Annotated in this window: 54 protein-coding genes (1 of these 54 cut by a window edge); 27 read left to right on the forward strand and 27 right to left on the reverse strand. The window is 53.4% G+C overall.

Going from position 1 to position 57067, the window contains the following annotated elements; genetic code table 11:
* Window positions 1-10: 10 nt before the first annotated feature.
* The 5 genes from AC2FNV_RS12550 to AC2FNV_RS12570 all read left to right on the forward strand — a co-directional run bounded on the left by AC2FNV_RS12550 (window position 11) and on the right by AC2FNV_RS12570 (window position 5299).
* A complete protein-coding gene (locus AC2FNV_RS12550; protein ID WP_496773484.1) occupies window positions 11-2845 on the forward strand; it encodes a helicase-related protein in 2835 nt (944 codons plus the stop codon).
* Window positions 2846-2851: 6 nt separating this feature from the next.
* Window positions 2852-3217, forward strand: coding sequence for an RNA-binding S4 domain-containing protein (locus AC2FNV_RS12555; protein WP_170608295.1), 366 nt, complete (start codon window positions 2852-2854; stop codon window positions 3215-3217).
* 73 nt (window positions 3218-3290) lie between these two features.
* Entirely contained in the window at window positions 3291-3629 is a 339-nt protein-coding gene (gene fdxA / locus AC2FNV_RS12560; RefSeq protein ID WP_170608293.1) for a ferredoxin FdxA, read from the forward strand.
* A 280-nt stretch (window positions 3630-3909) separates the two neighbouring features.
* Window positions 3910-4419 (forward strand): CarD family transcriptional regulator, encoded by a 510-nt coding sequence (locus tag AC2FNV_RS12565; RefSeq protein ID WP_170475602.1) that lies wholly within the window; start codon window positions 3910-3912, stop codon window positions 4417-4419.
* A 118-nt stretch (window positions 4420-4537) separates the two neighbouring features.
* Window positions 4538-5299, forward strand: a complete 762-nt coding sequence (locus AC2FNV_RS12570) for a potassium channel family protein (RefSeq protein ID WP_170608291.1) — start codon at window positions 4538-4540, stop codon at window positions 5297-5299.
* On the opposite strand, the gene cobS is transcribed toward AC2FNV_RS12570, so the two are convergent.
* Window positions 5296-6060, reverse strand: a complete 765-nt coding sequence (cobS, locus tag AC2FNV_RS12575) for an adenosylcobinamide-GDP ribazoletransferase (RefSeq protein WP_170608289.1) — start codon at window positions 6058-6060, stop codon at window positions 5296-5298. The two genes, AC2FNV_RS12570 and cobS, sit on opposite strands and share 4 nt — an antisense overlap.
* 79 nt (window positions 6061-6139) lie before the next feature.
* Here cobS and cobT point away from each other — a divergent pair, with 79 nt between their 5' ends.
* Window positions 6140-7153 (forward strand): nicotinate-nucleotide--dimethylbenzimidazole phosphoribosyltransferase, encoded by a 1014-nt coding sequence (gene cobT, locus AC2FNV_RS12580; protein WP_170608287.1) that lies wholly within the window; start codon window positions 6140-6142, stop codon window positions 7151-7153.
* A 33-nt stretch (window positions 7154-7186) separates the two neighbouring features.
* Here the strand turns inward: cobT and AC2FNV_RS12585 are convergent, their stop codons facing one another.
* Window positions 7187-9070, reverse strand: coding sequence for a cation:proton antiporter domain-containing protein (locus AC2FNV_RS12585; RefSeq protein ID WP_496773458.1), 1884 nt, complete (start codon window positions 9068-9070; stop codon window positions 7187-7189).
* A gap of 19 nt (window positions 9071-9089) precedes the next feature.
* Window positions 9090-9545: an Lrp/AsnC family transcriptional regulator gene (locus tag AC2FNV_RS12590; RefSeq protein WP_170608285.1), complete on the reverse strand. Its 456-nt coding sequence runs from the start codon at window positions 9543-9545 to the stop codon at window positions 9090-9092.
* Between the two features lie 146 nt (window positions 9546-9691).
* Between AC2FNV_RS12590 and hppD the strand changes: the two genes are divergently transcribed.
* Window positions 9692-10789 carry a 4-hydroxyphenylpyruvate dioxygenase gene (hppD, locus tag AC2FNV_RS12595; protein WP_170475590.1) on the forward strand — a complete coding sequence of 366 codons (1098 nt, stop codon included), beginning with the start codon at window positions 9692-9694 and terminating at the stop codon, window positions 10787-10789.
* Between the two features lie 399 nt (window positions 10790-11188).
* Here the strand turns inward: hppD and AC2FNV_RS12600 are convergent, their stop codons facing one another.
* On the reverse strand, window positions 11189-13756 hold the full coding sequence (locus AC2FNV_RS12600) for a hypothetical protein (protein ID WP_170608283.1): 2568 nt from the start codon (window positions 13754-13756) through the stop codon (window positions 11189-11191).
* A 164-nt stretch (window positions 13757-13920) separates the two neighbouring features.
* Here AC2FNV_RS12600 and AC2FNV_RS12605 point away from each other — a divergent pair, with 164 nt between their 5' ends.
* A complete protein-coding gene (locus tag AC2FNV_RS12605; protein WP_170475586.1) occupies window positions 13921-14616 on the forward strand; it encodes an SIMPL domain-containing protein in 696 nt (231 codons plus the stop codon).
* Between the two features lie 7 nt (window positions 14617-14623).
* Here AC2FNV_RS12605 and AC2FNV_RS12610 read toward each other — a convergent pair whose 3' ends face one another.
* From AC2FNV_RS12610 to AC2FNV_RS12620, 3 genes are all read right to left on the reverse strand, one after another.
* On the reverse strand, window positions 14624-15328 hold the full coding sequence (locus tag AC2FNV_RS12610; RefSeq protein ID WP_170475584.1) for a GNAT family N-acetyltransferase: 705 nt from the start codon (window positions 15326-15328) through the stop codon (window positions 14624-14626).
* A gap of 4 nt (window positions 15329-15332) precedes the next feature.
* Window positions 15333-16625, reverse strand: a complete 1293-nt coding sequence (locus AC2FNV_RS12615) for an O-acetylhomoserine aminocarboxypropyltransferase/cysteine synthase family protein (RefSeq protein WP_170475582.1) — start codon at window positions 16623-16625, stop codon at window positions 15333-15335.
* A 72-nt stretch (window positions 16626-16697) separates the two neighbouring features.
* Window positions 16698-17693 carry a GT-B fold glycosyltransferase domain-containing protein gene (locus AC2FNV_RS12620; RefSeq protein WP_170608278.1) on the reverse strand — a complete coding sequence of 332 codons (996 nt, stop codon included), beginning with the start codon at window positions 17691-17693 and terminating at the stop codon, window positions 16698-16700.
* A 153-nt stretch (window positions 17694-17846) separates the two neighbouring features.
* Here AC2FNV_RS12620 and AC2FNV_RS12625 point away from each other — a divergent pair, with 153 nt between their 5' ends.
* The 4 genes from AC2FNV_RS12625 (at window position 17847) to preA (ending at window position 22176) form a co-directional block, all read left to right on the forward strand.
* On the forward strand, window positions 17847-18479 hold the full coding sequence (locus AC2FNV_RS12625; protein WP_170608276.1) for a cupin domain-containing protein: 633 nt from the start codon (window positions 17847-17849) through the stop codon (window positions 18477-18479).
* 158 nt (window positions 18480-18637) lie between these two features.
* On the forward strand, window positions 18638-19972 hold the full coding sequence (locus AC2FNV_RS12630; protein WP_170475577.1) for an NAD(P)-dependent oxidoreductase: 1335 nt from the start codon (window positions 18638-18640) through the stop codon (window positions 19970-19972).
* 45 nt (window positions 19973-20017) lie between these two features.
* Entirely contained in the window at window positions 20018-20854 is an 837-nt protein-coding gene (locus AC2FNV_RS12635; RefSeq protein ID WP_170608274.1) for a class I SAM-dependent methyltransferase, read from the forward strand.
* Window positions 20855-20871: 17 nt separating this feature from the next.
* Window positions 20872-22176: an NAD-dependent dihydropyrimidine dehydrogenase subunit PreA gene (gene preA, locus AC2FNV_RS12640; protein WP_170608272.1), complete on the forward strand. Its 1305-nt coding sequence runs from the start codon at window positions 20872-20874 to the stop codon at window positions 22174-22176.
* 105 nt (window positions 22177-22281) lie between these two features.
* Here preA and AC2FNV_RS12645 read toward each other — a convergent pair whose 3' ends face one another.
* Window positions 22282-22890, reverse strand: coding sequence for a TetR family transcriptional regulator C-terminal domain-containing protein (locus tag AC2FNV_RS12645; protein ID WP_170608270.1), 609 nt, complete (start codon window positions 22888-22890; stop codon window positions 22282-22284).
* A gap of 170 nt (window positions 22891-23060) precedes the next feature.
* Here AC2FNV_RS12645 and AC2FNV_RS12650 point away from each other — a divergent pair, with 170 nt between their 5' ends.
* From AC2FNV_RS12650 to AC2FNV_RS12695, 10 genes are all read left to right on the forward strand, one after another.
* A complete protein-coding gene (locus tag AC2FNV_RS12650; RefSeq protein WP_170608268.1) occupies window positions 23061-24311 on the forward strand; it encodes a Zn-dependent hydrolase in 1251 nt (416 codons plus the stop codon).
* Window positions 24312-24398: 87 nt separating this feature from the next.
* Window positions 24399-25853 carry a dihydropyrimidinase gene (gene hydA / locus AC2FNV_RS12655; protein WP_170608266.1) on the forward strand — a complete coding sequence of 485 codons (1455 nt, stop codon included), beginning with the start codon at window positions 24399-24401 and terminating at the stop codon, window positions 25851-25853.
* Between the two features lie 55 nt (window positions 25854-25908).
* Window positions 25909-26706, forward strand: coding sequence for an ABC transporter ATP-binding protein (locus AC2FNV_RS12660; protein WP_170608264.1), 798 nt, complete (start codon window positions 25909-25911; stop codon window positions 26704-26706).
* Window positions 26706-27137 carry a GNAT family N-acetyltransferase gene (locus AC2FNV_RS12665; protein WP_170608262.1) on the forward strand — a complete coding sequence of 144 codons (432 nt, stop codon included), beginning with the start codon at window positions 26706-26708 and terminating at the stop codon, window positions 27135-27137. The genes AC2FNV_RS12660 and AC2FNV_RS12665 overlap by 1 nt, the downstream gene beginning before the upstream one ends.
* Window positions 27134-28051, forward strand: coding sequence for an ABC transporter permease (locus AC2FNV_RS12670; RefSeq protein WP_170608260.1), 918 nt, complete (start codon window positions 27134-27136; stop codon window positions 28049-28051). The genes AC2FNV_RS12665 and AC2FNV_RS12670 overlap by 4 nt, the downstream gene beginning before the upstream one ends.
* Complete coding sequence (locus AC2FNV_RS12675) at window positions 28048-28899, forward strand: ABC transporter permease (protein WP_170608258.1); 852 nt, start codon at window positions 28048-28050, stop codon at window positions 28897-28899. The genes AC2FNV_RS12670 and AC2FNV_RS12675 overlap by 4 nt, the downstream gene beginning before the upstream one ends.
* A 58-nt stretch (window positions 28900-28957) precedes the next feature.
* On the forward strand, window positions 28958-29947 hold the full coding sequence (locus AC2FNV_RS12680; protein WP_170475558.1) for an ABC transporter substrate-binding protein: 990 nt from the start codon (window positions 28958-28960) through the stop codon (window positions 29945-29947).
* A 152-nt stretch (window positions 29948-30099) separates the two neighbouring features.
* Complete coding sequence (locus AC2FNV_RS12685; RefSeq protein WP_170608256.1) at window positions 30100-30813, forward strand: ABC transporter permease; 714 nt, start codon at window positions 30100-30102, stop codon at window positions 30811-30813.
* The gene (locus AC2FNV_RS12690; RefSeq protein ID WP_170608255.1) at window positions 30806-31540 is read left to right on the forward strand and encodes an ATP-binding cassette domain-containing protein; all 735 of its coding nucleotides are present in this window, start codon (window positions 30806-30808) and stop codon (window positions 31538-31540) included. Before AC2FNV_RS12685 ends, AC2FNV_RS12690 begins: the two co-directional genes overlap by 8 nt.
* Before the next feature lie 23 nt (window positions 31541-31563).
* Window positions 31564-32379 (forward strand): ABC transporter substrate-binding protein, encoded by an 816-nt coding sequence (locus tag AC2FNV_RS12695; protein WP_170608253.1) that lies wholly within the window; start codon window positions 31564-31566, stop codon window positions 32377-32379.
* Between the two features lie 9 nt (window positions 32380-32388).
* Here the strand turns inward: AC2FNV_RS12695 and AC2FNV_RS12700 are convergent, their stop codons facing one another.
* The 10 genes from AC2FNV_RS12700 to AC2FNV_RS12745 all read right to left on the reverse strand — a co-directional run bounded on the left by AC2FNV_RS12700 (window position 32389) and on the right by AC2FNV_RS12745 (window position 41535).
* Window positions 32389-33261, reverse strand: coding sequence for a substrate-binding domain-containing protein (locus AC2FNV_RS12700; protein ID WP_170475551.1), 873 nt, complete (start codon window positions 33259-33261; stop codon window positions 32389-32391).
* Entirely contained in the window at window positions 33262-33387 is a 126-nt protein-coding gene (locus tag AC2FNV_RS12705) for a hypothetical protein (RefSeq protein WP_302477855.1), read from the reverse strand.
* 13 nt (window positions 33388-33400) lie between these two features.
* Window positions 33401-34663: a c-type cytochrome gene (locus AC2FNV_RS12710; RefSeq protein ID WP_170475549.1), complete on the reverse strand. Its 1263-nt coding sequence runs from the start codon at window positions 34661-34663 to the stop codon at window positions 33401-33403.
* Window positions 34664-35869, reverse strand: coding sequence for a formate dehydrogenase subunit gamma (locus AC2FNV_RS12715; RefSeq protein ID WP_170475548.1), 1206 nt, complete (start codon window positions 35867-35869; stop codon window positions 34664-34666).
* Between the two features lie 71 nt (window positions 35870-35940).
* Window positions 35941-36534 (reverse strand): formate dehydrogenase FDH3 subunit beta, encoded by a 594-nt coding sequence (gene fdh3B, locus AC2FNV_RS12720; RefSeq protein WP_170475546.1) that lies wholly within the window; start codon window positions 36532-36534, stop codon window positions 35941-35943.
* A gap of 11 nt (window positions 36535-36545) precedes the next feature.
* The gene (locus AC2FNV_RS12725) at window positions 36546-39440 is read right to left on the reverse strand and encodes a formate dehydrogenase subunit alpha (protein WP_170608251.1); all 2895 of its coding nucleotides are present in this window, start codon (window positions 39438-39440) and stop codon (window positions 36546-36548) included.
* 105 nt (window positions 39441-39545) lie between these two features.
* Window positions 39546-39734 carry a twin-arginine translocation signal domain-containing protein gene (locus tag AC2FNV_RS12730; RefSeq protein ID WP_170475542.1) on the reverse strand — a complete coding sequence of 63 codons (189 nt, stop codon included), beginning with the start codon at window positions 39732-39734 and terminating at the stop codon, window positions 39546-39548.
* Window positions 39735-39792: 58 nt separating this feature from the next.
* On the reverse strand, window positions 39793-40404 hold the full coding sequence (locus AC2FNV_RS12735; protein ID WP_170475540.1) for a TorD/DmsD family molecular chaperone: 612 nt from the start codon (window positions 40402-40404) through the stop codon (window positions 39793-39795).
* Between the two features lie 4 nt (window positions 40405-40408).
* Window positions 40409-40984 carry a DUF3306 domain-containing protein gene (locus tag AC2FNV_RS12740; protein ID WP_496773469.1) on the reverse strand — a complete coding sequence of 192 codons (576 nt, stop codon included), beginning with the start codon at window positions 40982-40984 and terminating at the stop codon, window positions 40409-40411.
* A complete protein-coding gene (locus AC2FNV_RS12745; RefSeq protein ID WP_170475536.1) occupies window positions 40981-41535 on the reverse strand; it encodes a DUF3305 domain-containing protein in 555 nt (184 codons plus the stop codon). Before AC2FNV_RS12745 ends, AC2FNV_RS12740 begins: the two co-directional genes overlap by 4 nt.
* Window positions 41536-41794: 259 nt before the next feature.
* On the opposite strand from AC2FNV_RS12745, the gene AC2FNV_RS12750 reads away from it, so the two are divergent.
* A complete protein-coding gene (locus AC2FNV_RS12750; RefSeq protein WP_170608247.1) occupies window positions 41795-43750 on the forward strand; it encodes a 4Fe-4S binding protein in 1956 nt (651 codons plus the stop codon).
* On the opposite strand, the gene AC2FNV_RS12755 is transcribed toward AC2FNV_RS12750, so the two are convergent.
* A complete protein-coding gene (locus AC2FNV_RS12755; RefSeq protein ID WP_170608245.1) occupies window positions 43744-44472 on the reverse strand; it encodes a cytochrome c family protein in 729 nt (242 codons plus the stop codon). The two genes, AC2FNV_RS12750 and AC2FNV_RS12755, sit on opposite strands and share 7 nt — an antisense overlap.
* Window positions 44473-44605: 133 nt before the next feature.
* On the opposite strand from AC2FNV_RS12755, the gene AC2FNV_RS12760 reads away from it, so the two are divergent.
* Genes AC2FNV_RS12760 through AC2FNV_RS12770 form a run of 3 tightly spaced genes read left to right on the forward strand, consistent with a single transcriptional unit; the run spans window position 44606 to window position 46838 of the window.
* Window positions 44606-45667 carry an Mrp/NBP35 family ATP-binding protein gene (locus AC2FNV_RS12760; protein WP_170475531.1) on the forward strand — a complete coding sequence of 354 codons (1062 nt, stop codon included), beginning with the start codon at window positions 44606-44608 and terminating at the stop codon, window positions 45665-45667.
* The gene (locus AC2FNV_RS12765; RefSeq protein WP_170608244.1) at window positions 45664-46359 is read left to right on the forward strand and encodes a biotin/lipoate--protein ligase family protein; all 696 of its coding nucleotides are present in this window, start codon (window positions 45664-45666) and stop codon (window positions 46357-46359) included. The genes AC2FNV_RS12760 and AC2FNV_RS12765 overlap by 4 nt, the downstream gene beginning before the upstream one ends.
* Window positions 46359-46838, forward strand: coding sequence for a DUF6505 family protein (locus AC2FNV_RS12770; RefSeq protein WP_170476568.1), 480 nt, complete (start codon window positions 46359-46361; stop codon window positions 46836-46838). The genes AC2FNV_RS12765 and AC2FNV_RS12770 overlap by 1 nt, the downstream gene beginning before the upstream one ends.
* Here AC2FNV_RS12770 and AC2FNV_RS12775 read toward each other — a convergent pair whose 3' ends face one another.
* From AC2FNV_RS12775 to acs, 8 genes are all read right to left on the reverse strand, one after another.
* Window positions 46839-47339, reverse strand: a complete 501-nt coding sequence (locus tag AC2FNV_RS12775) for a flavin reductase family protein (RefSeq protein ID WP_170608242.1) — start codon at window positions 47337-47339, stop codon at window positions 46839-46841. It lies immediately after the preceding gene.
* Between the two features lie 85 nt (window positions 47340-47424).
* A complete protein-coding gene (locus AC2FNV_RS12780; RefSeq protein WP_170608240.1) occupies window positions 47425-48837 on the reverse strand; it encodes a 3'-5' exonuclease in 1413 nt (470 codons plus the stop codon).
* Between the two features lie 2 nt (window positions 48838-48839).
* Entirely contained in the window at window positions 48840-49358 is a 519-nt protein-coding gene (locus AC2FNV_RS12785; RefSeq protein ID WP_170608238.1) for a hypothetical protein, read from the reverse strand.
* A 60-nt stretch (window positions 49359-49418) separates the two neighbouring features.
* Window positions 49419-51242: a DUF294 nucleotidyltransferase-like domain-containing protein gene (locus tag AC2FNV_RS12790; RefSeq protein WP_170608236.1), complete on the reverse strand. Its 1824-nt coding sequence runs from the start codon at window positions 51240-51242 to the stop codon at window positions 49419-49421.
* Between the two features lie 109 nt (window positions 51243-51351).
* Window positions 51352-53136 carry a sodium:solute symporter family protein gene (locus AC2FNV_RS12795; protein ID WP_170475519.1) on the reverse strand — a complete coding sequence of 595 codons (1785 nt, stop codon included), beginning with the start codon at window positions 53134-53136 and terminating at the stop codon, window positions 51352-51354.
* A 15-nt stretch (window positions 53137-53151) separates the two neighbouring features.
* Window positions 53152-53436, reverse strand: coding sequence for a DUF4212 domain-containing protein (locus AC2FNV_RS12800; protein ID WP_170475518.1), 285 nt, complete (start codon window positions 53434-53436; stop codon window positions 53152-53154).
* 182 nt (window positions 53437-53618) lie between these two features.
* Window positions 53619-54302 carry an adenylate kinase gene (locus AC2FNV_RS12805; protein WP_496773475.1) on the reverse strand — a complete coding sequence of 228 codons (684 nt, stop codon included), beginning with the start codon at window positions 54300-54302 and terminating at the stop codon, window positions 53619-53621.
* A 7-nt stretch (window positions 54303-54309) separates the two neighbouring features.
* Window positions 54310-56274 carry an acetate--CoA ligase gene (gene acs, locus AC2FNV_RS12810; RefSeq protein ID WP_170608232.1) on the reverse strand — a complete coding sequence of 655 codons (1965 nt, stop codon included), beginning with the start codon at window positions 56272-56274 and terminating at the stop codon, window positions 54310-54312.
* 398 nt (window positions 56275-56672) lie between these two features.
* On the opposite strand from acs, the gene AC2FNV_RS12815 reads away from it, so the two are divergent.
* On the forward strand, window positions 56673-57067 hold the 5' portion of the coding sequence (locus tag AC2FNV_RS12815; protein WP_170608230.1) for a C4-dicarboxylate TRAP transporter substrate-binding protein. Its footprint extends 622 nt past the window's final position; only the first 395 of its 1017 coding nucleotides appear in the window; the start codon lies at window positions 56673-56675; its stop codon lies beyond the right edge, outside the window.

Genomic DNA, 57067 nt, shown 5'->3' on the forward strand with positions numbered 1-57067 from the left:
GGGGGCAAAGGTGAGCGGGTCATCCCGAATCGTGGCAGTTCTTGGCCCGACGAACACAGGCAAAACTCATTATGCGATCGAACGTATGCTGGGGCACCGGACCGGTGTGATTGGTCTGCCTTTGCGTCTGCTTGCACGCGAAATTTACGATAAGATTGTCGCCGTTCGCGGTCCCTCTGTCGTGGCTTTAGTCACCGGAGAAGAACGTATTGTACCACCGCGTGCGCAATATTGGGTCTGCACTGTTGAAGCTATGCCGGAGGGGATGGGTGCGGATTTTGTGGCAATCGACGAAATTCAGCTTTGCGCTGACCCGGAACGCGGTCATGTTTTTACCGACCGCCTACTGAGGTCTCGGGGTACGAACGAGACGCTTTTCCTAGGGTCTGACACGATGCGCGGCCCAATAGCGTCATTGGTGCCAGAGGCGCAATTTGTTCGGCGCGAGCGGATGTCGCAACTTGTCTATTCCGGGTCAAAGAAAATCAGTCGGTTACCTCCGCGCAGCGCGATTGTCGGGTTCTCAGTGGAAAACGTCTATGCCATCGCGGAATTGTTGCGTCGCCAAAAGGGCGGAGCTGCTGTTGTTATGGGTGCGCTCAGCCCCCGTACGCGAAACGCACAGGTTGAACTCTATCAGAACGGCGAAGTTGATTACTTGGTAGCGACCGACGCTATTGGAATGGGCTTGAATCTGGATGTGAACCATGTGGCGTTCTCATCTTTGACCAAATTTGACGGTCAACGCATGCGACCTTTGGCCCCGAATGAGCTTGCACAGATTGCTGGCCGCGCTGGACGTGGAATGTCCGATGGAACGTTTGGTGTGACAGGAGAGGCACCTGCGCTGGAAGACGGTGTCGCGCAGGCGATCATGGACAGCCGTTTTACACCGATGAAAAAGTTGAACTGGCGGAACGCAGCTTTGCGTTTTGGCTCAGTCGGTTCGCTGATAGACTCGCTGGAAGTCAATCCAAGTGGCGAGCACCTGACCAAAGCGCGACCCGCCGACGATCTGAATGTGCTTAAGTCGCTGTCGCAGGTCACTGAGGTGTTGGCCCGGGCAAGTGATGGAGCATCAGTCAAATTGTTGTGGGACGTGTGCCGAATCCCCGACTTTCGGGGCATCAGCCATGCGGAACATGCCAGCCTGCTTGAAGTTATCTATAGCCATTTGCACGAACGCGGCAGTATTCCGGATGACTTTCTGGCCCGGCAGGTTCGACGTATTGATCAACCGGGTGGTGACATTGATGCTTTATCCAAAAGGTTGGCATATATTCGCACCTGGACATATGTTGCGCAACGAAACGGTTGGGTGCGTGACGAATCGCATTGGCGCGAGGAAACGCGCACTGTAGAAGACAGGCTGTCGGACGCTCTCCATGATCGTTTGACTCAGAGATTTGTGGACCGGCGCACTTCTGTTTTGTTGCGCCGGCTCAAGCAGAAGGAGGCCCTTTTGGCCGAAGTAAATGACAACGGTGAAGTGACCGTCGAAGGCGAATTCGTAGGTCGTTTGGAAGGCTTCCGGTTTATTCCGGACAAAAGCGCTCAAGGAACCGAGGCGAAAGCACTGAAATCAGCCTCTTTGCAAGCTCTGGCGCCGCAATTCCATTTACGTGCTGATCGCTTCTACAATGCACCCGATACCGAGATTGATTTTACTGATCAGGGCGGCCTGATGTGGGGCGAATATGCCGTTGGCAAATTGGTTGCAGGTGCCGAGCCACTAAAACCAATCGTTGAAGTATTTGTAGATGAGGCCGCCGGACCGGATGTTCAGCAGAAAGTTCAGCGACGTTTGCAGCACTTTATCGACCGAAAAGTAGCGGCGCTTTTCGAACCGCTTTTGAACCTGTCACGTGACGAAGAGTTGACTGGCCTAGCCAAAGGTTTCGCCTTTCGCATTGTAGAAGCGATGGGCGTTTTGCCTCGCGCGGGTGTCGCACAAGAAGTCAAAGATCTGGATCAAGACGCGAGGGGGGCGCTACGCAAGCACGGTATCCGCTTTGGGCAGTTCACAATTTTCATGCCTTTGCTGCTAAAACCTGCGCCAACACGCCTGCGTCTGGTTCTTTGGGCGCTGTCTAGCGGGCTGCAAGAGTTCCCAGAAGCACCTCCACCAGGTCTGGTGACTGTTCCGGTCGCGAAGGACGCGCCCGAAGGTTACGCAACTATGTGCGGTTACAGAAATGCAGGGGATCGTTCTATCCGCATCGACATGCTGGAGCGTTTGGCGGATATGCTGCGCTCTGAGGACAGCCGTGGTGGGTTCGAAGCAAAGCCAGACATGCTGTCAATCACTGGAATGACTCTGGAACAGTTCGCTGATTTGATGCAGGGCCTTGGTTACAAAGCAGAACGTGGCGAACGCGAAAAGATCAGGCCAGTCGAAGTTGAGGTTTCTGCGTCTGCAACACCAGAGGATCTAGGTGTCGAAGAAGTGCCTTCGCCCGAGTCAGTTTCGCAGGAACCCATCGAGCCTGACGAAACGCCATCCGAAACCATTGAGAGCACTGAAGCTTCAACGGAAATGACGGATACCAAGCAGGCAACGGAACCCGCAACGGACGAACCCGATGTCGAAGTTTTCTTTACGTTCACTTGGGGTCGTCAACGCCAAGCGAACAACCGTGCTCCTCGCCGTGATCAGCGGCAGGGGCAGGGCAAAGGAAAATCGCGCGGCAAACCGCAGGAAGGCCGAGGCAAACCTCAAGGCAAGAAGGGTGGTAAGCCCCAAGGCGCTAAAACTTTCTCCTCCCGACCACCAAAAAAGGAAAAGGCTATTGATCCGGATAACCCCTTTGCAGCAGCGCTGATGGGTTTGAAAGACGGTAACTAGCTACCGATGGCCGAGCATGTGGCCAAACTGCGGATTGATAAATGGCTGTGGCAAGCGCGGTTTTTCAAAACTCGTAGCTTGGCTGCCAAACAGGTCAGCGGCGGCCAGGTTCGGGTCAATGGAAATAAGGTTGTAAAGCCGGCTTTTGCTGTTGCACCCGGCGACGTTTTGACATTTTCACAAAGTAGTATGGTTCGTGTTGTGCGTATTGAGGCGCTGGGCGAAAGGCGGGGTCCGGCCCCTGAGGCGCAAACACTGTACTCCGATCTAACTGAAAAACAGGACAAGAAGCTCAAAAATCCGAGGTTTGAAGGAAAAGGTCGTCCAACCAAGAAGGAACGGCGGGTGATTGATCTTTCTCGACGTCTGTAAGGTTGATCATATCTTGAAGACAACGGCAGACTGAATTAGCTAGTCGCCCAAACCGCAAACGGGAATTCCAGCCATGACATACGTCGTCACTGAAAACTGCATAGCCTGTAAATACACCGACTGTGTCGAGGTTTGCCCGGTGGACTGTTTTTACGAAGGCGAGAACGCATTAGTTATTCACCCGGACGAGTGCATCGATTGTGGCGTCTGCGAACCGGAATGCCCCGCCGACGCGATCCGCCCTGACACTGAGCCGGGGATGGAGCAGTGGGTCGAGTTCAATCGGAAATTTTCGGAACAATGGCCGGTCATCGTTACAAAGAAAGACCCGTTGCCCGATGCGGAAGAGCGCGACGGCGAAGAGGGTAAGATGGAGAAATATTTCTCCGAAGCACCGGGTGAAGGCGGCTGACTGATTCGCCAGTATGCGGCAGCGAAGTTTAACCTAAAGCCAAGTTACCAATCTGCTTTATAAGCGAAAAATCGGCGCCGCTGGCTATTGGTCTTTTGGGTGTCGCATTTTTGTGATATAATCTGATCAAATGATGACAGAGATTGGGATGTGCTCCGAAAGTATGCTCGCTTTGGAGTTCTGAATCAGTGAAACAATAGCCGTTTGCCGGGGCCTAATCGCGCCCCGACTGTGGCTATTTTTTGGTTTGTGTCCCGATCGCAAACAAGGAAAAACGCGCATGTCTAAGTCAAAAAAACTTGAGTTCCGTCCGAATGACTATGTTGTCTACCCCGCCCATGGCGTGGGTCAGATCATTTCGATCGAAGAACAAGATGTCGCCGGCTTTACGCTCGAGTTGTTTGTTATCTCTTTTGAGAAAGATAAGATGACGCTTCGTGTGCCGACAAACAAAGTGACAGAGTCGGGTCTTCGTTCGCTCAGCTCGCCGGATGTGATTAGTCAGGCAATGAAAACTTTGAAAGGCAAAGCCAAAGTTAAAAGGGCCATGTGGTCACGCCGGGCTCAGGAATACGAACAAAAGATCAATTCGGGCGACCTGATCTCGATTGCCGAGGTGGTTCGTGACCTACATCGCACCGATGATCAGCGTGAGCAAAGTTACTCTGAACGTCAGCTATATGAAGCTGCATTAGAGCGGCTAACGCGTGAAGTCGCGGCGGTATCTGGCGCGGATGAGATGTCTGCGGCCAAGCAAGTAGACGAAGTTCTTATGTCCCGCGCGGCCTGATTCAAACCACTTAAAAAAATAGCCGTCCTGTTTCAGGGCGGCTTTTTTGTTTTCAGTCGCTTGGTCTGTCAACGCTTTATGGTTAGCTTTTCGTCAAAGAGACGGGATTTTGGACCGAATGAAAAAGACGATCAAAGCGCTGTATATCGGAAGAGGACCGGTTTCCGTCTGGTTTCGTTATTTCCTGATCGTTTTTGATTTAGCCTCGATCGTCTTTTTTGTATCGACTGCAGATGTTCCACATGGCCTTGGTCTGACCACTGCAAGCCGGATTATTGGTATCGTCATTCTTCTGGATTTCCTTGCCCGTCTTTGGATAGCCAAAGACCGCTGGAAGCTCATGACAAAAATCTACACGTTGGCGGATTTGATTGTAATTGTTTCGCTGATGCTGGATCCGTTCCTAACCGGAAACCTCGCATTTTTGCGTATTCTTCGCGCCCTTCGCTTGATTCACTCTTACCAGCTTTTGCGAGACTTGCGTCGGGATAGCACTTTTTTCCGCACGCACGAGGATGCAGTTATTGCGGCTGTCAACCTTATGGTCTTTGTCTTTGCGACCTCAACCGCTGTGCTCGTGTTTTTTATCCCTGATACAAGTCAAACGCCGTATATCGATGCGCTGTATTTTACGATGGCGACCCTGACGACCACGGGGTTTGGAGACGTCACGCTATCGACCCCCGCAGGTAAGCTGTTTTCCGTTTTCATAATGGTGGTCGGTGTGGCCTTGTTCGTGAGGCTGGCGCAAGCAATTTTCATGCCGCAGAAGGTGCGGCATAAGTGCCCCAGCTGCGGCCTGTACCGGCATGACCCTGACGCCGTTCACTGCAAGCACTGCGGTGAAACCGTTCGGATTAAAACGGGTGGCGCGGCCTAGATCATCGCGGCCAGCGCTAACAATATGGCGATTTCGGACACAGATTGAACCGCGCCCAAAATGTCCCCAGTTTGACCTTTGATACGTGCCTTGGCAGTAGCGGCCACGACTGCTGACGTTCCAACCGCACAAAGCATTGGAATAGTTGCACTGCTTCCCAAAGTGAGTAGGGAAAACGTCAGGGCAATCCCGAGACCAATCAAAACGCTGGAAGATGGAGGGCTGCCGACAGATCGGCTGAGGCCCGTTTTACGGGCATTTGGCAGAATTCTCATCACACAAGGCATCATAGCCCTAGAGAACAGGCTTGCGACCAGCACACCACTCAACCAATCCGCTTCTAGCAAAATCCCAATCGCGAGAACCCTCAAAAGCTGCGAAAAAATCAGACCTAGGACCCCGTAGGTGCCAATGTGACTGTCCTTCATGATTTCGAGACGCCGATCGACCGTGTAGCCACCCCAAAGCCCGTCGATCGTATCGGCTAACCCATCTTCATGCATCGCGCCGGTGACGGTGATCATTGCCGCTACACAGAGCGTGGCACTTATCAACGGTGACAGGCCAATCTGCAAAGCGACCCATCCCACTGCGCAGGCCAACGCTCCCACTATCAGCCCCGCCAGCGGAAACGCCCATACAGCCTTGGCTTGCCTAGCAAAAAGTTGATCCTGCAATTTTGGGACAGGCAAGCGCGTCAATAGGACCAAAGTCAGAGCAATATCCCACGCAGAAATTGCAGAGGTGTCGTTTTTGTGCACTGCCGGGCCTTTCCGGGTCTTGTTGCTTTGCCAGCATTGGTTAAACACGCATGACGACTCTGATGCAACGAGGCTTTGAATGCTGCCTGAACTCAACAACCTGAACAGCTTGCGCGATACTCTGATCCGTGCACCCGGAGCGGATACTGACGCGAGCAAAGCCGCACAAGACCGAAACGGACAATTGACCAAACCACCCGGAGCATTGGGGCGGCTAGAGGATTTAGCAATCTGGTACGCCAGTTGGCGAGGTGATGCCGCGCCACAAATTTCTTCGCCTCAGGTTATCGTCTTTGCCGGTAATCACGGGGTAACGGCACAGGGTGTTTCGGCATTTCCACCAGAAGTGACCGTTCAGATGGTCATGAACTTCGAGCACGGTGGCGCCGCAATCAATCAGTTGGCCAAAGCAGCAGGTGCCAAGATGGACGTTCACGCACTGGAACTGGATCGACCGACCAAAGATTTCACACAGGGTCCGGCAATGAGCGAGGACGAATTTTTAGCGGCATTGCGCACAGGTTGGGAAGCAGTCGATCCGCAGTCCGACCTACTGGTCGTTGGCGAAATGGGGATTGGAAATACGACGCCAGCAGCTGCCATCGCGCACGCGCTTTATGGCGGTGAAGCAGCGGACTGGACTGGGCGAGGTACTGGGGTCGACGATGCGGGACTTGCTAACAAAACCCGGGTCGTAGCTGAGGGCGTGGCTCTGCACAATATGGCTGTAGATGGGCTGGATATCCTTCGGTGTCTCGGAGGGCGAGAGATCGCTGCTATGGCAGGGGCGATAGCTGCGGCGCGTGTTTTGCGAATTCCGGTGGCTCTAGATGGGTTTATCTGTACCGCGGCCGCGGCCTGTCTTGCTCAGATTTCTCCTTCGGCTTTGGATCATACTGTCGCCGGTCATCAGAGTGCAGAAGGTGCGCACAAAAAGTTACTTGAAAGACTTGGAAAGGACCCATTATTGAGCCTTGGTCTGAGGCTAGGTGAGGGTTCCGGCGGTGCGCTGGCAATCAATATTCTGAAATGTGCCGTTGCCTGTCACTCGGGAATGGCAACTTTTGCCGAGGCAGGCGTATCAGACGGCTGATATCCTGGTTTGACCCACGCCTCGTCGCTTGGGTCAGGCAGACTCTCTCGTGTGCTCTTCAGCTAATTCCAACAGCGCGGTTTCAAGGTCTTTTTCAAGCTCTTGGGCCCGGTCAATATATTTTTTGTTATCAGCTGTCGGCATCCCGGGTATCCAAAGTTCAGCCAGTTCGCGTACCGAAGTGCGGTCGTGGTGGTAAAACGTCTGTTCTGCTTGGGCCGCCTCGTATTCGCTGAGGCCTACATTTTCCAACACGTAGCGACCCGCGCGGAGTGAACCATCAAACATCTCACGAACGATGTCATTCGCGCCGGCCTGGTACAATTCATAGACATGTGTGCGGTCGCGAGCCCGGGCTATTATGTGCAGATCGGGGCGCTGGCGCCGCGCATACCCGACGAGACGTGTGACTTGCTTGCGGTCATCCATTGCGGCAACCAGTACGGATGCCTTTTCGATTCCGGCAGCCCGCAATAGCTCGGGGCGAGTGGGGTCACCTAAAAAGCCTTTAACGCCAAAGCGTCGCATGAGCTGAATAGTTTCGATATCGTGATCCAATACAACGGTCTTGAACCCGCTAGCTTGCACAAGCCTGTTAACGATTTGGCCAAAACGGCCGATGCCTGCAATAATCACCGGACCTTTTTCGTCGATTTCGTCAGGCTCCACCTTGGGGCTGCCGTCGGTCGTATAGCGTGTAATCTGGTCATAAAGAATGAACAAAAGCGGTGTAATCAGCATTGTTAGCGCGATGATCATAAGCAGCTTTTGCGACAAATTTGGCGGGATCACATTCTGCTGAGTCGAAAATGCGAGCAGGACAAAACCAAATTCGCCTGCCTGAGCAAGACCCAGCGTGAACAGCCAGTGGTCCCGTCCGCGCAGTTTGAAGGCCTTGCCCACGACAAACAAGATTATCCCTTTTGCAAGGATCACCAACAACGCCAGTCCAATCAGGTCGAACGGATCGTTAAAGAAATAACCCAAATCGATTCCCGCGCCGACCGTGATAAAAAATAAACCAAGAAAAAGACCCTTGAATGGTTCAAGGTCGCTCTCCATCTCGTGCCGAAATTCGGAGCTAGCAAGAACAACACCAGCCAGAAATGCTCCAAGCGCAGGGGATAGCCCGACCAGAGTCATCAGGAAAGAAATTCCGACAACAATCATAAGGGCAAGCGCTGTATACATTTCGCGCAAACGGGTAGTGTGGATAAAGCGGAAAAACGGACGAGTTAAGTAAACTCCGGCGAGCACGACAAAGGCGATTGCCGCGATCGTGACCAAAGTGACTGCCCAACCCGGCAGGCCGTCTACCAGCGAAAGTGCGTGGTGCGCATCCGCCCCATGGGCCGCATCGCCACCCCGGTCAATTGATCCGTCATTATTTATGTGCGCAATTGCCGGTAACGCTAATAGCGGGAGAAACGCAAGAATAGGGATCACCGCGATGTCTTGCGTCAGCAGTACAGAGAATGTCGCGCGCCCGCCATTCGTTTGCATTAATCCCTTTTCTGACAGGGTTTGTAACACGATAGCCGTAGATGATAGTGACAGAGTCAGTCCAACTGCCAGCGAAACCGACCATGGGTGACCCGCGTAAAACGCAACCGCAGCGATTGCGATCGTCGAAAGACCGACTTGAAGCCCACCAAGCCCAAGCAATTTGTCGCGCATGTCCCAAAGAGCGCGAGGTTCCAGCTCCAAACCAATGAGGAAAAGCATCATAACGACGCCGAACTCGGCGACATGCTGCAGGTTCTCCGTTTCGGCCCCAACTAAACCGAGAATGGGTCCAATCGCAATTCCGGCTGCCAAATAGCCCAACACCGATCCCAACCCCAGCCGAGCTGAAAGGGGCACCGCAATCACGGCCGCTGCAAGATAGATCGAAGCCTGGTAGAGGAATTCGTTCATCTATTTCCTTTCCGATCCGTCATGTCGGTAGTGGCGCGTCGCGTTTGAGTTGGTCCATAACAATCTGGCTTTGAACCCTTGCAACAGCAGGATGCGGCAGTATCACCTCGTGAAGCAAGCTGTTGAGAGCGGACAGGTCGTCGCAATACACATGCAGTAGGTAATCCGCTTCGCCAGTCATCGTCCAGGCGCTGCTGATCTCAGGACGAGAATTGACCATGCGGGCAAAACTAGCTGATTGCTCGGGTCCATGCGTTCCCAGATGAACTTGAATAAAACCTTGGACTTGAAGGCCCAGCTTAACCGGGTCCAGCCTAGCGGAATATCCTGTGATGAAACCTTCTGCTTCAAGCCTTTGACGACGGCGACCGGCTTGGCTGGCAGACAGATTCAACATCTCACCGAGTTGATGGGCTGTCAGATGAGCATCCTTTTGCAAAGCCGACAATAGGCGCGTGTCCGTTGCATCCAGCATGTGCGCACATTCTCCGTTATTCGACCAATTGGTGCGGGTTTTACGCGCGTGATCTTAGTTTACACGAAAACTATGCGCAGAAACAGCATCGATTAAGGAGTATTTTTGAATCAGCAAAGAATTTCCTGTTTAAACGGAGTCGCTCCATGGGCCCTTTCCCACACAACGCCCCGAAATCTGTCATCAGTAAAGAAAACCCTGCCGGAACCGATGGTTTTGAGTTTGTGGAATTCGCTCACCCAAACCCTCAAGAGCTGAGGGATTTGTTTGCGAAGATGGGATTTGAATACGTAGGTTATCACCGTGAAAGGCCCAAAGTTGAGTTATGGCAACAGGGCGACGTGACTTATATTCTGAATGCGGACTCCGAAAGCTTTGCCGCCAAGTTCGTTTCAGAGCATGGCCCATGTGCGCCGGCGATGGGCTGGCGCGTTGTTGATGCGAAAAAAGCGTATGAGCACGCCATCTCCAAGGGGGCCGAACCCTATGATGAAGCCGACAAAACCATGGATGTTCCGGCGATTAAGGGAATTGGAGGGTCGTTGATTTATTTCATCGATCAATATTACGAAACATCGCCTTACAATAAAGAATTTGAGTGGTTGAAGCCGTCTAAACCGCGTGGTGATGGGTTCTATTACCTCGATCATTTGACCCACAACGTATTCAAAGGAAATATGGACAAGTGGTTTAAGTTCTACGGTGATTTGTTCAATTTCCGTGAGATCCGGTTTTTTGACATTCAGGGAAAGTTTACTGGCCTGTATAGCCGTGCGCTGACGTCTCCTTGTGGGCGAATCCGTATTCCGATCAACGAGGATCGCGGCGAAACCGGGCAGATCGTTTCATACCTAAAAAAGTACAATGGCGAAGGTATTCAGCACATCGCTGTGGGTAGTGACGACATTTACAGCTCGACTGATGCGATTGCCGAAAAGGGTCTGAAATTCATGCCCGGGCCGAACGAGGCGTACTACGACATGTCATTCGACAGGGTGGCGGGCCACGATGAGCCCAAAGACCGCATGAAGAAGCACGGAATCCTAATTGACGGAGAAGGTGTTTTGGACGGTGGCGAGACAAAGATTCTGTTGCAGATTTTCTCAAAAACGGTGATCGGCCCGATCTTTTTCGAGTTCATTCAACGCAAGGGCGATGACGGATTTGGCGAGGGAAATTTCAAAGCTCTGTTCGAGTCCATAGAACGCGAGCAAATAGAATCAGGCGAGATTTCAGCGGCTTAAAACTGTCACTTCTGCTATAGCCTATTCGCCACTGGTAAACCTTTATGTGTTCAGGGTCGCGTTGCCCTGCTGGCTGAAAACAGCTCTGTGACCTTTATCCCGCGCGACTTCGATCACTCGCGCGGGTTTACGTCAAAGCCTGGTTATTTGGTTAGGTTTGGAAGCTAGCCGCAATGACAAGATCAACTCGACGCACATAATACCGAAATCCAATTGACTTAGCTAAGACGCGATGCGGCTCGATCCTGGTGAAAATCAAGCGCTGATTGTATCTCTCAGGCAAGACAGGTGAACACGCGTGCTGAGATTTCTTGGACGTTGTTTAGGATGTGCGCGAAGATCATGTCGTGTCCGATTTGCTTCATGGCCGGCGCAAAGGTATTGTTGTGCCCGGTTTCATCACCCTCGAGGCATCTTCAAAGTCACATTCTGACCGCGCTTTTGATAGCGCAATTCGCTGTCGCCGATGGCGACAACCTTGCCGCCATCTATCCGATCACCAACCTTTAGTTTTTTGTATCGACCACTGGGTAGCCGGACGAGCGCGCGACGGTTTGCAGGTGTGCCGTATACGCCGATCAAGTTTAGTTTGCGTAAGTTAATCGCATTATCAATCGTTGCCTGTCGTGCGACAGAGGCTGTGGTTGGAATTTTAGGGGAAACTGTTCTTGGTTGGAACGAGCCAGCTTCATCATCTGCAGAAACCGCGTCCGTGGCAGCGACATTAGCGGTGGAGCCTAAAGTCGCAGTTCCTGCGTTAGGGGAGCTGGCCACCTGGGGCGCGGTTCTTGTAGGTCGCAATTTGGGTCGCGGCACACGCACCACAGCCAAGGCAGTCGGAGTATAGTCTATTTCCGGTTCGACTTCCAAAGACTCGGGGCGCAACTTGGGGCGCACTACCGCTAGTTCTTCACGCGACCTTCCCCCCAATTGCGACCGTTCAAACTGATCCACCAAGTTGTCGGGCCGAAGTTTAGGCTTAAAGCCGGCCAGACGTTCATCGATCTCGTCGACCGCCGGTTCACCTTCGGGGCGGGCTGGTGTCTCCGGTGGAACAGACGAAGGTTGACCCAAATAGATCATTATCCCGTCGGGATTAAGTGTACCCTCGGGACTGGCGGTGACTAATCCCCGTTCGTCTAGTTCGTAAGATTCTTCGGCATCTGGGGGCTGCGCTATTGATGGAACCACTTTGTCGGTATCAAGGCCGTTGACTGAGGGCAGAGCAATGGCATCCTGAGAAAGGTCCGAACGATCAATGGATGACAGATAGACGTCGCCCAATTCGTCCAGAACAGGTCGCGCCAACTGTGAAGGCATCGCAGGTGTTGAACCGGTGAAGTCCTTGAACAGCTTTCGGGGTTCCGATCCTGTGGCAATATCTTCGACAATTTCAGGTTCGATTTTCAATGCTTCAAGAATTGCTGCATCCGTCGCGGACAGTTCGCCTTCGCCATTCGACTCTGGCGCTGGATCAGGCGCAACGGCCAGAGGTTCCGCTTCAATATTTGGTTGGCTCTTTTCTGGAACGATTGCGGCAACTTCGGGTGTCGCTTCAGGCGTCTGATCTAATTCTTGAACATCAAGCTGCTGTTGCGCTGTGTCTGTTTCCTTGGGTGAGGGGTCCGGGCCAAGGATTGACCAAGCGCCAACGGCCATTCCGACGCAAACTAACGCGGCAATTGCAGGAATCGCTAACTGTCTTAAACTCCAACTTCCCGAGGTTGATTTGCCAACAGGCTGTGGCGCAGATCGAAAGGCCGCCGGACTTGCCGGCTCGGCAATCGCATGAATTGGTGTTTTTTCGACCTTCGCATCCGGTTGGTCCGGCAGTGTTTCAAGAACGTCAGAGTTGGCGGTTTCTTTGCCGTCCTCAGCTAATGCGTCGAATGACTTTTCGTCATGGCCCGCAAATGGTTTTCGTTCATTGTCTTCAAAAGAAGTCTCCTGAACTTGGTGAACGATGCCAGAGTTTACCGTTTCAGAATTGTCTTCGACCTGAACATCCGATTCCGTTTCCGCAGCGGTATCGAATGATGGTGGGGCAATTTCCTTCGGCGAAGATTCCATCGCCGATTCGGTCGCCGTTGGAGTTGGTTTCGACGCGGTTATTTCACCCGTCAACTCTGGTTCCGGTTCGTTGGTTTCCTCGATTGCAGATTGAGTCTCGTCCCAAAGAGCGGTTCCCGCAAACGGGTCAACTTGCTCTGCGGTAGCCGCTACATTGTCGTCCTCGGCTGGTGTTTCCAACTCAGAATCTGCGGTGTCTTCGACAGTCGACTGAAAATCTTCCTCAACCAAAATTTCCGTGGCTTGCCGAGTGAAGTCCGTCGTTAGATTTTGAATTTCATCATCAACTGGCAATTCTGATTTTGGGTCCGAGATCTCAGTATCGACTGTTTGCTCATCCTGCAAGATTGGCGCATCTGTTCCTACACCGTCGACGGTTTCCCAAGAGTCTTCTACGGACGAAGAGTCAGACGAGCCGCGCATTTCGAGGCCCCATTTGAAGGCCTGACCCGTGAATGCATCTTCACTAGCCGTACCCACGCAAAACGACTCAGGGACAAAGCCACGGGATACTGCGAATTCATAGGCTTCGTTCAGTGTCTGACGCGCGACTGCGGCGACCTGAGTTACTTCGCCATTTTCGATCGTGGCATAGGACAACTCGGACAAGTCATATGGCGTCGCATCGGCAAGGGTCGTTTGTATCTTTTGCTCTGCAGCTTTGGAACCCAATCCGTCCGTTTCCACAGAAAGAAAGCGAACTTGATCAGTCGGGAGCACCAAAGTGCACCCCAAATGATTGGCCAGCGCGAATCCTTGTTCCCGTAGCGCCTGTATCCTTTGGCTTAAGTCAGGCGAATCCAACGGCACTGTTCCAATGCAATACCATTCGTCATCCGATTGGTGATGCAATGAAATTCCGTGTTCCGAAAAAGACAGCGCAAAGGCAGGTTTCATAATCCGGATGAACCATAAGTGACTGTTTCAATGCAAACGCTTTGGCGTCCACCGCATGAGATTAGAGCAGGAACCTGCCGAGGGAAAGAAAAAGCCGTTATTCCCCCTTGCCGTGTGCTGCCGCGAATTCCCATTTGTTATCCAAGTCAACAGGAGGGATAACCTTGAAGACGCTTGCTTTTCTAACTGCATTGACCGCTGCGGTGGCGGCAATGCCAGCTTACGCCGAAGAACGTCGCATTATTGTCAACGGCACTGGAACGGTGCTTGCTGCACCAGATATGGCCACGATTACTTTGGGCGTGACAAACCAAGATGAACAGGCCGCGAACGCTATGGCGGCGACCTCTGCGGCAGTAACGCAGATTTTAAATCGGCTGGAAGAAATGGGGCTCGAGGCCCGCGACATACAGACCCGTGATTTGTCCCTGAACCCGGTCTGGAGCGGACGGAACGGCCAAAGCGGGGAGCGCCCAGAGATAACTGGTTTTACAGCCTCGAATCGTGTTGTGATCCGTGTGCGCGATCTTGATGGCCTGGGCGAGATCATGGACGCAGTCATAAAAGATGGCGCAAACGACTTTGGTGGGCTTAGCTTCAGCATCCAGGAACCAAAACCGATGGAGGCAGATGCGCGGGCCAAAGCCGTGTCAGACGCAACTGCCAAGGCCAATCAGCTAGCGCAGGCGGCCGGGGTCACGCTAGGCTCGGTTGTATCGATCAGCGATCACGCCATGGGTTTGCGTCCCGTTGCACAAATGCGAGAGATGAGCATGATGGATGCAGCAACCGTTCCAGTGGCGGGTGGCGAAGTCTCTGTTTCGGTGAACGTGACAATGGAATTTGAGATCGCTGAATAGATCAGCTTCAGGCGCGGGCCATCAGTGGTTTCAACTGCTGGCCCGAGTTGTCAAAATTGTCGGGCGCCAGCCAATTCTCAAAGGCCGCCCGAACTCGAGGCCATTCAATGTCCAGAATCGAATACCAAGCTGTATCACGATTGCGCCCTTTATAATGCGTTGCCTGGCGAAAGATTCCCTCGAAAGTGAAGCCCAGACGCTCCGCTGCGCGCCGTGACGGTGCATTGAGGGCATCGCATTTCCATTCGTACCTGCGATAGCCAAGCTCGTCGAATACCCGTCGCATCATCAGGTACATTGTTTCGGTCGATTGGGGCTTGCGTTGCAGCAATGGCGAAAAATGTATGTGGCCCACTTCAATAACTCCCGCCGATGGTTGGACTCTGAGGTAGGATGCCATCCCAACCGGGTTTTCACCTTCGTCAAGAATCGTGTGAAACATCGGATCCGTATCCATGCAATTCGCACTGGCCCAGTCGGTGAACTCAATCTCCGTCGTGAAGGGGCCATATGGCAGGTAGGTCCAGTTTCGCCCATTTGTGTCGTGTGCAAACGCCCGATAGAGACCGGGCGCATGAAGATTTATGTCTAACGGCACGACGGAACATGAACGACCTTTCATTGGCGAATATGGCGGCGTTGGTCGCGGAAAAATACCCGTAACCGGTTTGCCAACTGGTTGGCCCAGTTCGTTTTTGTCGTGCTCGGTCATCACCTTAGGCGCACGCTTTTGACAGCGCTTGGTCTAGATCGGCAATCAAATCGTCCGCGTCCTCGATTCCAATGGATACACGCACCACACCTGGGCCAGCGCCGGCGGCTTCTTGCTGTTCCGCAGTGAGCTGGCGGTGCGTGGTCGAAGCTGAGTGTATGATCAGCGAGCGCGCATCGCCCAAGTTCGCCACGTGGCTAAATATTTCCAGCGCGTTCACCAATTTAACACAGGAGTCATAACCGCCTTTGACCGCAAAGGTGAACAGCGCACCCGCGCCGCGACGATAATGTTTTTTGACTCGGTCATAGTAAGGAGATGACGGCAGTCCGGCATAGGTGACGTATTCAACCCGGTCATCTGATTCCAACCAGGTCGCGATTTTCTGAGCGTTTTCGACGTGCCGTTCCATCCGTAGGCTTAGGGTTTCGATCCCCATCAGCGTGTAGTGGGCAGCCTGAGGGTTCATCGTCATGCCCAAATCCCGCAGACCGATTGCGATGCCGTGAAATGTGAATGCTAAAGGCCCAAAGGTCTCGTGAAACTTCAACCCATGATAAGCTTGCTCTGGTTCGCTGAGCGACGGGAACTTGTCATTCGCAGACCAATCGAATTTCCCGGAATCCACAATGCAGCCACCCGTTACGGTCCCGTTTCCGGTAAGGTATTTCGTTGTTGAATGAACGACCAGCGTTGCACCGTGCTCGATTGGGCGACAAAGGAATGGTGTGGCAGAGGTGTTGTCCACAATCAGTGGAATGCCTGCCTCGTCCGCGATATCGGCCATTGCGCGGATATCAGTGACATAGCCACCAGGGTTGGCGATGGATTCGCAGAATACCGCGCGGGTGTTTTCGTCTATGGCAGCTTTAACAGCATCCAAATCGTCGGTATCAACGAATTTGGCGGTCCAGCCAAAACGTTTGATCGTCTGGCTGAATTGGGTGACCGTGCCGCCGTACAGGCGCGTCGAAGCGACAACGTTGCAACCTGGTCCCATCAGAGGGAACAACGCCATGATCTGCGCTGCGTGACCCGAGGAACAGCAAACCGCGCCAACGCCGCCTTCAAGCGTGGCGATACGTTCCTGAAGAACTGCGACAGTGGGGTTAGTCAGCCGAGAATAGATAAAGCCAACTTCTTGAAGATTGAACAGTGCCGCCGCGTGTTCTGCATCGCGAAAAACATAGGCTGTTGTCTGATAGATGGGCGTCTGGCGCGCTCCGGTTGCAGGGTCGGGGCGGGCTCCTGCGTGAATCTGCAGCGTGTCAAAGCCGTATTGAGGGCCGTCAGACATATCGAATTCTCCTGTTAGGAACTTTGTTGCTGAAATCTCTAGGACATTGCCTACTTGCACACAACGTTGTCTTCAACGTTGCCATAAGCCCTTGGACTTAATTGTCTTGCGAATGACTTGCTCGCGGTGGGGCAGATTATCGCGATCAAACATCTCGCGAATTTTTCTACCCTTGCCCTGATAAACCAGTTTTTTAATTGGATCATAGGTTTTGAGCACTTTTTTGACCTTGTTCGGCGCGCTGGCTTTCTCGAGCACTTCTATAACATTATCGCTCTCACGCGCGTACAGCAGTGGGAATAAACGGTAGTGGCAACTGACGGGTCCATCCAGGTGGCCATCGGGAAGACTGTCCCGGCTGCCACCAAGGGAGTGAATAACAAGCGGCAATGCCGCCTGATCCAGCCAGGGATCCAGCTTCTGCCCGGTCAATTCCGGAATGTCTTCATCGCGAATCGTCCGTGCTAAGTTCAGAAATCGTTCACCGAACAGACGTGGGCATTTGTAATAGAAATAACCGGCATTGAAGTACAAAAAGCGCCGCCAATAGCCTTGCGGCTGGCTTGTGTCTAAGGAGCTTTCGAAATCCAAGCCAAACCGATCGTACAATGCACGCCATATACCCCCTATATCCGGGCCATATAGTGTTGGCTTGGGCCAGGTTCCTTCTACTTTGCGCGAAGCGCTGGGGCGGTCAAAGTCAAACGGTACCTCAGCCAATTCGCCGGTTATCAGTGTGTCGCTGTCGAAGAAGACGAAGGGTTCACCCGACGGTAAACTCAGTAATGCCTCAATCTTGTTGCCTTGAGGATAACTCTCACCGAAAACTTCGTTGTTGAAGGGCAAAATCTCTGCCCCAAAATGATCTAGTGCCCTAAGTACATCCGGGTTTTGAATACTCGGATCGTTTTTCCATAGGGGTCCTTCCTGCGGAACAGCTACAATCAAGCGTCCTGAAAATCTTGGTGACGAATGTCGAAGCGAAGCAGCAAACAGTACCGCTTCAAATTGAATGCGATTATTTTGTCCGATAACGACAACGTTGAATTCCGGGCGCTTCGCCTGCATATTTTCGCTTTCTGGTTGTAGGTCTGTTTATGGCTCAGCTCTTTCGGGCTTACAGTAACTGGGATGGGCCGTCAAAACCCGATGAGACAGAAGGTTTGAAAATTTATCCGGCTGAACCATCTGACAATTCAGTTGCAACCGAGGAGCGAAGCGATGAGGGTCAATGCCGATTTCAGCAAACGTGTAGCGGTTCATTTCAACGATACTGAGTGGGTCAAGTCCCCATCTGCGGGAGTAGAACGTAAGATGCTGGACCGTATCGGTGAAGAGGTCGCACGCGCCACAACGATCGTACGCTTTGCGCCCGGAAGCGTCTTTGCAGCACACACTCATGACGGTGGAGAAGAGTATTTAGTGCTTGATGGCGTCTTTCAGGATGAAACCGGGGATTTTCCGGTTGGCAGCTATGTGCGCAATCCGCCGACGTCTTCGCACACCCCTTCGGCCAGCGAAGGCGCGACTATCTTGGTCAAGCTGCATCAATTTGATCCGAACGACCGAACCCAAGTTCGCAGATCGATCAACGGAGCGGGAAGTGTGAACTTGTTTCGAGACGAATACGAAGATGTTCGGGTTCAGGATTGGTCTGCAGGAGAATCGATGCCACTAAATTCAAGCAATGGTCTCGAGGTTTTTGTTTTAAGTGGTTCGTTCACCGAAAAGGGTGAAGAGTTTCAAGAATGGGATTGGCTAAGACTTCCGCCGGGGACGCAATCCAGCGCCATTGCCGGCGAAGTCGGTGCGCGTGTTTGGATAAAGTCAGGGCATTTGAGCGGCATGGTCTAGGCCCCCAGCGCCGCAATTTCAGGCATTTTACTTTCGAATTCGGGTCGTCGCGCCCAGATTTTCATTTTTTTGACCATTTGGCAAATTTTACCATTTGATAAAAAATGAGGTTGTGGCAATGTAGGTCCATAACAAACATATCTACAGGGAGTAGAGCGATGGCACAGGGCCAGATGGCACCCGGCATAGTATCCGGGCGGCTTTCCAGCGATGAGCTGACCTCGAATTTTTCAGATCTGCATCCGCCGCTTGCACCGCATGAGGCGGCTGTCGCGGCCGATAGATGCTATTTCTGTTATGACGCTCCTTGCGTTACAGCTTGTCCGACGGATATCGACATTCCACTTTTCATCCGCCAGATTCAGGCTGGTCAGCCGCAATCCGCTGGGCGCACGATCCTCGAGCAAAATATCCTCGGCGGAATGTGCGCGCGCGTGTGTCCCACTGAAACGCTCTGCGAAGAAGCCTGCGTGCGCGAAGCAGCAGAAGGTAAACCGGTCGAGATTGGACGTCTGCAGCGATACGCAACTGACGAAGTGATGGTCACAGGAAAACACCCTTTCGATCGCGCGACACCTACAGGAAAGACGGTGGCAGTGATCGGGGCAGGGCCGGCCGGTCTTGCCTGTGCACATCGGTTGGCGATGTTTGGCCACGATGTGGTGATACACGAGGCTCGGCCCAAACCTGGTGGTTTGAACGAATACGGCATCGCGGCCTACAAATCGACAAACAACTTTGCTCAGGCCGAGGTGGACTGGCTATTGAAAATTGGTGGAATTGCCATCGAAACCGGTTCTGTGCTTGGCGAGACAATCTCGCTGGACGGGCTACTTGAAAACTACGATGCGGTTTTTTTGTCCATTGGTCTTACTGGCGTGAACGCTCTTCGTACTTCTGGTGCAGATAAAGAAGGCGTTCGCCACGCGGTCGACTTCATTTCGGATGTTCGCCAGGCGGCTGATCTTGCGCATTTGCCGGTCGGGAGAAATGTTGTTGTTATTGGTGGCGGTATGACCGCAGTAGATGCTGCTGTGAAATCCAAGTTATTGGGAGCAGAGCATGTAACGATCGCATATCGGCGTGGGCGCGACGCAATGGGGGCGAGCCGTTATGAACAGGATTTGGCCGCCTCTCATGGCGTCCGGATTATGGCTAATGTTCAGCCTGTTGCCATCCACGGCAACGGCGCCGCCGCCGAAATCGAACTGGAATATACTTCCAGTCGGGATGGGCAATTAGTAGGTACGGGTGAAACCATTCGGATTCCCGCGGACCAGGTTCTAAAAGCGATTGGCCAATCGCTAGACGGCGCACCTGAAGATCTTTCGCTGGACGGCAACAAGATAGCGGTATCTGGCGCTGGACGTACGTCAATGCCGGGCGTCTGGGCTGGCGGAGACTGCGCTGCAGGAGGCGACGACTTAACAGTTACCGCTGTTGCCGAAGGGCGAGATGCCGCGTTGGACATCCACGCAATGCTCAATTCGTGATATGTTCAGGCACCAAGGCCGCATAAGTGTCATCGGGGAATTGCAATGTCTGACATAGAAGACGCAGTTGCACGTCACTACACAACCGGAGCTTTAACCACGCGTGTTCGCGACGCGTTGAAAGCCAGCGGAGTAAATCCCGATTCTGCGACTGCTGCTGACTTGAAAGCCAGCGACGAATTCCACACGGGTGGCGTCGCGGCGACTGATCATCTTTTCAATCAACTCTCTTTGACGCCCGCAACCAGAGTTTTGGATATCGGCTGCGGCATAGGCGGTACCTCGCGTTACGTTGCCGATCGGTTTGGAGCGAAGGTAACCGGGTTTGATTTGACGCCCGAGTTTGTTGAAACCGCAAAGTCATTAAGCGAGCTTGTAAGGCTTTCAGATAAGGTCAGTTTCCTAGAAGGCAGCGCGCTGGATATGCCTGTACCTGATGCCGGGTTTGACTTGGCGATTATGTTGCACGTGGGAATGAATATTGAAGACAAGCAGGGGATATTTTCGGAAGTATCCCGTGCACTCGCTAAAGATGGCACTTTTGCGCTTTTTGACGTTATGCGCGGACACGTAGACGAGCCTATGGCTTTTCCTTTGCCATGGTCGACGCAACCGGACACGTCTTTTGTGGACAAACCGGAATTCTACAAAAAATCGGCCGAACACTCGGGGTTAAGTCTGGTTTCAGAGAACGACCGTACTGAATTTGCTTTGGCCTTTTTTGAAGAGGCATTCGCCAAGGCGGCGAAGGATGGGCCTGCCCCGATGGGCATCCACCTGATGATGGGTGAAACCGCACCCGAGAAGTTCAAGAACTATTTCGCAAATCTAAGGGCCGGGCGAATTCGCCCGACGGAAATGATATTCAAGAAAACTGGCTGAGCCGGTGAGGAGGATCCATGGCAGACCTGACAACAGATTTTCTGGGGATTTCCAGTCCGAACCCATTTTGGCTGGCCTCTGCGCCCCCGACCGATAAGGAATACAACGTTCGCCGGGCGTTTGAGGCAGGATGGGGCGGCGTTGTATGGAAAACGCTAGGTTCAGAAGGGCCACCGGTCGTAAATGTTAACGGCCCCCGTTATGGAGCGATATACGGCGCAGATCGCCGTTTACTCGGCTTAAACAACATTGAACTGATCACCGACCGTCCGCTTGAGGTGAATTTGGAAGAAATGGCGCGGGTCAAGGCAGACTACCCCGATCGCGCGCTCATCGCCTCGATTATGGTTCCGTGCGAGGAAGAAGCGTGGAAAGCCATTCTTCCTCGCGTCGCGGAAACAGGAGCGGACGGCATTGAACTTAATTTTGGTTGTCCTCACGGAATGAGTGAGCGCGGCATGGGTTCGGCCGTTGGCCAAGTTCCGGAATATATCGAGATGGTCACACGCTGGTGCAAGAAGTACTATGACCGTCCCGTCATTGTTAAACTCACGCCGAATATCACGGACATTCGAAAACCCGCGGCAGCTGCTAAAAATGGTGGCGCAGACGCAGTATCGTTAATTAACACAATCAACTCTATCACCAGCGTTGACCTTGACACCTTTAGCCCTGAACCATCGATTGACGGCAAAGGCAGTCACGGGGGTTATTGCGGACCAGCGGTGAAACCGATTGCTTTGTCTATGGTCTCCGAAATAGCGCGCAACGAAACTACTCGTGGTCTACCGATTTCTGGTATTGGCGGTGTTACGACATGGCGCGATGCGGCTGAATTCATATCATTGGGCTGCGGAAACGTTCAGGTTTGCACAGCAGCGATGACATACGGCTTTAAGATCATTGACGAACTTACGGCTGGGCTTTCCGAGTGGATGGACAAGAAAGGCTACAGTCAGGTTTCAGATTTTGTTGGGCAAGCGGTTCCGAACGTCACCGATTGGCAATACCTGAACCTTAACTATGTTGCCAAAGCCAAGATTGATCAGGATCAGTGTATCAAGTGTGGCCGTTGCTATGCCGCATGCGAAGACACCAGCCATCAGGCGATTTCGATATCCGCGGATCGGGTGTTCGAGGTGAAAGACGAAGAATGTGTGGCCTGTAACCTGTGCGTCGACGTTTGTCCGGTCGAAGGATGTATCACAATGGTGCCGATGGCAGCAGGCGAGGTCGACCCGCGCACCGGCGACGTAGTGCAGCCAGGCTATGCGAATTGGACGACGCATCCGAACAACCCGATGGTCAAAGCGGCCGAGTAGGGGGAGACATCGCAGAAAAATTCCCAGCGGTTTCGTTACAACCGTGACAAATTTAAGTTCTCTAAATATCCGAGTGCTGCGCAAGTAAGATTGGCATTGCGCTGCCTATGGCGTGAGCAACTTACGGTATAGGGTGTCGATAAACTTTTCTGCGCCTTCGAATGGGTCTTCTTCCCCCAAAATCGCTCGCACTTGTACGTCGAAGTCGGCGTAGTGTTGGGTTAGTGCCCATATTGAAAAAATGAGGTGATGGGTATGAACACGAGCTATTTTTCCCTGATCCATCCACTTGGATAAAACCGCTGATTTTTTGTCGACCAGTACTTTTAGATCGTTTGAAAGCGCGTTGTGAATTCGTGGTGCCCCTTGGACCAGTTCATTGGCGAAAAGGCGGCTTTCGCGGGGAAGTTCGCGACTCATCTGCAGCTTGCGATGAATATAGGAAAGGATTTCCTGCAGGGGATCTCCTTCTTCGTCCAAGTCGTTTAGCGGCGCCAGCCAAGTTTCAAGCAAACCAGATAACAGGGCCGTATGAATCGCCTCTTTTGAGGGAAAATAGTACAAAAGGTTCGGTTTGCTCAGGCCTGCCTCGGATGCGATTTGATCAACTGTCGAGCCTCGAAACCCATGTGCTGAAAACACGTTTAACGCGGCCTCGAGAATCGCTGCGCGGTTCTTTTTCTGAATGCGGGTCGGGGCGCGGTCTTTAGGCATGTTCTCCGGTCGTCTCTTTTTTCACCTGACGAGCAAGAAATATGCCGAAAACTCTTGCGTCACTATGCAATTTCTTGACTGATGTCGAACCCGTGATAGCGTGAGTTTGACCAGATGGTCAAATCAAGACGTTAAAAGCGAGCCAAATCGCAAGCAACAGGGAAAACAACATGTCAGCTCCGGCTCAGAACCTCAGGATTAATGGCGACAGGCTTTGGGAAAGCCTGATGGAGATGGCGAAGATCGGCCCAGGCGTTGCGGGAGGAAACAACCGGCAAACTTTGACTGATGAGGACGCAGAAGGAAGAGCGTTGTTTCAGTCTTGGTGCGAAGACGCGGGCTGTTCGATGGGGCTGGACCAAATGGGCAACATGTTTGCGCGACGAGAGGGCAGTGACCCTGAGGCGCTACCAGTCTATGTGGGATCGCATCTGGATACTCAGCCTACCGGCGGAAAATACGATGGTGTCCTTGGTGTTTTGGGCGGCTTGGAAATTGTTCGAACGCTCAATGATCTTGGTATAAAGACCAAGCACCCGATTGTCGTCACCAACTGGACTAACGAAGAAGGTACGCGTTATGCGCCTGCAATGTTGTCGTCCGGCGTATTTGCGGGAATGCATACACAGGACTGGGCTTATGATCGTGAAGATGCTGATGGTAAGAAATTTGGCGATGAACTGAAGCGCATTGGTTGGCGCGGCGACGAAGAAGTGGGCGCGCGCAAGATGCATGCGTTCTTTGAACTACACATTGAACAGGGACCAATCCTTGAAGCCGAAGGAAAGGACATTGGCGTTGTTACGCACGGGCAAGGACTAAGCTGGACGCAAATCACCGTGACGGGCAAGGACGCGCATACCGGTTCAACACCAATGCCGATGCGAAAAAATGCGGGTTTGGCAATGGCCCGAATTTTGGAAAAGGTGGATGAAATTGCGTGGTCGCACGCACCGCATGCTGTTGGTGCGGCGGGCCATATCGATGTTTACCCAAACTCGCGAAACGTTATCCCGGGCAAAGTCGTATTTACGGTGGATTTTCGCTCGCCCGAATTATCAGTCATTGAAGACATGGAAAATCGCCTGCGGGTTTCGGCACAAGAAATAGTAAATAAAATGGGGCTGGAGATCGAATTTGAGAAAGTTGGTGGATTCGATCCGGTCAAATTCGACGAAGACTGCGTTGCGGCGGTTCGTGGAGCGTCCGAGCGGCTAGGCTATTCCCACACAGATATTATTTCTGGTGCTGGCCACGATGCTTGTTGGATCAATCGCGTGGCTCCTACCGCAATGGTCATGTGCCCATGTGTTGATGGGCTAAGCCATAACGAAGCCGAGGAAATCAGCAAAGATTGGGCCGCGGCAGGAGCGGATGTTCTGTTCCATGCGGTCGTCGAGACAGCCGAAATCGTGGAATAAAGGGCGCTGTTCCCTCGCCCCTAAGGTGAGGTACCAGATATTTTGGCCAGATAAAGTAAGCGGGACAAACCGCGCAGGGAGATTAATATGAGCACTGTTATCAAAAACGGAACCGTTCTGACAGCCGACCTGACATACAAGGCGGATGTAAAGGTCGAGGGCGGAGTAATCACCGAAATTGGCCCTGATTTGAAAGGTGATAAAGAATTGGACGCGACCGGTTGTTATGTCATGCCGGGCGGGATCGACCCCCACACCCATCTTGAGATGCCCTTCATGGGCACATATTCCAGCGATGATTTTGAGAGCGGAACGCGCGCGGCCTTGGCTGGTGGTACGACGATGGTTGTTGATTTTGCGTTGCCAAATCCGGGAGAAAGCCTGCTGGACGCTTTGAAGCGCTGGGACAACAAATCAACACGTGCAAACTGTGACTATTCCTTTCATATGGCCGTGACATGGTGGGGAGAACAGGTTTTCAATGACATGAAGACTGTCGTTGAAGAGCGTGGAATAAATACGTTTAAACACTTCCTCGCTTACAAAGGCGCTCTGATGGTGAACGATGACGAGCTGTTTGCCTCATTTACGCGCCTGGCCGAATTAGGCGGTATCGCCATGGTCCACGCGGAAAATGGGGATGTTGTCGCCGAACTCAGTGCAAAGTTGCTGGCGGAAGGAAATACGGGACCAGAAGCACATGCCTATTCGCGACCACCACAGGTCGAAGGAGAGGCGACCAACCGAGCCATTATGATTGCCGATATGGCGGGTGTGCCGTTGTATGTCGTCCACACTTCCTGCGAAGAAGCACATGAGGCCATCCGACGCGCCAAGATGCAGGGCAAGCGTGTTTGGGGTGAACCGTTGATCCAGCATCTGACATTGGACGAAAGTGAGTATTTTCATCCCGACTGGGATCATGCTGCCCGCCGTGTAATGAGCCCGCCGTTCCGAAACAAGCAGCATCAGGACAGCTTGTGGGCGGGTCTTCATTCTGGAACGCTCAGCGTTGTGGCCACCGATCATTGTGCTTTCACAACCGATCAGAAACGTTACGGAGTGGGTGACTTCACAAAGATTCCCAACGGTACTGGCGGTTTGGAAGATCGTATGCCTATGTTATGGACGCATGGCGTTAACACAGGGCGACTAACGCCACACGAATTCGTGGCGGTTAGCTCGACAAACATCGCTAAGATATTGAATTGTTATCCGAAAAAGGGCGCAATTCTCGTCGGTGCTGACGCTGATATCGTAGTTTGGGACCCTGAAAAAACCAAAACTATTTCCGCTAAAAACCAGCAATCTGCGATTGACTACAACGTTTTTGAGGGCAAAGAAGTCAAAGGACTGCCTCGGTTTACTTTGTCGCGAGGTCAGATTGCTGTTCACGATGGGGAAATACGTACACAGGAAGGTCACGGAGAATTCGTCGCGCGGGAACCCAACAGCCATGTAAACAAAGCGCTGAGTACCTGGAAAGAATTGACAGCACCTCAACCGATCAAACGTAGCGGAATTCCGGCAACGGGTGTATGACGCAGCCAGGCCGTCGCACCGGCGGCTAAATATCGAATTTTTTCAGGGCGGTGGAATGAATACTGAAAGCACTACCCAGCCTGTCGTCGAGGCAAGACAGCTGGATCTCACCTTTCAAACCAATGACGGGCCGGTTCACGCATTAAAAGATGTGAATCTGGAAATTAGCAAAGGTGAGTTCGTCAGCTTTATAGGGCCATCGGGTTGCGGGAAGACGACTTTTCTACGATGCATAGCCGCACTGGAAACACCAACCGGAGGCAATTTGACCGTCAACGGAATGTCGCCGGATCAAGCCAGACGAAACAGAGCGTACGGTTATGTGTTTCAAGCCGCCGGGTTGTATCCTTGGAGGACGATTGCCAAAAACGTAAAACTACCGCTTGAGATCATGGGCTATTCTAAAGCCGACCAAGATGAGCGTGTAGATAGGGTTCTGGAACTAGTTGACTTAAAAGGGTTTGGCGGCAAGTTCCCTTGGCAGCTGTCAGGCGGCATGCAGCAACGTGCCAGCATCGCGCGCGCGCTGGCGTTCGACGCGGACATCCTTTTAATGGACGAGCCTTTTGGTGCACTGGACGAAATTGTGCGCGATCATTTGAATGAGCAACTTTTGGCGCTGTGGGCACGGACAAAAAAGACCATTGGTTTCGTGACCCATTCGATCCCTGAGGCCGTTTATCTAAGCACCAAAATTGTGGTCATGAGTCCTCGCCCAGGGCGGATTACAGATGTTATTGAAAGCCCGCTTCCCAAAGAGCGCCCGCTGGATATCCGCGATACACAGGAATTCATCGATGTTGCCCATCGTGTTCGCGAAGGGTTGCGAGCTGGCCACGGAGATGAAGTCTGATGTCATCGGATGCCATCAGAAGGGCAGAGCCAAAAGATGTGCGGGCTTGCGCGCATGTTATTGCAGTTTGGATGTCGCAAACTGACTGGATGCCCGAAGAATTGTCAGAAGACGAGTTGGAAGCGCTGATCCGCGAGGCGTTTCCTGCACGCGAGATTTGGGTCGCTGGAAATCCCGTGGATTGTTACATGTCCGTTGACCCAAAGGAACAAAAAGTCGGTGCACTGTATTGCCTGCGCACGGGGCAAGGTATCGGCAAACGTTTACTGGATCATGCAAAATCAGGGCGTGACTATCTTTGGCTCACAACTCACGAACCCAACAAGGCCGCGCAAAAATTCTATCGCCGTGAAGGATTCGAAGCGACAGGCATAGAACCGCCTACACCGCCCGAGACACTGCCAGTCATTCGGATGGAGTGGCGCGCATGAAACAGGTCGTTGCCATTCTGACAGTCGTTGTTGTGATCGTTCTCGTTTGGTACGCCGCTTGCGTTCCGATGAATATCAAGGGTGTTCTGACCGAGCTGGAACGCGGGGGCGCAGAGGTGCAACCGCCCTCTGGCAGCGCGCGTCGGGACATGAGCGAGATTGGACTGGTATTGGACAACGGGTTTGCAATTCCGTCCACTTGGGCGCAGGGTAAACCGCGCCTTCCGTCTCCGCACCAAGTTTCAGCAGAACTATGGGACACGACGGTGGGGAAAAAGATCACTTCAAAACGCTCGCTTATTTATCACGGCTGGGTGACGCTCAGTGCAACGATGTTAGGTTTCGTAATTGGTACGGGCCTCGGCATTTTGCTGGCCGTTGGGATCGTTCACAGTCGCGTCATGGACCTTTCGGTTATGCCTTGGGCTATCGTCAGCCAAACAATACCGATCATCGCGCTGGCGCCGATGATCATCGTAGTTCTGTTTTCGGTAGGCGTTCAGGGAATTATTCCCAAGGCTATCATTTCAGCCTACCTAAGCTTTTTCCCTGTTGTTGTCGGCATGGTCAAAGGCTTGCGTAGTCCGGATGCGATGCAACTTGATCTTCTGCGAACCTATAACGCAAGTCAGTCTCAAGGATTTTGGAAACTTCGTCTGCCTGCCTCGATGCCATACCTTTTTGCATCGCTCAAAATCGGCGTTGCGGCGTCTCTGGTCGGGGCCATCGTTGGCGAGTTGCCGACAGGGGCGGTCGCCGGTTTGGGGGCTCGTCTGTTGGCCGGCAGTTATTATGGCCAGACCGTGCAAATTTGGTCGGCGCTTTTTGCTGCAGCCGTATTGGCGGCCTGCCTGGTAGGTTTGTTGGGGCTAATTGAACGGACTGTTCTCCGGAAAATGGGGATGGCCCGATGACGCTGGTATTTCTTGCGCTGCTTGTTTGGATCTTTGGCTGGTGGCTAAACAATCGCCTGGCAAGTGGCCCGCAGGCGGACAGCCAAGTGGTTCGTTTTCTGGCGCCGTTGATATTCGGCTTGACCATTATTTTTGTGTGGGAGCTGTTAGTCCGGGGGCTAGAGGTGCCGTTGGTCATCCTGCCTGCTCCTTCCGTCATTGGGCTGAGATTTGTAAATAGCCTGCCCATTCTGTGGGAGGATTTTGTTCAGACAATCATCAAGGGCGCCTTGAGTGGTTACGTCATTGGATGCAGCGCGGCATTTCTGACGGCCATTGCGGTGGATCGGTGGGATTTTCTTCGTCTCGGTCTTTTACCGGTTGGAAATTTTGTGGCCGCCTTGCCGATTGTTGGGACCGCGCCCATACTGGTTATGTGGTTTGGATTCGATTGGCACTCGAAGTCCGCCGTGGTCGTGGTGATGGTTTTCTTCCCGATGCTTGTGAATACTGTAGCAGGACTGCGAGAGGCGACTGCGATGCAAAGGGATCTTATGGAGACGTATGCCGCATCCTACTGGCAAAGCTTTTTGAAATTACGTTTGCCTGCTGCGATGCCTTTCGTTTTCAATGGGTTGAAGATTTCGACGACACTGGCCCTTATCGGCGCTATTGTGGCGGAATTCTTTGGTTCGCCAACTCTTGGTATGGGTTTTCGGATTTCGACCAGCGTTGGGCAACTGTCGTTGGACATGGTCTGGGCCGAAATCGTCGTCGCGGCACTGGCCGGCACAGCGTTCTACGGGCTTGTCGCCGGTATCGAGAAAGCGGTTACGTTTTGGCACCCGTCGCAACGTGAAAAACAGTGAGAATAATTCAACAGACCCCGGTCAAGGGGCAACAAAAAAGCAACTAGGAGATATCAAAATGAAAATGCTACTTAGCGGAGCGGTTGCCGCCTTCGGTATGGCGGCCAGTATGGCTCTTGCAGCGGACGAGGTGACATTGCAATTGAAATGGGTCACGCAAGCGCAATTTGCTGGATACTACGTGGCTAAGGACAAGGGGTTCTACGAAGAAGAGGGGCTGGATGTTACGATCCTTCCCGGAGGCCCTGACATTGCGCCAACTCAAGTGATTGCAGGCGGAGGCGCGGATGTAACTGTCGAATGGATGCCTGCGGCCTTAGCTGCGCGGGAAAAAGGTCTACCGTTGGTTAACATCGCGCAGCCTTTCAAGAGTTCGGGCATGATGCTGACCTGCTGGAAAGACGCGGGTATTTCCTCACCTGAGGATCTGAAAAACCGTACTTTGGGCGTTTGGTTCTTTGGAAACGAGTTTCCGTTCATGAGTTGGATGAGCCAGCTTGGCATCGACACAGACGGAAAAAGCGAAAGCGGGGTTGAGGTTCTGAAGCAAGGCTTCAACGTCGACCCTCTTTTGCAGCGTCAGGCGGATTGCATCAGCACTATGACGTACAACGAGTACTGGCAAGTCATCGACGCGGGGGTAAACCCGGATGAACTGGTCACCTTCAAGTATGAAGATCAAGGCGTAGCAACGTTGGAAGACGGCCTTTATGTGCTGGAAGAAAACCTGGGCGATGCGGCATTTGTCGACAAAATGGAACGCTTTGTTCGCGCTTCGATGAAAGGCTGGAAATACGCTGAGGAAAACCCGGCTGAAGCCGCAGAAATTGTGCTGGAAAATGATGCGACCGGCGCACAGACTGAAGAGCACCAAAACCGTATGATGGGCGAAATCGCCAAACTGACGGCAGGCTCGAATGGAGCGTTGGACCCGGCCGATTTTGATCGCACAGTTGCGACTTTGTTGGCGGGTGGATCCGATCCGGTCATTACAAAACAACCAGAAGGCGCCTGGACGCATCAGATTACAGATGCAGCGCTAAATTAACCCCACGCACGTGAAGGTAACGAACGCGGCCTCTTTGAGGCCGCGTTTTTTTTGTGGTTACCGGTCGGCTAACCGCACTTGACGTCGGTTCGGCTTCATATTTCACTGTAATTCAGCGCAGATCATTCTGATTTTTGCGTTATGAGGAGAAAATGCAGGGATTTACATCAGAATTCAGTACGGCTTTGGCTTTGATCTTTCGGGGAGATGCAGAGCTTTGGTCAATTGTTCTGTTGTCTCTGGAAGTTTCAATTCTGGCGGTCTTGATTTCGGCTGTCATAGGAATGCCACTGGGTGCCGCGCTGGCTGTGGCAAGATTTCCTGGGCGTCGGGTCCTGATTATTCTGATGAATGCACTAATGGGGCTCCCTCCAGTTGTTGTCGGCCTTCTAGTCTATCTCATGCTGTCTCGTTCTGGGCCGCTTGGGGTTTTCGAACTGCTATATACGCCAACCGCGATGATTATCGCTCAGGTCGTGTTGGTTACACCAATCATCTCGGCTTTGACCCGGCAAGTAGTTGAAATGTTGGCCGAGGAATATGCCGAACAGCTTCGGTCGCTAGGCGTGTCGCGGCTGGCATCTGTGCCCGTTCTTTTGTGGGATGCACGATTGGCGTTGGTGACGGCCTTGTTAGCAGGTTTCGGGCGGGCGATCGCCGAAGTCGGTGCGGTCATTATTGTGGGTGGAAATATCAACCATGTAACCCGGGTGATGACAACAACCATCGCGCTTGAAACCTCTAAAGGCAATCTGGCGTTGGCTTTGGCGCTAGGGGCGATCTTGATAGGAATAGCAGTCGCGGTTAACGCAATGGTCAGCACACTGACATTGCGGGCTGAACAAGAAGGCCTGCGCCATGCGTGACCTCATGATTGAAGAAACAGCCGGTTTGAAAGTAAGCGGTGTTCATATCACCCGAAAAGGCTCGGTCCTTTTGGATGTGCCTCAACTAAGTCTGAATGGCCCGGGTCCTACTTTGATTTTAGGGCCGAACGGCGCAGGAAAAAGCCTCCTGTTGCGTTGTCTACACGGACTTATTTCGCCAGACTGTGGGCGGGTCACACAAGGTGGCGTCCCTTTGAATGCGGTTCACAAGTCACAACAGGCAATGGTGTTCCAGCAACCAGTTCTCCTAAGGCGGTCTGTTGCAGGGAACCTGGATTTTGCGCTCAAACGAGTGGGTTTGGCGCGCGCCGAACGTAAGAAGAAAATCGCGGATCTGCTGGCTGAAGGCGGACTGTCTGAGAAAGCGCGGCAATCCGCCAGATATCTTTCTGGGGGTGAGGCGCAGCGTTTGGCAGTATTGCGCGCACTTGCTCTTTCCCCAAAGACATTGTTTCTCGACGAACCGACCAGCTCATTGGACCCAGGCGCGACGCAAGCAATAGAACGGATGATCCTTAGTGCTTCGTCCCAGGGGGTGCGCATCGTGATGGTAACGCACGATATTGGTCAGGCTCGGCGGTTAGCTTCGGATGTGGTTATGATGCAGGGCGGTTATGTGGTGGAACACGGCGCTGCGAAACAGGTATTAGACTCTCCTGCAAGCGAGGCCTCGCGCCGTTATTTGGCAGGCAGGCTCGTCACATAAGTTGGATTTCACGGAGATTGGCGATGATCCTAAATCTGATCCGGGCCAATGTGCTTTTGTTTGGCCTGTCAGCACTGTCTGTTGCAGCGGAAGAACCTTTTATCGTGGTTCAATCCACCACATCTACCCAGAATTCTGGGCTGTTTGACCATATTCTTCCGGGTTTCGAGGCTGAAACTGGCATCGATGTTCGTGTGGTCGCCGTTGGAACTGGGCAGGCGATCAGGAATGCAATCAATGGGGACGGGGATGTTTTATTGGTGCATTCAAAACCTGCAGAGGAACAGTTCGTGTCAGACGGATGGGGCGTGGAACGTTTTGACGTGATGTACAACGACTTTGTTCTTGTGGGCCCAAAATCTGATCCGGCCGCAGTTAAAGGGGGCGATGATATCGTTGCTGCATTGACCGCGATCGCGGAGACCGAGTCTACCTTTGCCTCACGTGGCGATGATAGTGGAACCCACAAAGCAGAGTTGCGTCTTTGGCAACCAATCGGGATTGATCTGACCGACGTGTCGGGAACATGGTACCGGGAAACTGGTTCCGGCATGGGGGCGACATTGAACGTGGCGAGCGGCATGAATGCTTACACGTTGACCGATCGTGCAACCTGGCAAACTTTCGGAAACCGAGGGAATCTTGAGGTTTTGATCGAAGGGGATCCTCGAATGTTCAATCAATACGGAGTCATCTTGGTGAACCCGGAGAAACACCCTGGCGTTCGATCAGCCGCAGGGCAACGGTTCATCGAATGGTTGACTGGGCCAGATGGACAGTCTGCGATAGGCTCATACACGCAGGACGGCGTACAGCTATTTTTCCCAAACGCAAATTAAATTTCTGATTTAGCCACTGGCGCCGTTGTGGTGGATGCGACCCAGGCCTGAAAGGTCATAGCTACCCAACTCATCGGCGCGCTGAATGAAACGTGGGCCGTTCAAAAAACCGATCAGAGTCTGCATAGGGGGATCAAAAAAGGCGCGCCTCCATATGGCAAGATCTAATCGTTCATTGTGAGTGGGATGAAAATTAAGCCCCAAAAATCCGGCCAGTGCGCCCAGCCCGAACCCGACTTCTGCCTTGCCATCCCGCAGTGCGATGGCCAGTTCCTCTTCGGTGCGGGCACAATCAGGCAGGGTATTTAGATCGGCTCTGGTCAATCCATGTTCTTCCAATTGGGCGTCGAACAATCGTTGGCTGGCCGCGCTATCCTGACGCAAAATAACACGTCGGCCTTTCAAGTCAGAAAATCCGGAAATGTCGGAAATGTCTGGCGCCGACAACAATCCACGTTGACGCTGTGCAACTTCGTAAAGAACGACGGGCGCTTCGCCAACAGTGTCCTTAAGGGATTTCACGTTGAATCCGTTATCTTCATGAATATGCAATACAGTGGCTTGCGCGCTTCGGTCGCTTAGCCTGCGCAACCCATCAAACGAGCCGTCATAATAGGTGGCCAAGCCTGATCCGCTTTCGCGTAACGCCCAGTCTAGCAGGGGATCGTGGCTGCCTGCGACGATTGGTGGCAAGGGCGGTTCAGCGACCTGCGGCCCAGTTCGAGATGAATTCAGCCAGACGACAATTTCATCCTTGGGAAATAATAGCTTTCCCATGGCCCGAACACAGGGCACTTCGCCTGATGACGCAAGATCATAGGCTTTACGCTCGCCAATGCGCAACAAATCGGCCAGTTCACGTGTGGTCAGGTATTGTGACATTCAGTCAAGTCGAACGGCTGACCCGGACCCCGCGTCGGCGGCGCTGAACCCGATCTGATCCAGCGCGTAAGGAGCAGCAATAGTAATCAGAACCATAACAACAACGGCGCTTAGAAAAGCTTTCATGGTCTCCTCCGGCTCAGTTTTCGTCCGCCGTAGCGACGCGCAAAAATTCGATCAGATCAAGGCGATCCTGTTCGCCAGTGATACGTTGCATCGGCATCTTGGACCCAGGAATGTAGTGATCGGGGCCCTCGTCGAAAAGAGCGTTTATTGTCTCATCATTCCAAATGATATCAGAGTCTTGCAATGTATCCGAGTACAAATATCCGGGAATAGTTCCCGCCTTGCGCCCAAATATTTTATGCAGCGTCGGACCAGCGCGCCTTTGGCTGTTAGTTGTAAGGCTATGGCATATCGAGCATTTGCGGGCGAATTGGCGCTCTCCGTTTTCCATTTCCTCGGGCTTTTTCAAGAAGCTCGGTTCAACGGTGGCCATCCGTTCCTGTTCTGACAGTGTTGCGACAGGCCAACTGTACATAGCTTCGTCAATCCCACCTGCGTGGATGTTTTGGCCGTCGGAAGAAAAGGCTAATGCCCAGACCGGGCCACGCAAAGTTGCGCGAAAATCCTGAGCGATACGCCAATTGACTGTATTGATCAGCATTATGTATCCCTCGCCGTCGCCGACCGCCAATCTGGTTCGGTCAGGGCTAAGGGCAAGGGCAAGAATTGGGCGGCGGCCTAGCGTATAGTCACGTTCTTGTCTCGTCGTCAGATCAAGGATGCGCGTGACCCCATCTACTGCGCCATAAGCGATCCAATTATCCTGAGCATTAAGAACTAGTTTGTTGATTCCAAATCCATGTTCAATCAGGCGATCAACTTCCTGCCCAGTGGTCAAGTCCCATAGACGCAGTGAACCATCAACCCCGGCCGAATACAGATGTGATCCGTCTGGCGTAAATTCCACGTCACTGACACCGCTTCCAGTGGGCCCCAACACAGAAGGGGTCGAACCGTCGACAGGCCACAACCCGATCGTTCCATCCCAACTGGCTGTTGCGACATGGGTTTTTGAGATCGCTAAGCCCACAATTTTGCCCTTGTGCTGGCCGATAACCTCACCGCCGGGCCATTGGCGCAAGGTGAAGTCGTCTCCTGCAGAATAGATTGTTGATCCGTTGAAGATGACAGAATTAACTGCGGCCTCATGGCCTTCCAACCATTCCGGTGACTGCTGAGTCCACAACCCCACGGAGTTGTCAAAACTGGCAGTGGCGATACGTCCATCCGGGGCGGTAGCAATTCCCATTATGGGCCCACCATGGCCTTTTAGCGTAAAAAACTCTGCCTCTGCACGCAGAGGCAAGAGCGCCAGCGCAATGATTAAAACTCTCATTTATTCAGCAGGTGAGGCCGTGGCTTTCCCAGCCTCCTTTTCCTGGACTTCTTCCAGCCACAGCGAGTGATGTTCACGCGCCCATTGCTCTTCGACCTCGCCCGTTCCCATGGCGTCAAATGCACCCTCCATTCCGACAGAACCCAGATAAATGTGGGCGAGGATGATTGCGATGAACGCATAGGCGACCATGACGTGCCAGACTTGCGCGTATTGCATCTCTTCCTGGGGCGACATCTGAACAGGCAAGTCCAGTCCCATGAGTTGCGGGATACCAGTCGAATTCGCAATCGAAAACGTCTTGGCGAACAACGGCATCTCGAACGGGAAGAGCAGGGACAAACCAGACAGGCTGATAGAGACACCCAACAAGATGCACAGCCAGAAAATTATCTTTTGTCCGGCGTTGAATTTCTTGGCGGGAGGATGGCTGCCTTTGGTAAACAATCCGCCGCCTGCAGCCAGCCATTTCAGATCAACGCGATTGGGAATGTTATGCGCAATCCAATTGACTGTAATAATCACAAGACCCAGCATAAATGCCCAAGCCAGATTGTTGTGTAGCCACTTGCAACCCTGCGCTATTGTGGCAAATCCTTCTTTGCCAAAAAGCGGAATTAGAAAATCACGACCGTACAGCGTCAGCAGCCCGGTAATACCCAATACGAGGAAAGATCCGGCGAATAGCCAGTGCCCAAAACGTTCAAAGCCATTAAACCTGGTGACCGTCCGGCCTGTTTTTTCGCCGTCAATTTTAATGCGGCCTCGTAGCACGAAAAACAGTAACAGCACGATCAGCATCCCACCTATTATGTAGTTGCCGTAGTCGCGCAGGGGACCGGTGCGGAAATTCAGCCACCACATTCCGCCGTCCTGAATCAATACGCTTGCTGCAGGTCCCTTGGACGAAACTGTGACGTCAGCCGAACCGTAACGTAAAGCGCGGAAAACGTCGCTGTCTGACGCCACGCCTCGGGTACCCAGCTGCCCTAATAGGCCTTCTGCGTTACCTTGACCTGTGTTTCCCGATCTATAACTGTTGTCGATCTTCTCGCCACGCTGCCGAGCCAGAATGTCCTCAAGCGTCGTGGCGCCTCCAGTGGCGGTTCTGTCAGTTGTTGCTGGGGCCTCGGCCTCGCCTGATTGTGCCATGGCCGTATTGACCATAACGAATGACAGCAGCAGTGCGATGAATAAACGGAACATCTGAACCTCAGTCAAAATTCCAAGCAGATGACCCGCTTTGGCGGGTCATCTGACAACATTAAGACGGAACCTTATCCGTCTTTCTGGTCGTATGCGGTACCCCAACCCCAGGCGCCCGAGCCGAAACCGCGCGCCACAACGCGTTCGCGGTAAACTGCCGACACCACGTCGCCGTCACCGGCGAGCAGGGCTTTGGTAGAACACATTTCGGCGCAGATAGGCAGCTTGCCTTCGGCAATCCGATTACGACCATATTTGGCGAACTCTGCGGTCGAGTGCGTTTCCTCGGGTCCACCGGCGCAGAAGGTACATTTGTCCATCTTGCCGCGCGATCCGAAGTTGCCCGCTTGTGGGAATTGCGGTGCGCCGAACGGGCACGCATAGAAGCAATAACCGCAACCAATGCACAAGTCCTTCGAGTGCAGAACGACTCCTTCTTCGTTTTGATAGAAGCAGTCGACTGGGCAAACCGCCATACACGGAGCGTCCGAGCAATGCATGCAGGCCACCGATATCGAGCGTTCACCCGGGTTACCGTCATTGATCGTCACCACCCTGCGGCGGTTAATGCCCCACGGCACCTCGTGTTCGTTCTTACACGCGGTTACGCAGGCGTTGCACTCGATGCAGCGTTCAGCGTCGCAGAGAAACTTTGCTCTAGCCATTATCGTCCTCCTTACGCTGCCCAGATTTTGCAGAGAGTCGCTTTGGTCTCTTGCATCTGGGTCACTGAATCATAGCCATAGGTCTGAGCGGTGTTTGTCGCTTCGCCCAGCACATAGGGATCGGCGCCTTTGGGGTATTTGTCCCGAAGGTCCTCGCCCTGGAAATGGCCGCCAAAGTGGAATGGCATAAAGGCTACGCCGGCACCGACCCTGTTGGTCAGCATCGCCATAACTTTGACTTTACCGCCCTCAGGACCTTCGACCCAGACCTGTGCTCCGTCACGAATACCAAGGTTGTTGGCATCGCGAGGGTTGATCTCGACGAACATGTCCTGCTGAAGCTCAGCCAGCCAAGGGTTCGACCGTGTCTCATCACCGCCGCCCTCATACTCGACCAATCGACCCGACGTCAGGATTATTGGGTAATCCTTTGAAAAGTCGTTCTTTTGGATCGAAGCGTAGAGGGTAGGTAGGCGATAAGCCTGACGGTCCTCGTAGGTCGGATAGTCATCCACCAGATCGCGCCGGTTCGTGTAAAGCGGTTCGCGATGCAGTGGGATCGGATCCGGGAAGGTCCACACGACCGCGCGGGCTTTGGCGTTCCCGAAGGGCGCACAGCCGTGTTCGATCGCAACCCTCTGGATACCGCCCGAAAGGTCTGTCTTCCAGTTGGTTTTCGGACCGGCCACAGCGTCGATTGCTGCGCGTTCCTCGTCCGTCAGATCACCGTCCCAACCAAGATCCATCAGCATCTGCATCGTGAATTCTGGATAACCATCCTGAATTTCCGATCCGACACTGTAGACCCCTTCGGCCAGCAGGTTGTCGCCATCGCGTTCCACGCCGAAACGGGCACGGAAAGTCAGGCCACCTTCGGCAACCGGTTTGGACATGTCGTAAAGGTTAGGTGTTCCCGGGTGACCCATCTCGGCTGTACCCCAGCAGGGCCAAGGCATACCGTAGTAATCACCGTCGTTTGGACCGCCCACTGCCTGCAGCGTTGTTCTGTCGAACGTGTGCTGATTGGCCATGTGGCTTTTGATCCGCTCAGGAGACTGACCAGTGTAGCCGATAGTCCAGAGGCCCGAGTTGAACTCACGTGTAATGCTTTCAACATTCGGGGTTTCAGGGTCTTCCATTTCGATATTGCGGAAGAACCGATCCGCCCAGCCGAACTTGTTCGCGAACTTGGCCATAATGACCTCATCCGGTAGACTTTCGAACAGCGGATCAACCACTTTGTCACGCCACTGCAGGGAACGGTTCGAGGCCGTGACCGAGCCACGGGTTTCGAACTGCGTGCAAGCGGGCAACAAATAAACACCGTCAGTGCGGTCATGCATAACGGCGGATACTGTGGGATACGGGTCGATCACGACCAGCATGTCCAATTTCTCCATCGCCGTCTTCATTTCCGGACCGCGGGTCTGTGAGTTGGGCGCGTGGCCCCACAGGACCATTGCACGGACGTTGTTGTCTTGGTCCATGTTTGCAGGATCTTCCAGAACGCCGTCGATCCATCGGGAGACAGGGATGCCGCGTTCATTCTGAAGCGACTTGTCCTTGCCTTCCTTATCTTTGATCGTTGCGAACTGACCTGCCAGCCACTCTGGTTCTTCACCCCAAACCCGGGCCCAATGACCCCAGGCACCTGCGGACAGGCCGTAGTAGCCGGGCAGGGTGTGGGACAATACGCCTAGGTCTGTCGCGCCTTGCACATTGTCATGGCCGCGGAAGATGTTTGTACCACCACCAGCAGTGCCCATGTTGCCCAAGGCGAGCTGAAGTACGCAGTAGGCACGAGTGTTGTTGTTGCCGTTGGTGTGCTGCGTACCTCCCATGCACCAGATCACGGTACCGGGACGATTGTTGGCCATAGTGCGCGCAACGCGCTTGAGCTGCGATCCGGGTGTGCCGGTAACACGCTCGACCTCGTCCGGGTTCCACTTGGCGACTTCTTCTTTGATCTGGTCCATTCCCCAGACACGGGTACGGATGAACTCTTTGTCTTCCCAGCCGTTATCGAAGATGTGCCACAGGATGCCCCAGATAAGCGCAACGTCTGTTCCGGGACGGAAACGGACATATTCATCCGCATGCGCCGCGGTGCGCGTAAAGCGTGGATCGCAGACGATCAGCGGGGCGTTATTCTGCTCTTTCGCGCGCAGAACATGCAACAGCGAGACGGGGTGCGCCTCGGCAGGGTTGCCGCCAATGATAAAGATGGCACGGGAGTTATGGATGTCGTTATACGAATTGGTCATGGCGCCATAGCCCCATGTGTTCGCAACACCCGCAACCGTGGTTGAGTGGCAAATTCTGGCCTGATGGTCCACGTTGTTGGTGCCCCAGTAGGCAGCAAATTTGCGGAACAGATAGGCCTGTTCATTGTTGTGCTTCGCAGAACCCAGCCAATAGACACTATCGGGGCCAGATTCTTCGCGGATGCTCATCATGCCGTCGCCGATCTCGTTGATCGCCTCTTCCCAGCTAATGCGCTTCCATTCGCCGCCTTCCTTTTTCATCGGGTATTTCAGGCGGCGCTCGCCATGGGCGTGTTCACGTACCGCTGCACCTTTGGCACAGTGGGCGCCCAGATTGAACGGGCTGTCCCAACCGGGCTCCTGGCCGATCCATACGCCGTTCTGCACTTCGGCAATCACCGTGCATCCGACTGAACAATGAGTGCAAACGGATTTCACATTTTCAACGGCTTGGTTGGCCGCTGTTTGGGCACTGGCTGGCGTCACGGTTCCACCCGTGGCGCTGATCGCGGCAAGACCGCCAATCGTCAGGCCCGACCCGCGCAGGAACGCGCGGCGATCGACGGTTTTTTCGCCGATCTGGGACAGGATACTTGTCCGCTGGGGGCGTCTCGCAACCCCGTTGGTCTTTTTCCTAAGCATTTCTTTCCTCCCTTGCTGGCCATGTAACCCATGGCTGGCTTGGTACTGCTGAAACCGACGTCAGGGCCAATCGCAACCTTCAGTCGGGTGTGAAGGCGTCCGATTCTAAAACCGGGTGCTTTCTATGTATGCGCGTGTGTGCGCTGTATCCTGCATCCGGGTTTCGTCCGTCGGCAACTCTGATGCCTCGGCTTTCCCGCTCAGGCTGGCGGCGGCGACTGCAGCAGGCGCTGCGGTTCCGGCCAGTTTGAGGAAGTTGCGGCGCGTTGCGCCTTCTTCCTTGGTCTTGCTCATGGTCTCCTCCTGTCCCAATTGCGGTTTGATGCCCATTTGGGCACCGGCGAATGGCGGACTAGGCCGCCGTCATTCGGAATGCTTCACGTTCGATTTCCATAAAAATCCGTCCGGCTGTTCCAACCGAACCATAGAGTACTGAGCTTTCAGCAGCCTCCAGATCAGAAAAGAAATGGGCCGCCCAGGGACCGATATGCTTGTTCCAGAACGCCCGCTGTTCGTCCAAAGTTGCCACTGTGCCAAATCGCCCGACAATCATACCGGCCATCATTTCCATTAAAGAGGCGATATTGTCTTCGGGTTCAAAAACGTTCTTTGCTCTTGTTATCCCGCGCGCTGCCATGTCGTTGCGCAGTTGCGCCAACGGCTTTTCATTCAAGAACCCAGTCAGATAAAAGCTGGCGTAGGGCAGCAACTCTCCACGTCCCAGCCCTATGAACAAGGCATTAAATTCCCGCTCGGCGGCTGCAGGTTTGGTAATCTTGGCCACCCTCGCCATTGCTTGAATCGCCTGACCCAAATCCGTGTCATCACCGCTCAGCCCGGCCATTTGGTCCAGCAGTAATTGATCGGGGGGGCCAGCCATAAGAAGACCCAGAAAGTTATAAAAATCCGCGCGTAGCCGATCCTCTGCCGAGATATCCACTGTTTGCGCGTTGTTGGCGGTCATTCAGTCATCCTTCAAATTCAAATATCATGCGGCGCGGGGAGGGGGGTAGGTCCGCGTCACTTTCTGTTTCGCCAAGTTCGACCATCTGCACGGGAGGTTGGAGCGGTTCGTCAATTGGCTCGCTGGGTGGGGGCTGGTCGCTAAGCTCTTCGACAGGTTCGTCTGTTTCTTCCTCTTCGGACACTGCAAGTGCCTCGATGTGAGCCAGCATTCCCTTGCCGACCTGATATGCGGTCTGGAGGTTTTCAATCACGCATGCTGCGTCGGTGTAATCCTCACCGTACTCCACCAATCCGTCCACATTGGCCAATACAGGGTTAAGTCTCCATAACCTTCGAAGCGCGCGTTGTCTCAGTCGATCCGGAACGGCTTTGGACATGAAGCCTGAGACGTCGTCACCTGGTTCCAACGCATCGGGATCCGGCAAATTGAATTCAGCCAGAATTTCCTGGTCACTCTTTTCTTCCAGTTCGGAATGGCGCGCAGCAAGTTCCTGCGCTTCGACCGCTGCAGTCTCTGCCTCTGCTTCGGCCTGAACAGCAGCTTTCCGGCGGGACCAGAAATCACGGTTCTCGCTCATTGCAGTAGCCTCCGAGGAGCGCGATAAACGTCCGAGTCTTGACGGATACGTCCGTCGCCCCGTCCATCCTCTACCAAGTCGGTGCGTTTTTTGTCGCGGCGACGCTTCACAAAGATCTCGTCCTTGTGATGTTGCAGCGCGAAGTCGCGAACCCAAGCGATCAATCCTTCGCTCATGGGAATTTTTTCGACAATTTCTTCGCCGGTGTCGGCATAGTCCTGACCCTCAAACGGAGAAGCTGTAACTAGAACGACATTCAAGGGATGATCTCCAACAAGCTCATCTCGCAGAACCAAGTATAAAGATGGCTGTCCGTCTGACAGGTTCACCATGTACGCTTCTGTTTCATCTACCCATAGGGTCAAGGGAAGGGTCGCTGCGTGGTATTCAACGGCTTCACCTTCGCGTCGCAGCTCCTGCCAATTGGCCGGACCAGCGCCGGGCAAAGCAGCGACTGCGCGCCAATTCCAGCGAGCCCATCGGGTCACACCTGGCGTTTTTCGAACAATAATGCCAACGGGCATTTCAATCTGGCTTGCGGCCCCAGCCACTTAGTCCTCCCCAGAAGGCTCTCCCCTGCCTTCCCATTGATGTACTATGGTACATAAATTGGCCTTGTGCCAAGTCCACAGTGAGTATTGAGTGTCGTTTTTTCAAAGAAAGCATTCGATATTAAACTCGGAAAGCAAACAGGAGAAAGAGAGTGTGAAAAATAATGCACAATTCCACTGTGTTCGACGGTGTTTGCGTTGCCACTCGCTTGATTAAGTCTAATGTGCTGAGCAAGAGATTGCAGCCCGGGGGGAGATTATGGCCGGCAAGCTGATGTTGTGCGATTGCGCTGGTTCGCAAAAAATGGATAGGGAACAGATTTCCCGGTCATGCGAATTGGTGTGCTCTCGGGTTCACACGGCGTTGTGCACACACGAATTGGAAGCAGCTGCCGAAGCGATGGAGCAAGGCGATCAATTGGTAATCGCCTGCGGACAGGAAACTGCGGTTTTTGTCGATCTGGCCGCCGAACTCGGTGAGGAACGTCCTGGATTTGTGGACTTGCGTGATCGTGCAGGTTGGTCAGCTGAGGGTCAGGATGCTACGCCCAAGATGGCAGCGTTGGCCGCCGAGGCGACTTTGCCGATCCCAGTTACGCCGGGCGTTGACGTCGTAAGCGAGGGCACTTGTTGTATAATTGGCCCCGGCTCAGTCGCTTTCGGTTTGGCGGAACAATTGTCACAAACCTTGGCTGTGACGGTTTTGGTGACGGACCGTTCCGAACCCATGGACCGGTCATATGACGTTGTCCGAGCAAATTTGCGCAGTGTGTCGGGCGCATTAGGTGGCTTTGTCTTGCGTCTTGATCAAGTTGAACAACTGGAACCCGGAGGACGAAGAGCGTTCGGCTGGACTGAACCTCGCGACGGAGCAACTTCTCGCTGCGATATATTAATAGATGTTGCAGGCGATACACCTTTCGTGACAGCCCCTGAAAAGCGCGAAGGGTATTTGCGGGCCGATCCGCGAGATGCTGTGGCCGTTGCAAACTTGGCTTTTGATGCTGCTCAGCTCGTCGGTACATTTGAAAAACCTTTATATGTTCGAGTGGACGAGTCGTTGTGCGCCCATTCGCGGGCGGAACAGATTGGATGCACAAACTGTCTTGATGCTTGCCCTACCGGGGCGATTACTCCGGCCGGTGATCACATAACGATAGATCCTATGGTTTGCGCCGGGTGTGGAGCTTGTGCGGCGCTTTGCCCGTCCACTGCCATTACGTACGAAGACCCGCCTGTTTCCGCATTACTGTCTCGGATGCATATTCTTGCGCGCACCTATCGCAGCGCAGGCGGGTCTAACCCAAGACTTTTGGTGCATGATTCCCATGGGGCACACATGATCAGGCTTGCTGCTCGCTTTGGCCAAGGCCTGCCAGCTAACGTGATCCCATTGGAGTTGAATACTATCTCTGGTTTTGGTCATGCTGAAATGCTGGCAGGTCTGGCCCACGGATTTGCCCGAGTTGACGTGTTATTGGCGCCGAGAACTGAAAGAGATGCTCTGGACCGCGAATTAGTTTTGGCTGAGGCGATTGCAGGGAAAACAGCGTTTGGGCTAATTGACGAGACTGACCCAGATGCTTTTTCCGACCTACTTTACACACAGGCCGTGCCTAAACCGTTGTCGAACCCGGTTCTGCCCCTCGGAAACCGGCGTCAAATTACCCGACTAGCGGCCCAAGCACTGAACCCTGAATCCACCGCGCCGCTTCCTTTGCCTGAAAACTCACCCTACGGTGCAGTTTCAGTGAATTTGGACAGCTGTACGCTTTGCTTAAGTTGCGTGTCTCTTTGTCCCTCAGGTGCGTTGATGGACAACCCGGACAAGCCGCAGCTGAATTTCCAGCAAGACGCCTGTCTGCAATGCGGAATGTGCAGCACGATTTGTCCTGAGGATGCCATCACTCTGGTGCCCCAACTCGACCTTTCAGACGCTGCCTTGTCCCAGCAAGTGCTGAACGAAGAAGAGCCATTCGCCTGCGTAGAGTGCGGAGCGGCCTTTGGCGTGAAATCTGCTATTGAGAGGATTATGGAAAAACTTTCAGGCAGTCACCCGATGTTCGCCACTTCGGAACAGGCTCGTTTGATCCAGATGTGTGACGATTGTCGAGTGAATGCGCAGTTTCACAGCCAGGACAATCCTTTTCAGGCTGCGCCAAAGCCGCGCGTAGTGACGACCGAGGACTACTTTTCAAAACGAAAGGATCACTGAAGTTCCAGCGGGGCGCCCAAATCTGCAGCTTGCATAACTGAGACAAAAGCCAAGATTGCTTCGAGATCTTCAATTGTCATTTCGACTGGATGGATAGGGGGTGGACGATCTATTGCGAAAGGCGGGGTAATGTCTTTGACCTGCGTAAACGAGGGATGCGGGTTAAGAGCAAAAAACGCTTCAAAACGTTCGGACCAATCTGGTAAGGAGCGAAGTACCGCAAAGGATGGTGTCGAACCAAGGCCGTTCATTCGGTTTTGAGGGCCGATAACGTGACAGCGGCCGCACAAACTAAGCGAGAGCTTTTGACCAAGGGCGGCATCTCCGTCTATCACCTGCTCGGCTTGTTTAATCTCAACTTTAATGTCTGCGTTAAACGGATCACCTTGTGCTGGCGCAAAGCTCTCGATTGTACGTTTCCCGATATCCGACAAAATCCATTCGCGAAATCGCGAATGCTTGGCATCATCTTCGATCTGCAGGTGGTAGACAATGCCGTCTCGTTGGAACACCGGGTCGCCCGAGGGGGCTGTGGAAATAGACATTCTGCCATTTTCGTCAGCTACTACCTTGATCCCGGTCTTGAGAGAAAAGCGTGGAAGAATATGTTGCAAAAGACCCGAGTCTGAAATCTCATCCGGAGCGGCAAGGCCAATCGCCTCTTGTGACCAAGAGGGGGTAGCAGAGAGCGTCAAGCTCAGGCACAACAAGACAAAGCGCATGGCTCAGCCTAACGGCCCGGGACCGATTGCGTCAAATGAACAAACTTAGGACGGAGACACGTGCAATGAGCGGCGACCAGAAACTGGCGAAACGCAGCGCCCATCAGACAGGGCAAAATATAGGTAATGACGCATGAGTGTTCGTGACGCAGTTCTTGCAAACCTGAAAAAGATCACGGACCCAGTTTCTGGTCAGGACATTGTCAGCGCCGGAGTTGTGCGTGCCTTGAATGTCGAAGGTGATACAGTGCGCTTTGTGCTTGAGATCGATCCGAAACAGGCCGAACGTATGGAGCCTGTGCGCGCTGCGGCAGAAAAGGCGGCTCAGTTGGTTGAAGGCGTGACAAAGGTTTCGGCTATGCTGACGGCACATTCTGATAAGGCTCCACCGGATCTCAAGCCCAAGCCCAAGCCCTCGCAAACTGGACCGCAAGCCGTACCTGGTGTGGACCGGATTATCGCCATAGCCTCGGGAAAGGGTGGCGTTGGTAAGTCCACGGTTTCTGCTAACCTCGCATGTGCACTTGCGGCCGAAGGTCGACGGGTCGGCTTGCTGGATGCAGATGTTTATGGTCCGTCGCAGCCCAGAATGCTTGGAGTTTCCGGAAGGCCGGCAAGTCCTGATGGCAAAACGATCCTGCCACTTCGAAATCATGGGGTTACAATGATGTCGATGGGTCTGATGACCAACGAAGGGCAGGCAGTCGTTTGGCGGGGTCCGATGCTGATGGGGGCACTGCAACAGATGATGGGTCAGGTGCAATGGGGCGCATTGGACGTTTTGATCGTTGACTTGCCACCGGGAACGGGCGACGTGCAACTGACACTGAGCCAGAAGTTTAAAGTGGACGGAGCGATCGTTGTGTCAACTCCGCAAGATGTGGCACTGATTGATGCTCGAAAGGGTATCGACATGTTCCAGCAGCTAAAGACACCAATACTTGGAATGATCGAAAACATGTCCACGCATATTTGTTCGAACTGTGGACACGAGGAACACGTGTTTGGTCATGGTGGCGTTGCGTCCGAGGCTGTGTCGCTGGGCGTTCCTTTGCTTGGTGAGATTCCTTTACATTTAGATATTCGCGTTGCAGCAGACGGTGGCGCACCGATCGTGGTCAGCAAACCAGATAGTCCGCAGGCAGAATCTTTCCGTAAAATTGCCCGTGAATTGATTGCTAAAGGTAACGCATGAGCCAGCCGGTTTTTCCGCCATTATTGACCGGCCATTCAGTGTCGGGTGGGGAAAACCCGTTTGAGCGTGCTCAGGCCATGTCAGCGCTCGGCTGCGATGCGGGAACGGTTGTTTACAACATTCAGGCGAACAGGCTGCGTGTGGCAATCGTTTTCGCGCCCGAAGTCCCGCTGCAAGATGCCATGGCCATGCTGCCGTTGTGTGCAGTAGGGTTTCAGAACGCCTTGGGCGCTTTGGCCCCGCCCGAAGTTGCCGTACATCTGGGCTGGGATGGACCGATTTTCGTGAATGGCGCAAAATGTGGCACGTTTCATGCGGCGGCCTCGTCTTCGGACCCGGATACCATACCTGATTGGATCGTGATAGGTTGGGAACTGGCGTTGTTGCAGACCAGTGGTGATCCAGGCGAAACGCCTGATATTACCGCGCTCTATGATGAGGGTTGTGCCGATGTATCGCCTGAGCAGCTGGTTGAAAGTTGGTCCCGTCATATGCTGACGTGGCTCAATCGTTGGCAGGAAGAAGGTAACGCTTCATTGCACAGCGAGTGGATGGGGTTGATACGTGATGTCGGAGAACCAATTGGAGAACAGGGCGTGTTCCTTGGTACGGACGAGAGGTTCGGGATGCTAATTCGGAAAGGCTCTGATACGCAACTGCGCCCTCTGACTCAATTGTTGGAGAACGCATGATGAAGTTGGCGCGCGCTATTCACTTTGATGAAAGTGACATGAACGTTTTTCATTCGCCGGCGCGTACCGGAGAATGGTGTATTTCTGGCGGCTTCGAGTTTTCGAACTGGGGCGAGGGCGATTTAGAGGGCAAGGCACGACAGGCTTTTGCAAATGGTTGGCTGGGTTTGGAGACATTTGGCCGAGTTACTTTTGTGGCCGTGACACAAATCGAACCTGCTGAATTGGAACAGATGAAACAAAATTTGGCTGATCACTTTGTACGACTTTACGGCGCCCCTTCGATTGAGACGGCTATGGAGGTTGCTCAGGCCGAGATAGATCATATGACAGAAATGTGCGAGGACCACGCGCCAAACACATTGCTTACAGTCGCGCGAGAACTTACGGGTGCAGGTGTTCATGAGGCTTTTCGAGTGATCACGCCGCAAGAAACCCAACTTGAAGCTTTGGCTGTACACGGTTCTTTAGACGATTGATCAGATCAGATCAGCGAATCCACCAAATTGCCCGCGCTTGAAAATCAGTCCTTGTCCCGGGCGGTGCATAACTGTTTCAACGTGTCCGACCAGAATAAGGTGATCGCCTGCATCGTGTATGTCGGACAACCGGCAATCAAATCGGGCGAGGCAGTCGGATAATCGAGGGCGGCCAGCTTCGTCACAATGCCATTTCGTATGGGAAAAATCGAAACCATTTCGGGCAAATTGCAATGCTTGATCGTGCTGTTCTTGTGCCATCACGTGAATTGCATAGTGCTGACAATTGCTGAATGCTTCGTAGCGATTGGAGTCTTTGGCAAGGCACCACAATACCAGCGGCGGATCCAGTGATACCGAAGCAAAGGAATTGACCGTGATTGCAACCGGCCCGCCAGCTGTGTTGGTTGTAACCACCGTGACACCTGTCCCAAAACATCCCAGCGCTTCGCGGAAGTTCAGGCTTTGGTCTGGACCGGGAGTGAATGTCGTTTCGGTCATCGCACACTCGTTTAAAGGTATGTCTGAGGTGCCATGCGCTGCAGAGATTGTCTATGGCAAGCTGCATCCGATCCAAATTTTGCGGTCAATTCAGGTCTTCCAGCAACCGCCCGTGTTTGCGTGTTTCTGCGACAACTTTCCCGAATGTCACCATGCCGCGCGCACTTAGCATGGGCAGCATTTTTACCAAAACTTGGGCTGTAGCCACTGCGTCGCCTAATGCAGTATGGCGTAAATCGTTTGGAATTGTGATCTCAAGTCGCTCGCACACGGCATCCAGTGTATGCGTTTCACTCGCGCCGAAAAGAACCGCTGAAAGTAACACCGTGTCTAACACTGGGTGATCCCATTTGACGCCGATACGAGCCGCGTGGCGTCGCAGAAATGCCATATCGAATGGTGCGTTGTGGGCAACAATGACGGCGTCACGTGCGAATTGGTGAAAGGTGCGACCTACATCAACAATGTCCGGCGCTCCTGCGACCATGGCATCGTTTACCTTGTGTACACGGGTTGAAGCAGCCGGAATTGGGATGCCCGGATCGACCAGGGAATCCAGTTTTTCTCCTGCTACGATTTTTCCTTTAACCACGCGAACTGCGCCGATTTGTACAATTTCGTCTTTATGAGGAAGAAGCCCGGTCGTTTCGGTATCGAATACAACAAAACACAAGTCGGTCAGGCGACGGTTCTCAAACTCTTCGTCTATCGACGTGTCGAGAAGATCGAAGTCATAGATAAGTGGCCGGGCTTCGTCTGGTCGAATGCGCAGGGTGCTATCATCAAAAATCAGCATATATCCCGGCGCGTCTCCTAACGGCTTCATGCGCGCAAAATAAGCTTGGGTGCCGTCCACACTGGTAAGACTGCATTCGACTTCCATGCCGGTCTTGCTCATCTCAGAGTAGGCATCGGTTAGACCTGTACTTTCGAGATAATCAAAAAGGGACGCGTTCAGTCGCGGGTGGGCGATCTGCGCCAGAACCTCTGCTGCCTGTGCATCATACAAAACAATCTGGTGCTTTGGTCCCGCCAACAGCATTGCCACGGGTATCTCGCTCAATAACGCGGTCAGGCGTTTTTTCTCGGCAGCGAGGTGCGCCGTTTCTGCTGCAACCGCCTCGGCTGTGTTTATTGCGGTGTCTGAAAATTGTTCGGCCAGCCCTGCGGCGGCCGGACCCAAATCACCCAAATAACGGGTGGCCCTTACATCCATCTCGGTGTTTACGCCAGCGTGAGCACGGGCTCGCAGTTGTGCAGACAATCGTTCGATCGGTTTGGCGACATTGTCGTCGAACAAAAGCCAGACTCCGACGATCAAAGCCAGAAAACCAAAAGCGATTAGGATTTCCGCAAATATGTAGGCATCAATCAATTCGGGATCGTCAACTCGTTGATAGCTTATCCATAGCGCTAGTGAGCTTACGACCAACCCTCCGACGGCCAGCAGACAAAAGAACAGAAAAATTCTTAAACGGAGGCTAAGACGGTTCAGCATATTCAAACTCCGCAGGTCGCCTCGATCAACGGGTCATTATCACTGGTTTTGATCCAAGCGGCATTCAGTAAACGCCCGTCACTTGCGAACTCAGCTCCATCGACCAGGTTGGCACGGCTGTTTTGCGCGCAATCGACTGCAACGGGAATCTTCGAAACAGGCGCCCACCGTCCGAAGAAATAGAGATCGACAAGCCGCTGTTCAGGAACGTTTTCATTGGTCTTTACAGAATCTTTATCGATTGCCGCAAAACGGTCTACAAATGGCGCAACATAAGTCCATGGGCGATAAAATGCTTTGCTCTCAACTTCCTGCACGACAGCCAGACTGCCGGGCAACGATTCGAGGGTGCGGTCATACCAAGAGTACTCGCTGGTGATCGTCATTCCGATCATTCCCGCTCCGGCAGCGACAGGAGCTGCCCACCGAGGCAATCGTCCGCCTGTGAACTTGTTCAGAACCATCACCACGCCCGCAAACGCAAAGCCTGCAAAAATTGTGCCAATCAGTTCCAAAAACATCCTATTTCTCCATTCTCCGGGTCTGCGCGACCCAAATGCATTGGCTGATCCTTGAACGGCTCAGCCCAGCATCCCTTTTCCGTGCCCGACAGCGGATTGCATGGTTTTTATCACAACAAAGGCGTCTCGAAGATGACTTCGCTCAAAGTCCGACAGATCCGATGGGGGCAGGTAATTGTTTGGCGCCTCACCTGATTTTACCAGTCTGACTTGATGTTCCAGTCTGGTTTGAGCAATCAAATCATAGGCGTCCAGTAGATCCCGCGCACCCGAATGACTAAGCACTCCAGCAGTTTCAGCAGCCTTCAGCCGTGCACGGGTATTGGTTTCTTTCAATTGACCTTGCAGGCAATATACGCGTGCAAGATCGACCACGGGAACGACACCATTGTGCTTTAAATCCAAAGTGTTTCTGTGTTCGCCTGACCGAACGGTGGCAAAGCCACGTAAAAGACCCAAAGGTGGAGTATGTTTTAGCGAGTTCGAGATCAGATGGGCCACAAATATCGAATTACTGTTTGCCGCCTCAAGCGTTTCAGCCTGAAGATTTGCAAACAGCTCGAAGGCTCCTCCAATAGGACGTAGGTCGAACATGACCGAGGCCAGCATTTGCGCCTCTGGGTTCGGTGTCTTGATCCAGCCTCTGAAATACTCCCTCCACACTCCAAGAGGCTGACACCAGCGTGGATTTGTTGCCATCATGTCTCCCGGGCAAAAGAAGTAACCGCAAGTGTCCAGCCCATCGGAGACTGATTTTGCGAGCGCTGTGAAATAAGGAAAGTCGGATTCATTTGCGGCATCATCCAATATTAGGCAATTGTCTTGATCAGAAACGCCGGTCTGCTCCTGCCGCCCTTGCGAGCCACAAGCCAGCCACAAGTACGGCACGGGTGGTGGGCCCAATGCAACTTCGGCCAATGCCAGCAAGCGGCGAGTCGTGGTATCAGCAATGTCTGTAATCAGGCGCGTTACGACTTCGTGCCTGTTTCCACCGGCCACCAATTGAACCAACAATTGAGGTATTTCTTCAGTGACCTTCGCCATTTCTTCGGCTGTATCGGCGCGCGAGATGCGCCGAACCAACTCGGCTGAATTGACGGCCTGATAATGCGTTAAATCGGTTTGTGTCACAATGCCAACAAGTTGGCCAGCTTGAGAAATCGGGATGTGGCCGATCCCGCGTTCCATCATCACGTGCAGGACATCAGAGCCAATATCAGATGGGGACAAAGTGACAGGGTCGGGTGTCATTATCGAGGATACTGGAGTGTTTTGATCCATTGCGTCGACTACGAACTTTTCAGCGATATCACGTAGTGTCACGATGCCTTGTAAGTCACCGCTATCAGTCACGCACATTGAAGAGATATGTTTGTCCCTCATAATCTTTGCGGCCTGTTGCACGGGCGTATCTGGTGGGCACGTGGCCGGATCGCGTGCCATCAACACATCGATGGAACTGGTCGCCAGACTTTGTGGGCCGCTACGCTGACTGCGCGATCGATTGAAAAACTTTGCAACCACATCATGATTGGCAATCAACTCGCTCACCAAGTCAGATGGCAAAACGATTAATACTGACGGCGAATGTGCCCGGGCGTTGGTCGCTGCCTTGCCGTTTTTGATAAGTCCACGCTCTCCGAACGAATTCCGCAAACCGAGACGCGATACCACCGAACCGTTTTCGTCCGTGATTTCAATCAGTCCTTCGTAAATTAGAAACAAGCCGGGCAGGGTGTGGCCCAACTCGTAAACCGAGAAATCCTCGTCTGTTTCCCAAACTTCAATTTGCTTCGCTACATCCTCTATTGCGCTGTCAGGCAGGGCATCATAGGGGTGAACGGACTTTAGAAATCGGGTGATCTCGTCTTGGGACAGGGGCATCAGATTTCTCCGTGTGTCAGAAACAAAAGTCCCGCCCGGGTGGGTGCCGGGCGGGAGCAGTCAGTCGATGGACGCGGCAGGACAAGGATACCTCGCTGCCGCGTCACGCTCAATGATCCTGAGCAGCGCCTGCTCCACGGGGAATGCGAACGCTTTCGACAAGATCCTTGATCTCTTGCGGAGTCTCTTTGGTCATACCAGCCACAACATACGCGACCCCAAAGTTCACCATGGCACCAATTGCACCGAACGAGGTCGATTTGATTGGACCAAGCAGTGGGTCGGCGTCGGTGAACGAGTTGGTGCCCGGAATGAACAGCCATCCTTTGTGCAGGAAGATGTAGACCAAGGTCACGACCAGACCCGCCAGCATACCGCATACCGCGCCTGTGTTGTTAATGCGGGTCGAGAAGATTCCCATCATAAGTGCCGGGAATATCGAGGCTGCCGCCAGACCGAAAGCCAACGCAACCGTCTGCGCCGCAAACCCGGGTGGGTTCAGACCCAGATATGTTGCGACAAGGATAGCCACAGCCATTGCGATCCGCGCTGACAAAAGCTCGCCTTTTTCTGAGATCTGCGGATTGATAGCACCTTTGATCAGGTCATGAGACACGGCAGACGAAATCGCGAGCAACAGTCCAGCTGCGGTTGACAACGCGGCAGCCAGACCACCAGCAGCAACAAGACCAATCACCCAACCGGGCAGGTTGGCGATTTCGGGGTTGGCCAGAACCAGGATGTCGCGGTTGAACTTTGTAAGCTCATTGCCGACCCAGCCTTTTTCCTCTGCAAGAGCCTGCATGTCGGCGTTCTTGTCATTGTAGTACTGGATCTTGCCGTCGCCATTTTTGTCTTCCCAATCCAGCAAGCCGGTTTTCTGCCATGTGGCCATCCAGTCATAGCGAGGATCATTGTCAATCTCTTCTACTGAAACAGCGCCGCCATCGATTCCACCGTTGGGCCACATCATATCGGTGATGTTTAGCCGCGCCATTGCGCCGACCGCGGGGGCGGTCAGGTACAGCAAAGCGATGAAAACCAGCGTCCATCCAGCCGACCAGCGCGCGTCCGACACGCGAGGTACGGTAAAGAAGCGCATGATAACGTGCGGCAGACCAGCCGTACCGATCATCAGCGAAAGTGTGAACAGCACCATGTTCAAAGTGTTCGAGTGGTGGGCAGTGTAGTCCGCAAAGCCCAACTCGGTCACAATCGCATCCAGTTTGGTCAGCAGGGGCTCTCCACTGGCGGTGTCACCGAACAGACCCAGCGCTGGGATTGGCGTGCCGGTCAGCTGCAAAGAGATAAAGATTGCCGGGATTGTGTAGGCGGTGATCAGCACGCAGTACTGAGCAACCTGGGTGTAGGTCACACCCTTCATCCCGCCAAACACCGCGTATGCAAACACGACACAGGCACCGATCAGCAGACCGGATGTGTTCGAAACCTCAAGGAAGCGGCCAAAGGCCACGCCAACGCCGGTCATTTGACCGATCACGTAGGTCACCGATGCAACGATCAGACAGATCACGGCAACGACGCGTGCGGTCTGGCTGTAGAAACGGTCGCCGATAAATTCCGAGACGGTGTATTTGCCGAACTTACGCAGGTAAGGCGCAAGAAGCAGAGCCAGCAGCACGTAGCCACCGGTCCACCCCATCAGGAAGGTCGAGTTGTCGTAGCCAGTAAAGGCGATAAGGCCCGCCATCGAAATGAAAGAGGCCGCAGACATCCAGTCTGCCGCTGTCGCCATACCGTTGGTGACCGGGTGAACACCGCGGCCGGCGGCGTAGAATTCCGATGTGGAGCCCGCGCGGGCCCAGATCGCGATGCCGATGTACAGCGCAAAAGACGCACCGACAAACAGCAGGTTGATGGTAAACTGATCCATTGTCCCGACGCTCCCTTATTCTTCTTCAACGCCATGTTCGGCGTCGAGTTTGTTCATGCGCCAGGCGTAGTTGAAGATCAGCACCAGAAAGACCAGGATCGAACCCTGTTGGGCGAACCAAAAGCCCAGATCGGTGCCGCCCACGGCAATGCCGGACAGCAACGGACGCAGCAGTATGCCGAATCCAAACGAAACCAGCGCCCATATTGCGAGGCTGATGTAAATGAGACGCAGATTTGCCTGCCAATAGCCCTTGTCAGCTTCGGCACTCTGCGCGGAGTTTGTTGATTGATCCGCCATTGCGGGTTCCTCCTTCGCTTCCTCCTTGGGCGGCCCGCGTCTCAAACTCTTACGCGCGAGGCCGCATTTCGTTGTGCCGGTTGCTGACCGGCATCAGGCATAACTTCTCCGATCCGCCGAGGCGGTTCCGTTGAAGTATTCGTTTAGGAATTCGGCCCTCATTCAGGGCGGGCGTTATTCCCTCAGTTCATCGCGTCGCTCACTATCCTTTTGAGATTGCCAGTGATTTCTTCGATATTTCCCCTGGCGTTCAGGCCTTTCAGAACGCCATGATCTTGGTAATAACTGATCAACGGCGCCGTCTGCTCGTGATACGCTGCAAGACGTGACGCGACGGTCTCTGCATTGTCATCGGCACGGCGCGTGAATTCTGCGTGGCCGCATTTGTCGCATTTGCCTTCGGCCACCGGTACTTTGAACGTATCGTGGTAGCCTTCTCCGCACATACTGCAGGTGTAGCGACCCGAGATACGCGTAACCATTTCGGCATCATCGACTTCTAGACTGATAGCTGCACTAATTTTCTGTCCGGTTTCCGACAGCAACTGATCCAGTGCTTGGGCTTGAACCGTGGTGCGAGGGAAACCGTCTAGAATGACGCCCTTGGCGCAATCCGGTTCCGCCAGGCGGTCGCGCAGAATTGCGATGACAATCTCGTCGCCTACAAGCTCGCCAGCCTCCATCACGGCCTTCGCTGCTTTTCCAGCCTCTGTTCCCGCAGCAACAGCCGCTCGCAGCAGGTCACCGGTGCTGAGTTGCACCAGCCCGAATTCGTCTTCGAGCATTCGCGCCTGTGTTCCCTTCCCGGCACCCGGAGGGCCGAGAAGGATCAGAACGGCCGGTGTTATGGTCGCAGCAGCTTCCATCGCGCCCTCACTTGCTTGCTCGGTTTTCGATAAGGTCCTCGACAACCGACGGATCAGCGAGGGTCGACGTATCGCCAAGCGAGCCAAAGTCGTTTTCGGCAATCTTCCGCAGAATGCGGCGCATGATCTTACCTGAACGGGTCTTGGGAAGGCCCGGGGCCCATTGAATAACGTCTGGGCTGGCAATCGGTCCAATCTCGGTTCGCACCCAAGTGCGAAGTTCTTTCAGAAGCTCATCACTTGGCTCTCGATCATTCATCAAAGTGACATAGCAATAGATACCCTGTCCTTTGATTTCATGGGGGTAACCAACAACGGCAGCCTCGGCAACGGCGGCATGTGCAACCAGCGCGCTTTCTACCTCGGCCGTGCCCATGCGGTGGCCTGAGACGTTGATTACGTCGTCAACGCGGCCAGTGATCCAGTAATCACCGTCTTCGTCCCGACGGCACCCATCTCCTGTAAAGTAGTAACCTTTGTAGTCCGAGAAGTAGGTTTTTTCGAACCGCTCATGATCACCCCAGACGGTGCGCATTTGTCCGGGCCAGCTATCTTTAATGCACAACACTCCTTCGACGCCATTTCCGCTGATCTCGACGCCGGATTGCGGGTCCAGAACGACGGGCACGATGCCAAAAAATGGTTTCATGGCCGAGCCGGGCTTCATCGCGTGTGCACCGGGCAGGGGGGTCATCAGGTGACCGCCGGTTTCGGTCTGCCACCAGGTATCTACGATCGGGCAGTTCCCTTTACCAACGACCTCATTGTACCAATTCCAGGCTTCAGGGTTGATAGGTTCACCGACGGTGCCCAAAACCTTGAGGTCGCTCAGGTCGCACTTTTCGACAAATTCGTTCCCTTGTCCCATCAGGGCTCGAATTGCGGTTGGAGCCGTATAGAATTGATTTACCTTGTGTTTTTCACAAACTTGCCAGAACCGTGACGCGTCGGGAAAAGTCGGGACCCCTTCGAACATCAGCGTCGTTGCGCCGTTGGCCAGTGGGCCATAGACGATATAACTGTGTCCAGTAACCCAACCTACGTCTGCCGTGCACCAGTAGACATCACCTTCCTGGTAATCAAATGTGATTTCGTGTGTAAGGGATGCGTAAACCAAGTATCCGCCTGTGGTGTGCACAACACCCTTTGGCTGACCAGTTGAACCGGACGTATATAGAATGAACAACGGATCTTCGGCGTTCATTTCAGCCGGAGCGCTATAGTCGTCAGCCTCCAGAGCCATTTCGTTATAGTCGTAGTCCCGGCCATCGATCCAAGTCGTCTGCCCGCCTGTCCGTTTGACCACAAGGCATTTCACACTGTCCTTGCAGTGCAGCAATGCAGCGTCCGCATTCGATTTTAAAGGAGTCTTGCGTCCCCCGCGAGGAGCTTCGTCCGCAGTTATGACAACTTTTGCGTCGCAACCGTTGACCCGAGCAGCCAGTGCATCGGGTGAAAAACCGGCAAAAACGATCGAATGTATTGCGCCAATTCGGGCACAAGCCAGCATTGCATAAGCTGCTTCTGGTATCATGGGAAGATAGATTACAACACGCTCGCCTTTGCGAACACCAAGCGATTCCAAGATGTTAGCCATCCTGCAGGTGCGGCGGTGCAACTCAGCGTAGGTTATGTGCTGGGCTGCGTCATTGGGATCGTCTGGCTCCCAAATTATCGCTGTCTGATCACCGCGGGTTTCCAAGTGGCGGTCCAGGCAATTGGCCGAAACGTTCAATGTGCCGTCGGCATACCAGTTGATCTTTACCGACCCGAAGTCATAGTTGACGTCTTTGACTTGAGTATATGGCTTGATCCAATCGATCCGTTTGCCGTGTTCTCCCCAAAAAGTCGCGGGGTCACTCACGGATGCAGCGTACATATTTGCATACTGTTCGGCATTGACATGCGCGCGCGCAATAGTTTCTGCGGATGGCGGATAGGTCTTGGCATCTGCCTGGGCAGCGGTGTTCATTTCTGAGGCTCCTCCCTCTGATTTGGAATATATCGGTTCGATTTTGCCCGCCGATCAGGCAATGTCGAGCCGTTTCTCCCCTACTCGAATAATACGGGATTGTGAAAATAAATAAATAAATTGCGGTAATCCTTGGATTAGTTTGTAAACAAGTTTTTTGATTTAAGTCAATTTTGTAAAAAAATCATAGAAATATTTGAAAAAACGATAAAAAACAACGAGGTAGATGTCATGAATTTTGCGCTCTGTTGACTCGACCGTCCAATCTTGACTGACTCTTGATCGGTGATGAGGTCGAATACACGCTGAAACGAGCGGGGGTTGGCAGATTCCAGACTAAGCGCTAGCTTCGAATATAAGCGTCCCGAAGAAGGGGCGCACATAAGGGAGAGACCAATATGAACAGGATGTTTAGCGGTGTTGCCGTGGGCGTCATAGCAACGGCGTTCGTTACAGAGGCCGCAGCCACCGAATGGAACGCTTCGGTATGGGGCAAGCGGCGTGCTTTTACTGAGCATGTGGAGAGATTAGCTGAACTGGTTAACGAGAAAACCAACGGGGATTTCACCATCAACGTAAGCTATGGTGGGCTTTCAAAACCGCGTGAAAATCTGGATGGCATCGAAATTGGTGCATTTGAAATGGCGCAGTTCTGCGCAGGCTACCACCGAGACAAGAACCGCGCGATTACTGTTTTGGAGTTGCCATTTCTGGGCGTGAATAATCTGGACGAAGAAGTGGCGGTCAGCCATGCGGTTTATGACCACCCAGCAGTCAAAGACGAGATGGCCCA

The sequence above is a fragment of the Ruegeria sp. BHSA163 genome, assembly GCF_059613365.1.

Excerpts from the sequence above, each read along its gene's own strand:
- AC2FNV_RS12645 (WP_170608270.1), bottom strand. The coding sequence starts at position 22,890 with ATGCCTAAAGACCGCGCCCCGACCCGCATTCAGAAAAAGAACCGCGCA.
- AC2FNV_RS12780 (WP_170608240.1), bottom strand. The coding sequence starts at position 48,837 with ATGCTGAACCGTCTTAGCCTCCGTTTAAGAATTTTTCTGTTCTTTTGT.
- AC2FNV_RS12660 (WP_170608264.1), top strand. The coding sequence starts at position 25,909 with ATGAATACTGAAAGCACTACCCAGCCTGTCGTCGAGGCAAGACAGCTG.
- AC2FNV_RS12730 (WP_170475542.1), bottom strand. The coding sequence starts at position 39,734 with ATGAGCAAGACCAAGGAAGAAGGCGCAACGCGCCGCAACTTCCTCAAA.
- AC2FNV_RS12680 (WP_170475558.1), top strand. The coding sequence starts at position 28,958 with ATGAAAATGCTACTTAGCGGAGCGGTTGCCGCCTTCGGTATGGCGGCC.
- AC2FNV_RS12805 (WP_496773475.1), bottom strand. The coding sequence starts at position 54,302 with ATGGAAGCTGCTGCGACCATAACACCGGCCGTTCTGATCCTTCTCGGC.
- AC2FNV_RS12690 (WP_170608255.1), top strand. The coding sequence starts at position 30,806 with ATGCGTGACCTCATGATTGAAGAAACAGCCGGTTTGAAAGTAAGCGGT.
- AC2FNV_RS12555 (WP_170608295.1), top strand. The coding sequence starts at position 2,852 with ATGGCCGAGCATGTGGCCAAACTGCGGATTGATAAATGGCTGTGGCAA.
- acs (WP_170608232.1), bottom strand. The coding sequence starts at position 56,274 with ATGAACACCGCTGCCCAGGCAGATGCCAAGACCTATCCGCCATCCGCA.
- fdh3B (WP_170475546.1), bottom strand. The coding sequence starts at position 36,534 with ATGGCTAGAGCAAAGTTTCTCTGCGACGCTGAACGCTGCATCGAGTGC.
- AC2FNV_RS12755 (WP_170608245.1), bottom strand. The coding sequence starts at position 44,472 with ATGCGCTTTGTCTTGTTGTGCCTGAGCTTGACGCTCTCTGCTACCCCC.
- hydA (WP_170608266.1), top strand. The coding sequence starts at position 24,399 with ATGAGCACTGTTATCAAAAACGGAACCGTTCTGACAGCCGACCTGACA.
- AC2FNV_RS12740 (WP_496773469.1), bottom strand. The coding sequence starts at position 40,984 with ATGAGCGAGAACCGTGATTTCTGGTCCCGCCGGAAAGCTGCTGTTCAG.
- AC2FNV_RS12635 (WP_170608274.1), top strand. The coding sequence starts at position 20,018 with ATGTCTGACATAGAAGACGCAGTTGCACGTCACTACACAACCGGAGCT.
- AC2FNV_RS12675 (WP_170608258.1), top strand. The coding sequence starts at position 28,048 with ATGACGCTGGTATTTCTTGCGCTGCTTGTTTGGATCTTTGGCTGGTGG.
- AC2FNV_RS12725 (WP_170608251.1), bottom strand. The coding sequence starts at position 39,440 with ATGCTTAGGAAAAAGACCAACGGGGTTGCGAGACGCCCCCAGCGGACA.
- AC2FNV_RS12620 (WP_170608278.1), bottom strand. The coding sequence starts at position 17,693 with ATGCAGGCGAAGCGCCCGGAATTCAACGTTGTCGTTATCGGACAAAAT.
- AC2FNV_RS12615 (WP_170475582.1), bottom strand. The coding sequence starts at position 16,625 with ATGTCTGACGGCCCTCAATACGGCTTTGACACGCTGCAGATTCACGCA.
- AC2FNV_RS12665 (WP_170608262.1), top strand. The coding sequence starts at position 26,706 with ATGTCATCGGATGCCATCAGAAGGGCAGAGCCAAAAGATGTGCGGGCT.
- AC2FNV_RS12600 (WP_170608283.1), bottom strand. The coding sequence starts at position 13,756 with ATGAAACCTGCCTTTGCGCTGTCTTTTTCGGAACACGGAATTTCATTG.
- hppD (WP_170475590.1), top strand. The coding sequence starts at position 9,692 with ATGGGCCCTTTCCCACACAACGCCCCGAAATCTGTCATCAGTAAAGAA.
- AC2FNV_RS12650 (WP_170608268.1), top strand. The coding sequence starts at position 23,061 with ATGTCAGCTCCGGCTCAGAACCTCAGGATTAATGGCGACAGGCTTTGG.
- AC2FNV_RS12585 (WP_496773458.1), bottom strand. The coding sequence starts at position 9,070 with ATGAACGAATTCCTCTACCAGGCTTCGATCTATCTTGCAGCGGCCGTG.
- AC2FNV_RS12610 (WP_170475584.1), bottom strand. The coding sequence starts at position 15,328 with ATGACCGAGCACGACAAAAACGAACTGGGCCAACCAGTTGGCAAACCG.
- AC2FNV_RS12760 (WP_170475531.1), top strand. The coding sequence starts at position 44,606 with ATGAGTGTTCGTGACGCAGTTCTTGCAAACCTGAAAAAGATCACGGAC.
- AC2FNV_RS12670 (WP_170608260.1), top strand. The coding sequence starts at position 27,134 with ATGAAACAGGTCGTTGCCATTCTGACAGTCGTTGTTGTGATCGTTCTC.
- AC2FNV_RS12590 (WP_170608285.1), bottom strand. The coding sequence starts at position 9,545 with ATGCTGGATGCAACGGACACGCGCCTATTGTCGGCTTTGCAAAAGGAT.
- AC2FNV_RS12715 (WP_170475548.1), bottom strand. The coding sequence starts at position 35,869 with ATGTTCCGTTTATTCATCGCACTGCTGCTGTCATTCGTTATGGTCAAT.
- AC2FNV_RS12700 (WP_170475551.1), bottom strand. The coding sequence starts at position 33,261 with ATGTCACAATACCTGACCACACGTGAACTGGCCGATTTGTTGCGCATT.
- AC2FNV_RS12795 (WP_170475519.1), bottom strand. The coding sequence starts at position 53,136 with ATGGATCAGTTTACCATCAACCTGCTGTTTGTCGGTGCGTCTTTTGCG.
- AC2FNV_RS12785 (WP_170608238.1), bottom strand. The coding sequence starts at position 49,358 with ATGTTTTTGGAACTGATTGGCACAATTTTTGCAGGCTTTGCGTTTGCG.
- AC2FNV_RS12790 (WP_170608236.1), bottom strand. The coding sequence starts at position 51,242 with ATGCCCCTGTCCCAAGACGAGATCACCCGATTTCTAAAGTCCGTTCAC.
- AC2FNV_RS12710 (WP_170475549.1), bottom strand. The coding sequence starts at position 34,663 with ATGAGAGTTTTAATCATTGCGCTGGCGCTCTTGCCTCTGCGTGCAGAG.
- AC2FNV_RS12630 (WP_170475577.1), top strand. The coding sequence starts at position 18,638 with ATGGCACAGGGCCAGATGGCACCCGGCATAGTATCCGGGCGGCTTTCC.
- AC2FNV_RS12565 (WP_170475602.1), top strand. The coding sequence starts at position 3,910 with ATGTCTAAGTCAAAAAAACTTGAGTTCCGTCCGAATGACTATGTTGTC.
- fdxA (WP_170608293.1), top strand. The coding sequence starts at position 3,291 with ATGACATACGTCGTCACTGAAAACTGCATAGCCTGTAAATACACCGAC.
- AC2FNV_RS12735 (WP_170475540.1), bottom strand. The coding sequence starts at position 40,404 with ATGACCGCCAACAACGCGCAAACAGTGGATATCTCGGCAGAGGATCGG.
- AC2FNV_RS12570 (WP_170608291.1), top strand. The coding sequence starts at position 4,538 with ATGAAAAAGACGATCAAAGCGCTGTATATCGGAAGAGGACCGGTTTCC.
- AC2FNV_RS12705 (WP_302477855.1), bottom strand. The coding sequence starts at position 33,387 with ATGAAAGCTTTTCTAAGCGCCGTTGTTGTTATGGTTCTGATTACTATT.
- preA (WP_170608272.1), top strand. The coding sequence starts at position 20,872 with ATGGCAGACCTGACAACAGATTTTCTGGGGATTTCCAGTCCGAACCCA.
- cobT (WP_170608287.1), top strand. The coding sequence starts at position 6,140 with ATGCTGCCTGAACTCAACAACCTGAACAGCTTGCGCGATACTCTGATC.
- AC2FNV_RS12750 (WP_170608247.1), top strand. The coding sequence starts at position 41,795 with ATGGCCGGCAAGCTGATGTTGTGCGATTGCGCTGGTTCGCAAAAAATG.
- AC2FNV_RS12775 (WP_170608242.1), bottom strand. The coding sequence starts at position 47,339 with ATGACCGAAACGACATTCACTCCCGGTCCAGACCAAAGCCTGAACTTC.
- AC2FNV_RS12685 (WP_170608256.1), top strand. The coding sequence starts at position 30,100 with ATGCAGGGATTTACATCAGAATTCAGTACGGCTTTGGCTTTGATCTTT.
- AC2FNV_RS12800 (WP_170475518.1), bottom strand. The coding sequence starts at position 53,436 with ATGGCGGATCAATCAACAAACTCCGCGCAGAGTGCCGAAGCTGACAAG.
- AC2FNV_RS12770 (WP_170476568.1), top strand. The coding sequence starts at position 46,359 with ATGAAGTTGGCGCGCGCTATTCACTTTGATGAAAGTGACATGAACGTT.
- AC2FNV_RS12695 (WP_170608253.1), top strand. The coding sequence starts at position 31,564 with ATGATCCTAAATCTGATCCGGGCCAATGTGCTTTTGTTTGGCCTGTCA.
- AC2FNV_RS12765 (WP_170608244.1), top strand. The coding sequence starts at position 45,664 with ATGAGCCAGCCGGTTTTTCCGCCATTATTGACCGGCCATTCAGTGTCG.
- AC2FNV_RS12625 (WP_170608276.1), top strand. The coding sequence starts at position 17,847 with ATGAGGGTCAATGCCGATTTCAGCAAACGTGTAGCGGTTCATTTCAAC.